This window comes from Burkholderia sp. Tr-20390 (assembly GCF_017104595.1).
Classification (GTDB): domain Bacteria; phylum Pseudomonadota; class Gammaproteobacteria; order Burkholderiales; family Burkholderiaceae; genus Burkholderia.
The window spans coordinates 1-57,333 of the sequence record NZ_JAAGPC010000040.1 but is presented as its reverse complement, the minus strand read 5'-3'; the positions used below and the strand labels follow the sequence as shown (position 1 = coordinate 57,333).

Sequence of the window (57,333 nt, the reverse complement as noted above, 5' to 3'; positions counted from 1 at the left end):
CTGAACGGCTATGGCGTCGACCACGTGGCCGTCGCGGAAGGCCTCGGCTGCAAGGCGCTGCGCGTGTTCAAGCCGGAAGAGATCGAGCCGGCGCTGCGCCAGGCGCAAACGCTCGCGGAAGAGTTCAGCGTGCCGGTGGTCGTGGAAGTGATCCTCGAGCGCGTGACGAACATCTCGATGGGCACCGAAATCGACGCGATCAACGAATTCGAGGATCTCGCCGAAAAGGCCGAGCACGCACCGACCGCGATCTCGATGCTCGACTGAACCGCACGACATTTTTGACTGACCGACCGAAGAGGCTTAGCTCATGCCGAAGTTTGCTGCAAACCTGACCATGCTGTTCAACGAAGTGCCGTTCCTCGACCGCTTCAAGGCGGCCGCCGACGCGGGCTTCGACGCCGTCGAGTTCCTGTTCCCGTATCCGTACGCGAAAGAGGAACTCGCCGAGCGGCTCGAGGCGCATCGCCTGCGCCTCGTGCTGCACAACCTGCCCGCCGGCAACTGGGACCAGGGCGAGCGCGGCATCGCGTGCCTGCCCGATCGCGTCGGCGAGTTCCAGGAAGGGGTCGGCCGTGCGATCGAGTATGCGAAGGCGCTGAAGGTGCCGCAGCTGAACTGCCTCGTCGGCATCCCGTCGGCCAGCACGGCGCGCGACAAGACGTTCGTCACGATCGTCGACAACCTGCGCTTTGCCGCCGATGCGTTGAAGCGCGAAGGCATCCGCCTGCTCGTCGAGCCGTGCAACAGCTTCGACATCCCGGGCTTCGCGCTGAACCGCTCGTCGGAAGGGCTCGACGTGATCCGCGCGGTCGGCTCGGACAACCTGTTCCTGCAGTACGACATCTATCACATGCAGCGCATGGAAGGCGAACTGGCCGCGACGATCGAACGCAACCTCGCATCGATCGGCCACGTCCAGCTCGCGGACAACCCGGGCCGCAACGAGCCGGGCACGGGCGAGATCAACTACGCGTTCCTGTTCGCGTTGCTCGACCGGCTCGGCTATGCCGGCTACGTCGGCTGCGAGTACAAGCCCCGCACCACCACGACGGAAGGCCTCGGCTGGCTGCAAAGCGTCGCCGGCTGCGCACCGGGCTCGGCGCGTCGCGCCGCCTGAGATCCGCCCTTTCCGTTTTCAGCCCTATAGGAGACATTCACATGGCAACCATCGGTTTCATCGGCCTCGGCATCATGGGCGCGCACATGGCGCGCAACCTGCTCAAGGGCGACCACCAGCTCGTCGTGAACGGCGCGTTCCCGATCCCGGACGACCTGCGCACGAGCGCGAAGGTCGTCGCAAACTCGACCGAAGTCGCAAAGAACGCGGACATCATCATCTCGATGGTGCCGGACACGCCGGACGTGCGTAACGTGCTGTTCGCCGACGACGGCGTCGCGAAGGGCCTGACGGCCGGCAAGCTCGTGATCGACATGAGCTCGATCTCGCCGCTCGACACGCAGGAATTCGCGAAGCAGATCAACGCACTCGGCTGCGACTACCTCGACGCGCCGGTGTCCGGCGGCGAAGTCGGCGCACGCGAAGCGACGCTGACGATCATGGTCGGCGGCCCGGAGGCGGCATTCGAGCGCGCCAGGCCGCTGTTCGAGAAGATGGGCAAGAACATCACGCTCGTCGGCGACAACGGCGCGGGGCAGACCTGCAAGGTCGCGAACCAGATCATCGTCGCGCTGAACATCGAGGCGGTCGGCGAAGCGCTGCTGTTCGCCGCACGTTCGGGCGCTGATCCGGAGCGTGTGCGCCAGGCGCTGATGGGCGGCTTCGCCGCGTCGCGCATCCTCGAAGTGCACGGCGCGCGGATGACGAAGCGCACGTTCGATCCGGGCTTCCGCATCGAGCTGCACCAGAAGGACCTGAACCTCGCGCTCGACGGCGCACGCAAGCTCGGCCTCGCGCTGCCGCATACGGCCAGCGCGCAGCAGCTGTTCAGCGTGTGTGCGTCGCACGGCGGCAAGGCATGGGATCACTCGGCACTCGTGCGCGCGCTCGAGATCATGTCGAACTTCGAGATCGGCCAGACGCCGGCCGCGTAACACGGCTGCAACGATGCGCGTTTCCGCTGCGATGGCGGACGCGCGCGACAGACACACGTGACCGGCACGGCCGGTCGCATCGATGCGCGACACGCTCGCGCATCACGGTGGGGCGCCCCGCCCTGCACTGCCGATGGCATGCGGGACGGGGCGAAAAACGCCGCTCTGGGCTGAGAGCGGCGTGGTGGGGTCCGCAGCGGCACCCGGCGACGCCGGGGAAGCCTTGGTCGGTCAGACGTCGTCGTCGGGTGTCCGCCTGTCGGATTTCGCGTATTACATTTCTTTACGTTCAAGCGTGCGATTTTTCATGCAATCGTCGTCATGAACGCCTACACTTTCGCCACGCCTTTCGAGAAAACCGCCGCGCTAGCGTTCACCTCCGTTGACCGCGCCCAGCGCGGTGTTTTTTTCGCCACTTCACGGCGCGTTTTCTTTTCAACCACCTAAGGAGTGCAACGATGGGTCTTCTTTCGTTTATCAAAGAGGCGGGTGAAAAACTGCTGGGTCATGCCGATGCGCAAGCCGCGGAAGATCCGAATGCCGCAAACCAGACCGCGGCCGATGCCATCAAGAACTACATCAACACGCAAGGTCTCGACACGTCGAACCTGACCGTGGCGTTCGACGGCGCATCGCGCACCGTGACGCTGTCGGGCAGCGTCGCCGACCTCGACACGAAGGCCAAGGTCAAGGTCGCGGCCGGCAACGTGCAAGGCGTCGCGGGCGTCAATGACGACGATCTGCAGCCGGACGATCCGGAAGTGCAGTACCACGACGTGAAGCCGGGCGACACGCTGTCGGCGATCGCCAAGGAAGTCTACGGCGACGCGAACAAGTACCCGGTGATCTTCGAGGCGAACAAGCCGATGCTGTCGAGCCCGGACCGGATCTACCCGGGCCAGAAGCTCGTGATTCCGCCGCAGTCCTGAGCATTGTTGCCGGACTGACGGACAAAAAAAGCAGGCCGATGGCCTGCTTTTTTCATGGTGACGCGCGCGGCCCGCGCCGCGCGTATCGGTCAGCCGGTCATAGCGTATCGAACACGCGCTGCAGCGCGTCGCGGCCGTGAATGCCGTTCGCGAGCGCGAGCATCAGCAGCACCCGCGCCTTGAACGGGTTCAGCGACCCTGCGCTCACGAAGCCGAGCGCATCGTCGCTCGCGGCGCCGTTGCGCATCACGTGCCCCGACCCGACGCGCGACGCGCGAACCACCGCGACGCCTGCCTTCACCGCATCGGCCAGCGCCGCCTGCAGCGTCGCATGGATCGAGCCGTTGCCCGTGCCCGCGACGACGAGACCGCGCACGCCGGCCGCGACGAGCGCGTCGACGGCCGTGCGCGTCACGCCCGCGTAGCTCGCGACGACTTCGACGGGCGGCCACGCGACGGCGATCGCCAGTTGCGTGTCGCGCGAACGCGTGACGTGGCGGGCAAATTCCACCCGGCCGTCCTGCACCCAGCCGAGCGCGCCGAGCTCCGGCGACTGGAATGCATCGACCGCATAGGTACTCGTCTTCACGACGTCGCGCGCGCCGTGGATCCGGTTGTTGAATGCGACCAGCACGCCCTGCCCGCGCGCGGACGGATGTGCGGCCACCGTCACCGCATTCAGCAGGTTCAGCGGGCCGTCGGACGACAGCGCGGTCGCCGGCCGCATCGCGGCCGTCAGCACGACCGGCTTGTCGCCGTTGACGACCAGGTGCAGCGCATACGCGGTTTCCTCGAGCGTGTCGGTGCCGTGGGTGATCACGATGCCGTCGACCGCCGGGTCGGCCATCAGCGCGTCGATCCGCGCGGCGAGCGTATTCCACAGCGGCAGCGCGAGATCCTTGCTGTCGATGCTGGCGATCTGCTCGGCGTCGATGCGCGCGACGGACGCAAGCGCCGGCACTGCGTCGACCAGGAAAGTGACGCCGAGCGCGCCGGCCTGGTAGCCGGCCGTGCTGGCTGCGTCGGGCGCGGCGCCGGCGATCGTGCCGCCGGTGGCGAGCACGGCGATGCGCGGCAGGGCCGACGCGGACGAAGGGGATGCGGAATTCGAAGTGTTCATGGCCGCGATTGTAAAGGCTTGCGGCCAGGTTCCGGCGCGGCGACCGAGGCCGGCCGCCGCGCATCATGGTTTGTCCCGATCGTCCGGCAACACGTGCCGTCAACGGCCGTGGCATCCGCAACGTTATAGAAAGTGCCGTTTTGGTGTTTTCACATTGATTTGCCATAATCGGAGCGCGCTGTGCGATGCGACCCTATCGCCATTGCACGGTGCTTCGTGACGGCGTCGATAACACGCAATTCACCCCATGGGAGTGTCGAAATGAAAATCCAATCGCTCGTAGCCGCAGTGCTTCTCGGCGGCATGCTGGCTTCCCCCGCGTTCGCGGCGAACAGCCAGCAGGACAAGATGAAGGCCTGTAACACCCAGGCAGCCGGCAAGACGGGCGACGAACGCAAGGCGTTCATGAAGGACTGCCTGTCGGCGAAGCCCGCGAAGGCCATGTCGCAGCAGGAAAAGATGAAGGCGTGTAACACGCAGGCCACCGGCAAGAAGGGCGACGACCGCAAGGCGTTCATGAAGAGCTGCCTGAGCAGCCAGCCGGCCGCCTGAGTTCCGGCGCTCCCGTATCGAATGCCGCGCACCGCTTCGGCGGGCGCGGCATTCTTGTTTTCGTTGCACGCGCATCGACGCGCCCCGCTCGGCCCCGCCGCCGCGCCGTTGCAACAGCCTCCCGCCCCGCTTTTCCAGCCTGCCGTACCGGCGCCGCCACATGGTGCGGCAATTCGCCGCGTTTTCTTCTATGATGGCTGCAACGCGGCCCATCCAAGTACAAGAAGCGCCATCGGGCCGCCCTCGAGACAGACGCGCACACGCGTCAAACGGAGGCATGGATGGCATGGAGACAACACCGCTGGTTCCGCCGCTGGCTGATCGTGATCGTGTTCTGGGCCGTGCCCGTCGCGATCGTCGCCGTGCGCGAGATCCGCGAGGAAATGGCGTACAACAAGGCGGACCTGCAACTCGCGCTGACCACCTGGCAGCTCAGCGACGCGCAGCAGGCCGCCGGCGCCGCCGCGAAGTGCCAGGGGGATCCTGACGAGGCGCGCGCGGCCGGCTGCCCGGCCGACGTGCTCGCCGCCAATGCACCGCGCCAGCAGGCAGCCCGCGACGAATACGTGGTGCGCCGCAATACGCTCGCAGGCTACCTGTGGCATGCGTTCGTCGGCTACTGGGTCGTGCCGGCCGCGTTCCTGTTCGCCTGCGGGGTCGTGATCGCGCTGATCCGCCGCGCGCTGCGCCGTCCCCCGATAAAGCCGCCTGTTCCACCCGTCACGCACTGATGCGCGCGGCAGCCGCCGCCGTCCGATCAAACGCAGTGTTTCCCGCATGCCGACCCGACGTCGGCGCGCGGTTGCCGGTTCGTCCGTTGGCGCGCCGCGACATCCCCGAGCGATTTGACGCTTTTTCACGCTGCAACGAAAAGACGCTGTAATCCGCTGTGATATAACTGCCGACGTGATCCGCTCCCTGAGCGAGACTCACTCCGAACATCATCCGATGGAGAAGAACGATGCAAAAACGGAATCTTGTGCTGAAAGCCGCCGCGGCGCTCATCGTCGGTAGCCTCGCGCTCACCGGTTGCACCACCACCCCGGACAAGCCGGACAACGCCGCAACGAACGCGTCGAAGCGCCAGGCAATCGACTCGAGCGTCGACGCCACGCTGTCGCGCATGTACTCCACGGTCAAGGGTTCACGCGAACTCGTCGCGAAGTCGCGCGGCGTGCTCGTCTTCCCGGACGTCATCCAGGCCGGCTTCATCGTCGGCGGACAGTCCGGCAACGGCGCACTGCGCGTCGGCGGCAGCACGGTCGGCTACTACAACACGTCGTCGCTGTCGGTCGGCCTGCAGGCCGGTGCGCAGTCGAAGGCGATCGTGTTCCTGTTCATGACGCAGGAAGCGCTCGATGAATTCCGCGGCTCGGACGGCTGGGCAGCCGGCGCAGGCGCGTCGGTCGCGCTCGTGAAGATGGGCGCGAACGGCGCGGTCGACTCCAACACGGCCACCGCGCCGGTCCAGGTCGTCGTGCTGACGAACGCGGGCCTGATGGGCGACGTGTCGATCAACGGCACGAAGGTCACGAAGCTGAAGATCTGACGCTCACGCACCGCCCGTGCGCACCGCGCGCGGGCCATGCACAAACGGCGATGTCCTTGCGGGCATCGCCGTTTTTTTCATCCGCGCGCGTCGTGCGCCTCGCGCGTCAGGTCGTCGAGTCGATCACCTTGAAGCGCGAGCGCTTCTGCGCGCGGATCACCGACTGGTAGACGTCGACATACTGCTGCGCCATGCGGCGCGACGTGAAGCGTTCCTCGAAGCGCTGCCGCACGCGCGCTCGCGGCAGCAGGTGCAGGCGGTTCACGGCGGCCACCGCGCTGATTTCGTCCTCGACGATGAAACCCGACACGCCCTCGTCCACCACTTCGGGCACCGCGCCGCGATTGAACGCGATCACCGGCGTGCCGCACGACATCGCCTCGATCATCACCAGGCCGAACGGCTCCGGCCAGTCGATCGGGAACAGCAGCGCATGCGCGCCCGACAGGAATTCGGCCTTCTGGTGATCGGCGATCTCGCCGATGAATTCGACGTGCGGCAACGCGAAGAGCGGCTTGATCTCGCGCTCGAAGTATTCCTGGTCGGCCGCGTCGATCTTGGCGGCGATCTTGATCGGCAGCCCGCACTGGCGGGCGATGCGGATCGCCGTGTCGACGCGCTTCTCCGGCGAGATGCGGCCGAGGAACGCGAGATAGCGGGGCTCGACCGGCTGCGGCATGTACAGCGTATCGGGCAGCCCGTGGTAGACCGTCGTCAGCCATTTCGCCTGCGGCAGCGGCTGGCGTTGCGCGTTCGAGATCGAGATCACCGGCGCCGTGTTGAACGTGTCGAACACCGGCTGCTGCTCGGGCAGGTCGAGCCGGCCGTGCAGCGTCGTCACGTAGGGCGTTTCCTGCCGGTTGAAGACCGAGAACGAGTAGTAGTCCATGTGGAAATGGAGCACGTCGAAGTCCTTCGCGCGGCGCGCGACCGTCTCCATCAGCAGCATGTGCGGCGCGACCCGGTCGCGGATCGACGAATCGAGCCGCAGCGCCCGCGGCCAGACCGGCTCGAGCTTCGCCCGCGTCGTCGAATCGCCGCTCGCGAACAGCGTCACGTCATGGCCGAGCTCGACGAGCGCCTCGGTGATGTAGGACACGACGCGCTCCGTCCCGCCGTACAGCTTCGGCGGTACCGATTCGGTCAGCGGCGCGATCTGGGCAATTCTCATGGTCCACGTCTCCTGTGTCCTGTCCGTTGCGTCACGGCCGGCGGGCCTTCGGGCTTTCACGCCCCGGCCCCCCATGCAGCGCCGGCCGGATATCCCTTCATTATTCGCGATCCCGCTGCACGGAACCGCCCGTCTTTCATTTTATGGGTGTTGTTACAGGCAGGATACATTCCGCCCGCCGGGCCGATCCGGCCCCCGATGCGACGATCGCGCCCGAACGCATGCCGCCGCCCTGCCCGTCAGCGTGACGGCCACTTCCATGGCGGCAGGTCGCGCGTATCGGCATCGACGAGCCCGGTCGCGCCAAGCTGCTTGTCGAGCACCAGCGATTCGCAGCCGGCCTCGCGCTCGAGCGTCGCGATGAGCCGCGCCGCGTGCGACACGACGAGCACCTGCGAACGCTGCGCCGCCTGCGCGATCAGGCGGCCGAGCGCCGGCAGCAGATCCGGGTGCAGGCTCGTCTCCGGTTCGTTCAGCACCATCAGCGCCGGCGGCCGCGGGGTCAGCAGCGCGGCCGCGAGCAGCAGGTAGCGCAGCGTGCCGTCCGACAGCTCGGCCGCCGCGAGCGGCCGCAGCAGTCCCGGCTGACGCATCAGCACGTCGAAGCGGCCACGGCCGCCCGGATTGTCGATCTCGACCGACGCACCGGGAAACGCGTCGTCGAGCGCCGCATCGAGCGCCGCGCCGTCGCCGATCTCGCGAATCGTCTGCAACGCGGCGGCCAGGTCGGCGCCGTCGTCCGCGAGCACCGGCGTATGGGTGCCGATATGCGACTGACGCGCCGGCGCCTGCGCGTCGGTCCGGAAATGGTCGTAGAAGCGCCACGAGCGGATCCGTTCGCGCACCGCGATCATCTCTGGGGCGCCGGTCGGATCGGCGAACTCGGTCATCATGCTGTCGAAGCTGGCCACCGGCTGCGGAATCGTCTGCCAGTCGCCCGATGCGGTGCGCGCGCGGATCTGCGCGCCCTGCCGGTCGACCAGCAGCGTCGACGGGCGCAACATCGCGCCGCCCCAGATGCACTCGCGCTTCACCACTGGATCGAGCGAGAACTGCGTCGCGTCGTTCTTCACCGGCATGCCGAGATCGATCGCATAGCCAAAATCGTCGCAGGCGAAGCCAAGCTTCAGGCTTACGGGCCCCTTGCGCACCGTGCCGGTGACCGGTGCATCGCCGTCCAACATCGCCCGTGAAAAGCGCTCAGGGCCGGCCCACAACGTCGACGGCAACCCGCCTTCGCGGGCAAGCGACGGGATCACGCGCCCCTGCGCGGTATCGGCGAGCAGCCGCAGTGCGCGGTACACGCTCGACTTGCCGCTGCCGTTCGGCCCCGTGACGACGTTGAGCGCCGCGAGCGGCACGATCAGCTCGCGCAGCGAGCGGTAATTGGCGATGGCGAGCGTGTTCAGCGCGGTCATGACGATGGAAGGTGAGCGTGCGGGCCGCTGTCAGCGGCCTTCGGCGGTCTGCGGGTCGGCCGCGGTATTGGCGGCCGTGCTGGCGGCAGGCGAGCGCGCGTGCGGCCGTTCGGGATTCGGCGCGTCCGGCGCGGCATCGTGCGGATACAGTTCCATCCGGCTGCGCGGCAGGCATTGCGGATAGCGGTCCTGCAGGTAGGCGATCAACCCTTCGCGCACGCGGCAGCGCAGGTCCCAGCACGATGACGAATCGGCCGCGCTCACGAGCGCGCGCAACTGCATCGTGCGCTCCGTCGCGTCGGTCACCTGAAGCACCTGCACGCGGCCGTCCCACTCCGGCGCCGCGTGGACGAGCCGCGCGAGTTCCTCGCGCAGCGGCGCGAGCGGCGTACGGTAATCGACCGACAGATAGACCGTGCCGATGATTTCCGAGCTGCTGCGCGTCCAGTTCGTGAACGGGTTCTCGATGATCCATTGCAGCGGCACGACGAGGCGCCGCTGGTCCCACAGCCGCACCGACACGAACGACCCGGTGATTTCCTCGATGCGCCCCCACTCGCCCTGGATCACGACCACGTCGTCGAGCCGGATCGGCTGCGTGAGCGCGATCTGCAGCCCGGCGATCAGGTTGCCGAGCACCGGCCGTGCGGCAATACCGGCGACCAGGCCCGCGACGCCGGCGGACGCCAGCAGGCTTGCGCCGACCTGGCGCACGTTCGGGAACGTCATCAGCGCGGCGCCGGTGCCGATGATCACGATCAGCACCATCACGGTCCGCACGAGCACCTTGGCCTGCGTGTGGATGCGCCGGGCCTGGAGGTTGTCGGCCGTATCGATCGGATGCGCCTGGATGATGGCGTCGCCGACGCCGGCCGCCAGCCGCACCAGCAGCCACGTGAGCGAAACGATGGAGCCGACCGCCGCCGCCGTGCGCATGCCGCGCACGAACGCCATGCCGTCGTCGGCCTGGACCCACAGGAATTCGAGCGCCAGCAGCGCGAGCACGACGAGCGACGGCCGGTCGATGTAGCGCAGGATCGCGCTCATCAACGGATACGGCTGCGCGATGCGCTTGACGATGCGTGCGCCGAGACGGTGCACGACCGTGACGACCAGCAAGACGATGACGGACACGGCCAGCGTGCCGAGCCATGAATGCAACGGCGCATCGGTGATGCGCTGCAGTTCCTCGATTGAAATCATCGGCGCCCGTGGGTTGTGAGGCGCGCACGCCTCGTCCTGGATGCGTCGGCGACGCCCGGGCCGCGCGCGGGCCCGGACACGGCGTCAGGTCAGTTGCCGCTCCTGCAGGGAAACGCCTTGCCGAGACCGAGCGACACCGCGGTGCTCGCGTTGTAGTCGGCCAGCTTCGGATTTTCCGCGATGTACTTGCGCACCGCGTCGGTCATCTGCTGCGCCCGGATGTCGGGCGGCAGGCAGAAATACTGGCCGACCCGCGGCCCGGTCGTGCCGCCGATCGCATCGATGGTGTTGTAGACGCCGTCGGCGGCGCCTTCGATGTAGGCCGCGCACGACGCCCGCGATTTGACGTCCGTCTTCGCGCACAGCCGGTCGAGATCAGCGCCCGTGAAAGCCGCCGCCGACAACGGCACGGCAAACGCCGCGGCACAAAACATTGCGCGCAACATGGTGTTCCTTATGTCAATGCGGCCCGAGGCCGCCTGCTGCCTTGGCCGGCGCGGCGCCGGGACGCCCTGCTCCGGCCGGAAACCGGCCGGGCGGGCACCGTCTGCCGCACCGAAAACCGTCATTTTGCACTCTTTTGCGCCTCTGCCGGCGTCGATGCCCCGATGCGGGTCGTCCGCTTGCTCAGGATCTCGATCGCGTCCGGCGCGTTGTAGTGCTTCGCGAATTCGAGCGCGGTGATGCCGAGCTGGTTCTTCACCTGCGGATCGGCGCCCTGGTCGAGCAGCAGCGTGACCGTCGACGGATGGTTGCCGCGTGCGGCCATCATCAGCGGCGTCGTGCCGTTCGGCGAGGCGGTATCGATATACGCGTCGTGGTCGAGCAGCAGCTTCACGACTGCGTCCTGGCCATTGGTGGCCGCGTAGTGCAGCGGCGCCCAGCCCTTCTTGCTGACTTCCGCGCCCTTGTCGATCAGCAGCTTCGCGAGGCCGACGTCGCCGTTCAGCGACGCGAGCATCAGCGCGGTTTCGCCGGCCTTGTCTTCCTTCTCGAGGTCGACGTTCGGCGTCGTGGCGAGCGCCGCCGCGACCTTGTCGGACTTCTCGCGCGCGGCGATCACGATCAGCGGGTCGCCGTTCGGCGCGATCGTGTTCGGGTCGAGCTTGCCGCTCTTGAGCTGCTTGCCGATGTCGGCGATGTCGTCGAACTTGACGGCCTTGACGATCGCATCGAGCGATTCGGCATGCGCGCCGGCTGCCGCGAACAGGCCGCTCGCAACGAGCGCGGCGGCAACGAGTGCACGTTTCGGCAGATGGTTGGTCGGCTTCGTCATTGTTGTGGGCTCCTTCCCTGGGTTGTCGGCTGTGCGCCCGTCGTTAGCGGGCGATCTTGAACAGCCGGAAAAAGTTCTGCGTCGTCGCATCGGCAAGCGCCTCGACGGCGATCCCGCGCTCGGATGCGATAAAGCGTCCGACATGGCTGACGTACGCAGGTTCATTCGGCTTGCCGCGATACGGCACCGGCGCGAGGTACGGCGAGTCGGTCTCGATCAGCAGCCGGTCGAGCGGCACGCGCCGCGCGACGTCCTGCACGTCGGTCGCATTCTTGAACGTGACGATGCCCGACAGCGAGATATGGAAGTTCTGCGCGAGCGCCTGCTCGGCCACCGGCCACGGCTCGGTGAAGCAGTGCATCACGCCGCCCGGCACGTCCGCGCGCTCCTCGGCCATGATCCGCAGCGTGTCCTCCGACGACGAGCGCGTGTGGATGATCAGCGGCTTCATCGTCGCGGTCGCGGCGCGGATATGCGTGCGAAAGCGTTCGCGCTGCCATTCCATGTCGGCGATCGAGCGGCCTTCGAGACGGTAGTAGTCGAGGCCCGTTTCGCCGATCGCGACGACCTTCGGGTGCGCGGCCAGCTCGACGAGCTCCGCGAGCGTCGGCTCGTGCATGTCCTCGTGATCGGGATGCACGCCGACCGACGCATAGACGTTGTCGTGCGCGTCCGCGATCGCCAGGACCTCCGGCAGCGTCTCGAAATCGACCGACACGCACAGCGCGTGCGTGACGTCGTGCTCGCGCATGTTCTCGAGAACGGCCGGCAGGCGGTCGGCCAGGCCCTTGAAATTGATATGGCAGTGAGAGTCGACGAACATCGTGTTTCCTGAATACGTAAGGCGGGCGCTCATGCGCGCGCCGGCATGCGGCAACGGGCGGCGTTCGCGGGCCGGACGGCCACGGTCGCGTCGCGGCGTGGGCCCGTCATCGTTTCGCAACCCACGAGAAACAATGCCGGGTCACGCGAACATTTCCCGGTAACCGAGAAACAATTCCTCGAATACGAGCCGCGCGTTGAGCGGATGGTTCTCGACCGTCCGCTGCCGCGTCACGGCCTTCATAAAGCGCGCGAACGCGTTCGCATCGACCGCTTCCGCGCAGCGCGCGAGCGCCGCCGCGTGCATCGGGAAGTAGCGCGGCGCGCCCGCCATCCGCTGCGCGAGCAGATCGTATAGCCAGCGCTGCAGCCAGCCGAGCACCAGCGGCACCGGCAGTTTCTGCAGCGTCTCGCCGCACGCGAACGGGTCGCAGGCCGCCCCGGCCGCGAGCTGCCCGAGCGTGTAGTCGCGCAGCGGGCGGTTCTCGTCGCTCGCGAGCGCCAGCGCGGCGAGCGGCGCACCGCCGGCCTCGGCGAGCAGCGCCGGCGCCTGATCGATGCCCTGCGCGGCGAGCCAGGCCGCGGCCGCGTCGGGCGCCGGCACCGCCATCGGCCACTGCCGGCAGCGGCTGATGATGGTCGGCAGCAGGCGGTCGATGCGCGCCGACACGAGCAGGAACACGACGCCGGACGGCGGTTCCTCCAGCGTTTTCAGCAGCGCGTTCGACGCGGCGACGTTGAGCGCCTCGGCCGGATACAGCACGACGACGCGCGCGCCGCCGCGGTGCGAACCGACCCCGCAGAAGTCGAGCAGCGCGCGCACCTGCTCGATCTTGATTTCCTTGCTCGGCGCCCGCGTCTTCTTGCCGCCTTCGTCCGTGTCGGCCGCTTTCGCGTCGTCCGCGGCGCCCGGCGCCTCGCCCGCCAGCGCCTCGGGCAGCACGATCCGGTAGTCCGGATGGTTGCTCTGCGAGAACCAGGTGCAGGCCGCGCAGGCGCCGCAAGGCTCGCCGTTCGGCTGCGGCGATTCGCACAGGAAGCCCTGCGCGAGATGCTGCGCGAACTGCAGCTTGCCGATCCCGGCCTGGCCATGCAGCAGCAGCGCGTGCGGCCATTGCGCACGCAGTTGCTGCAGGCGGTTCCAGTCGTCGGTTTGCCACGGATAGATCATGGGGTGCGTTCCTTGCGAATTACAGCGCGGCGAGCACGCGTTCGAGCTGCTGGCGGATCTCGGGAATCGTCTGCGTCGCATCGACGATCGCGAAGCGGTGCGGCGCTTCTTCCGCGCGCCGCAGGTACTCGCTGCGCGTGCGCGAGAAGAACGCGTCGGATTCGCTCTCGAACTTGTCGGGCATGCGCGCGGCGCCGCGGCGCTCGCTCGCCACCTGCGGCGCGACGTCGAACAGCACCGTCAGGTCGGGCTGGAACCCGCCCTGCACCCAGCGCTCGAGCGTCTCGAGCTTGTCGCGCGGCAGCCCGCGGCCGCCGCCCTGGTACGCGAACGTCGCATCGGTGAAGCGATCGGATACGACCCAGTCGCCGCGCGCGAGCGCCGGCTCGATCACGAGCGCGAGATGCTCGCGGCGCGCGGCGAACATCAGCAGCGCTTCCGTCTCGAGATCCATCGGCTGGTTCAGCAGGATCTCGCGCAGTTTCTCGCCGAGCTGCGTGCCGCCCGGCTCGCGGGTGACGACGACTTGCCGGCCGGCCGCGGCCAGCTTGCCCTGGAGGCGTTCGCAGAACCATTGCAGGTGGGTGGTCTTCCCCGCCCCGTCGATGCCTTCGAACGTGATGAATTTACCGCTCGCCATTATTGACCTCGTATGTACTTGTCCACGGCCTTGTTGTGGTCGCCGAGCGTGTCCGAGAACACGCTCGTGCCATCGCCTTTCGCGACGAAATAGAGCGCGCTCGTCGGTGCCGGATTGATCGCCGCCTGCAGCGCGGCCACGCCCGGCAACGCGATCGGCGTCGGCGGCAGCCCGCGTCGGGTGTAGGTATTGTAAGGAGTGTCGGCCTGCAGGTCGCGCTTGCGCAGGCGACCGTCGTACGCATCGCCGAGCCCGTAGATCACCGACGGATCGGTCTGCAGCGGCATGCCGATGCGCAGCCGGTTCGCGAACACGGCCGCGACGAACGCGCGGTCGGCCGCATGGCCCGTTTCCTTTTCGACGATCGACGCGATCGTCAGCGCTTCGTAAGGCGTCTTGTACGGCAGGCCCGGCACGCGCGAGGCCCAGGCCTCGTCGAGACGCGTCTGCATCAGATGGTACGCGCGCCGGTAGATGTTCAGGTCGCTCGTGCCCTTGTCGAACAGATAGGTGTCGGGGAAGAACAGCCCCTCGCCGCTGCCGCGCTGCACCGCGCTGTCCGGCGCGCCGATCGCGCGCAGCAGCTCGGCGTCGCTCATGCTGGCCGTCGCGTGCGCAAGATCGGGGTTCGAGTCGAGTTCCGCGCGCATCCGCTTGAAGGTCCAGCCTTCGATGACGGTCGCGACGTACTCGTTTACGTCGCCGCGCGCGATCTTCTGCAGCACCTCGTAAGGCGTGATGCCGGTCTTGAATTCGTAGTTGCCGGACTTGAGCCGGCTCGACAGCCCGAGCACGCGCGTCATCGCAACGAAGCCGAGCGGCGCGACCGGCACGCCGCCACGCTTCAACTGCAGCGCGACGCTCTTCACGCTGCTGCGCGGCTTGATCGTGACGTCGAGCGATGCCGAACCCAGCAGCAGTGGCCGGGTTGCCCAATAATACCCGCCGCCCGCGCCGGCAGCGGCCACGACGACGGCCAGCGCCACGATCGTCGCGGCGCATTTCTTCAGTAGGGACATGGAAACGTGACTCAGGTAAGACCCATATAATACTTGCTCGCCTCCGTCAAAGTCAGGGTTGACTGTTCCCTCATTCCATGAGCACACCGTTCGCTTCACCGGCAGTCCAGGCCGCACCCGCCTCGCTCCCCGTTTTCCCCCGTCCGTCCGCCGCCGATTTCGATGCGCCGGGCGCCTGCATGCCGTTGCCGCAGTTCGGCGTGATCGACGTGGCCGGCGATGATGCCGCGACGTTCCTGCACAGCCAGCTCACCAACGACATCGAACATCTCGACGCCGCGAGCGCGCGGCTGTCCGGCTATTGCTCGCCGAAGGGGCGCCTCCTCGGCTCGTTCCTCGCGTGGCGCGCCGGCCACGGCGTGCGCCTGCTGGTGTCGAAGGACGTGCAGGCCGCCGTGCAGAAGCGGCTGTCGATGTTCGTGCTGCGCGCCAAGGCGAAGCTGACGGATGCGAGCGACACGCTCGCGGTGGTCGGTTTCGCGGGCGACGTGCGCGACGCGCTGTCGGGCATCTTCGACGCGCTGCCGGATGGCGTGCACGTGAAGGTCGACGGCCCCGCCGGCACGCTGATCCGCGTACCCGACGCAGCCGGTCGCAAGCGTTATCTGTGGATCGGCCCGCGTGCCGAAGTCGACGCGCGCATCGCCGCGCTCGGCGGGTCGCTGCCGGTCGTGTCGCCGGCCGTCTGGGACTGGCTCGACATCCGCGCGGGCGAACCGCGCATCACGCAGCCGGCCGTCGAACAGTTCGTGCCGCAGATGGTCAACTTCGACGTGATCGGCGCCGTCAACTTTCGCAAAGGGTGCTACCCGGGCCAGGAAATCGTCGCGCGCAGCCAGTACCGCGGCACGATCAAGCGCCGCACGGCGCTCGCGCACGTCGCCGGCGAGACCGATACCGTGCATGCCGGCGTCGAGCTGTTCCACAGCGACGATCCCGGCCAGCCCTGCGGGATGATCGTCAACGCGGCGGCCGCACCCGCGGGCGGTGTCGACGCGCTCGTCGAGATCAAGCTCGCCGCGCTCGACAGCGGCACGGTGCACCTCGGTTCGGCCGACGGCCCGGTGCTCGCATTCGATACGCTGCCGTACGCGTGGCCGACGGAAGCGTGATGCACTGACAACCCGTTCGCGCGCCGGCTCGCGAGTCGCAGCCGGCGCCCGATGTTTCCTGCGAGAGATTCGCCCGATGTGTCTGATTGCCTTCGACTGGCAGCCCGATGTCGCCGCCGGTCCCGTCTTTACCCTCACCGCCAACCGTGACGAGTTCTTTCGTCGGACCAGCGCGCCGCTCTCGTGGTGGGAAGATGTACCGGGCGTGCTGGCCGGCCGCGATCTCGAAGCGGGCGGCACGTGGCTCGGCGTATCGCGCGACGGCCGTTTCGCCGCGCTGACGAACTACCGCGCACCGTTCGACATCCGCGCGGGTGCTCCGACCCGCGGCAAGCTCGTGTCCGACTTCCTCGGCGGCCCGTCCGTCGCGCCGCTCGACTACCTCGGGCGGCTCGCGGAGCATGCGGCCGTCTACAACGGCTTCAACCTGCTCGTCGGAGACTGGCGACGGCGTGAGCTCGCGTGGTTCTGCAATCGCGCGCCCGAGGGCGAAAGTGCTGTCTCCGCACCCGTCGCGATCGCGCCCGGCGTGCATGCGTTGTCGAACGCGCGACTCGATACGCCCTGGCCGAAAGTGGTGCGCAAGCGCGCGGAGCTCGGCACGCTGCTCACCGACAATCCGACCCCGTCGCTCGACGAACTGATCGCGCTGATGCGCGACCCGCATGTCGCGGACGACGACGCACTGCCGCACACCGGCATTCCGATCGAGCGCGAGCGTGCGCTGTCGGCTGCGTTCATCGAGACACCCGAATACGGTACGCGCGGCACGACCGCGCTGCGCGTCACGATGAAGGAAGGCGTGCGGCTGACGGTCGAGATCAAGGAGCGCTGCGACGACGACGGCTCGCACCGCACCGTTCGCCCGGGCACGTTCGAGCGCGCGTTCACGTTCGACCTCGACGCGACGCCGCCGCGCTGAGCACGCGAGCAGGCGCCGCGCTACGGCGCGCGCGCCATCTCGACGTGCGGCACACCGGCTTCGACGAACGGTTCACCGACCGCCGCGAAGCCGTGCCGCAGGTAGAACGACACGGCCGAATCCTGCGCGTAGAGCCGTACGACGATTTCGCCGCGACGCCGCGCCGCCTCCAGCAACGCGTTCAGCACCGCTGATCCGACGCCCTGCCCGCGCGCATCGGCCAGCACCGCGACGCGGCCGATCGTGCCGGACGGCAGCAGCCGCCCCGTCGCGACCGCGCGGCGCGCGCCGGTCGCCGCATCGACGCGGTACGCCACCGCATGGAGCGACAGCGGATCGTCGTCATCGAGCTCCCATTCCGGCGGTATCTGCTGCTCACGCACGAACACCGCGTCGCGGATCCGCGCGGCGTCGCCGCCCAGAACCGTCCAGTCGCCCGTTTCCACCACGCCGTTCGTCATCGCAGCCCCCATGCGGCGCATGCGCCGCTCAACCACCGCCGTCAAACGTTGTCAAACGTCGTCGAATGCGGCCTTCAACGCCGCGACCGCGTCGGCATGCGCGGCCCGCACCTCGGGCACGTAGCCGCCCATCTTGAAGAATTCGTGGATCATCCCCGGATAGCAGACCAGCGTGACCGCGTTTCCCGCCGCGCGCAACTTCTCCGCATACGCGGCGCCTTCGTCGCTCAACGGATCGTATTCGGCCGTCGCAATCCACGCCGGCGCAACGCCCGCGAACGACGGCGCATCGCGCGTGCCGTCGAGCGGTGCGAAACGCCAGTCGTCGCGGTCCGCCCGATCGCGCACGTATTGCGTGAAGAACCACTGGATCGTGTCCTGTGTCAGCAGGTAGCCGTTCGCGAGCCGTGCGTGCGATTCGGTGTCCTGGAAGCCCGTCACGCCCGGGTAGATCAGCATTTGCAGCGCAAGGCGAATACCTGCGTCGCGTGCGAGCACCGCGCAGACGGTCGCGAGCGTGCCGCCCGCGCTGTCGCCGCCGACGGCCAATCGTTCGGCATCGATGCCGAACGTGGCCGCTTCGCGATGCAGCCATTGCAACGCGTCGTCGGCATCGTTCACCGCCGTCGGAAACCTGTGTTCGGGCGCGAGCCGGTAGCCGACCGACAGCACCGCACATTGCGCATCGTGCGCGAACATCCGGCACAGCGCGTCGTGCGTATCGACGCTGCCGACCGTGAAGCCACCGCCGTGGTAGTAGACGAGCGCGGGAAGCGGCTCCGCGAGGCTCGGCGCGACCGGCAGGTACAGCCTCGCACCGATCGTACGGCCGTCGCGCGTCGGCACGACGCACGCCTCGACCGAATGCATCGGCGCCGGTGCGACGTCGAGGATCGGCGCGCTCTTCTCGTACGCGGCGCGCGCCTGCTGCGGCGTCTGGTGGTGATAGGACGGACGTTTCGCGCGCTCGATCATGTCGAGCACCTGGGCGATCTTCGGATTCAGCGGCATCGGTGAGGACGGCGCCTGCGGGGCACCGTGAACGGACAAGCGTGCATGATGCCATGCGCGCGTCAGGCGGGCGTGATGCGCCGTGTGTTGCGACATTCCGCGGTGGGCGATGCACGCCGCAAAACAAAACGGCCCTGCCTGTGAAAAGGCAGGGCCGCCGTGCGTCCGGGCGCTTACGCGTCGCTCGGGCCGGGCTGGGCGTCCGGCGCCGTGCGCGAACGTTGCCGCTTGATGTCGCGGCCCACCGCGAGCCGCCGCATGTACTTGAACGTGCCGAGCGCCTTCGCGACGAAATTGCCGTCGCTGTCGCGCACTTCGCCTTCGCAGTAGGCCATCGTCGTCGAGCGATGCATCACGCGCCCGTAAGCGCGCAGCTCGCCGCGCCCCGGCTGCATGAAGTTCACCTTCATCTCGACCGTGACGACGCCGATACCGTCGTCGGTCAGGCTGCGTGCGGCCATCGCGAGCGCGATATCTGCGAGCGTCATCGTCACGCCGCCGTGCGCGATGCTCCACGTGTTCATGTGCCGCTCCTCGAGCGGCAGCACAATCTCGCTTGCACCGTCCTTCGCGGACACGAGCTGCACGCCGAGCATGTCGACGAACGGGCTTTCGATCGACGGGCCGTCCGTCGGGGTTGCCGCGTCGCTCATCGTGCGCTGTCGACGATGTAGTCGACGCACTCGCGCAATTCGGCCACCGCGACGACGAATTTCTTCACTTCCTGGTGAACCGGATGCACCTGGTAGGCATCGAGTGCGGCCTTGTCCGCGAAATCGGATACCAGCACGATGTCGGCGGTCGCGTCGAGGCCGGGCGTCGCCACGCCGACATCGATCTGCAGCGTGCCCGGCACGAGGTCGCGGCAGCCTTCGAGCTTTTCCTTCAGCTTCAGCGCGTTCTGTGCGCGCGTCGCGCCTTCGGCCGATTCTTTCAACTTCCACATGACGATATGACGGATCACTTCGGTTGCTCCTGTTCGTTCCGGTTCGGCAATTTGCTTGTCACCCTTGCCAATCGGGCATCTTACGCCCTTCGGCCGCTCGCTTGCGTTCGCCGGAAGTGGCATCCGGCCGAGCAAGATGCGGGTAATAAAGCGGGTATCGTTTCGATCACCCGAAGGCGATACCCGCTTTTTCACCGTGCCACTTGATGCCATCAAGTTCCGACCAGCGAAGGCAGACGACAAGCCTACCAAACTTGCCGACTTCGATGGGCTGGATCTGTTGGTGCATCCGTCCGGCTCCAGGCTCTGGCCGTCCAGGTACAGAATTGTCGGGACGGAGAATCTCCTTGCCATCGGCGAAGGCAAAGCAACTTTTCGAGCAGGGCGTCGCCCCCGTTCCGTGGCGAATTGGGTGAGCGATGTCCACCTACCCGGCACGACATCCATCAACGATCGGACCGTCACCTCGAGCAACCGAATCCGCACCCGAAGCATCACCGTCATATAGAATGGTGCGCTTTGCCCGTACTCCTATGTGGTTCAAGAACCTTCAGCTTCATCGTCTTCCTGCACCTTGGGCCGTTACCCCCGATCAGATGGAAAAATGGCTGGCGCCCCACGCATTTCAGCCGGGCACCAGCGTCGAAATGCAGAGTCATGGATGGGCGTCGCCGCGTGACGACGGCGCACTCGTGTATTCGATCAACCGGCAGATGTTGCTGACGTTTCGTGCCGAGAAGAAGCTGCTTCCGGCGTCGGTCGTCACCCAGGTGACCAAGGCCCGCGCGGTTGAAATCGAGGAGCAGCAGGGCTTCAAGGTCGGGCGAAAACAGATGCGCGAACTCAAGGAGCAGGTGACCGACGAACTGCTCCCGCGCGCGTTCACCATTCAGCGCGATACCCGCGTGTGGATCGATACGGTGAACGGCTGGCTCGTCATCGATGCGGCTTCACAGGCTGTTGCCGACGACGTTCGCGGCCTGCTCGTCAAATCGATCGATCAGTTGCCGCTCGCCGGTGTTCAGGTGGTGCGTTCGCCGGTCGCCGCGATGACGGATTGGCTGTTGTCCGGCGAGGCGCCGGGCGGATTCACCGTGGACCAGGACGCCGAATTGCGCTCGAGCGGCGAAGGCGGCGCCACGGTGCGATATGTCGGCCACGCGCTGGAAGCGAACGACATGCGCCGGCACATCGAGGCCGGCAAGCAATGCATGCGCCTGGCGATGACCTGGGACAACCGGATCTCCTTCGTGCTGACGCCGTCGCTGACGATCAAGCGCGTGACGCCGCTCGACGTGATCAAGGAAGCGGCGGATCCGACCGCGCAGAACGACGATGAACGCTTCGACTCGGATGTCACGCTGATGACCGGTGAACTGGCGCGGATGTTGGCCAGCCTCATCGATATCCTGGGTGGCGAGCAGCGCGACTCGGCGCATCAGGCGGCAGCGGCCTGAACGCTGTCGGCGGCCGAGAAACCTCGCCCTCAACGACGGCGAGGTTTCGAGCCGGCGCGACAGTTCGACGAGAACTGTCGTCGCGCGCTCGGAGGGTCGCGACCAGGCGTTCACGCACGATTCTTCTCCGTGTCGCACGCCGACGCGAGGATTCCGCCCACGACCGCCGGCAGCCAGCCTGCCAAACCTGACGGCGCCAATGCGCCGACATCCCGAGATTCGCGCATCCGGCTCCAGGAAACGCTGTTCCCGTCAGCGCACGAGCGCCGCGACTCACTTGATCAGGCGCAGCACCTCGCGAAAACGCGGATGGCGGCTGGAACCCAGCCATTCGAACCCGATCATCTCGACCGTCGCGATTTGCACCCCCGCCGCCCCGAGCCGGGCGATCCCCGCGTCCCGGTCGATCGTCCTGCGCGACCCCACGGCATCGCTGACCACCGTGACTTTGCGGCCGCTGCGCAACAGCCCGAGCGCTGTTTGCAACACGCACACGTGCGCCTCGCAACCGGCGACGATGACGCTGTTGCGCCCGTCCGGCAAGGCCTCGACCAGGCCCTCCGCGCACGCGTCGAAATGGTCCTTGACGACGGTGTGCGAGCACAGCTCCTTGATCTCCGGTACGTTCCGGCCCAACTGGACGGGGCTCTGCTCGGTACCCATCACCGGCACCCCGAGTATTTGCGCAATACGGGCAAGTCGGACTGCCTGCGTGACGACGGATGACCCTTCGTGAATCACCGGCATCAGCCGCGTCTGAAAATCAACCAATACGACCACTGAATCGTCGGGCACGTGCAGCACGGTGCATTCTCCGGAGTGAAGGCGAGGTCAACCACCATCGGCCATCGATGAAAAGTCGCTCGGTCGCAAGATCGTCAGCCCCGCAAACGACGAATATCGAATCGCATCAATGGCCGACTGCTTCAATTCGGTAAACAGAAGCGGTCTCCAAGACTACCAAACTTGCCAGCGCCATTGACGCGATCACATGGAGTCCGGTTCTCGGGATCACCCACCGGTTCGGTCGCAGGAACGCCGGTTGCTCACCGTATCGCCGAATCCACGCCCGAGACACGGCGACAGGCAAACCGCCACCATTCAATCCCGGTTCGTAATCAATCACCAATACCGACATCGATTGCCAATCGATTCTCATCAAACTCGATAATCAGAACATCTCCATTTCCCAGTGAAACCGCATATTTTACCGACTCAACAAGCAAGAATTGCGACATCATTCCGGAACATTATTCGAAAACCATCAAATCATTATTGACTTCGACTTTATCCGAACTTTAGAATCCCCTACGACAGCTTACGTTTCGTTTTTCACGCCGTGCACGCCCTCATGTCGGCACGGTACCGGAACGCCAACAGAGAAATGTTTCATGCCTGGCCGGGGCAGCGCCTCCTTTTGCTTTCAATTCCGGCATTAACCATCAACCGGTTAATTACCATTCAATTCACCCCAGAAGCACGCCCGGATTAATTCCGAATTTCCCAGGAATTCCGCAATACCGGACGAAGCAGATCGAGCACCCGCTCATTCGATAATTCTCATAAAAATCGCCAGTCAGCAGGAGGGACATCAACATGCATCGCCTTGCGAAGTCGCTGTGTCTCGGATTCATCTGCGCCGGCCTGCTCGCGGCCTGCAATGACGACGACGTCAAATCGAGCACCCCGCCGTCGAACAACGCCGCACTTTCGTTCCGCATGGACACCGGCGGCCAGATCAACGCGTTCTACCGGCAGGACAAGGTCGCCGCACACCTGCTGGTGCGCTCGTCGACGAAGCCGCGTCTGCTCGTGGTCTTCCCCGCCGGCAACAGCGGCACCGGGCTGTGGTTCGACGACACCGCGCAGCCGGTGAACTGGAGCCTCGACACGCCGCCGTCCGCGCTATCGGCACCCGACACGCACGGCCGTCCGCTGTACGGCATCGGCGCCGACGTGTCGGTGGACACCAACACGCTGACGATCCGGCAGGGCGTGCTCAGCAACGTGCGCTTCCTGCGCGACTTCAACGGCGGCGCCACGATTCCGCAGGAGATCCTCGCCGCACCGACGGTTCAGGGCAGCGCCGCGCAATGGCAACGCGACCGGATCGACGGCGCGCCCGGCTATTCACTGCGCATCACGCTGCGCGACGGCGGCAGCATCGCGCCGGCAGCGGGCGGCAAGCTCGTCCTGAGCGCACCGGCGGGCTCGCACACGCTGCGGCTGCATGTCGATGCGCTGTCGGGCGAGACGCCGTTGTCACCGATCACGCACGCCGACCTGCTCGCGCCCTCGGTGAACCCCGACCCGGTGAGCCAGAACGTGCTCGAATTCCTGAGCTTCCACGACAAGCTGCTGGCCGGCTCGTGGCAGTACGACACCTACTTCGGCCGCGACACGCTGATCTCGGTCCGCATGCTGATGCCCGTGCTCGAGCCCGCGGCGATCGAGGCCGGCCTGTCGTCGGTGCTGAGCCGGCTGTCGACCGACGGCAAGGTCGCGCACGAGGAAGGGATCGGCGAATTCGCCCTCGTCGACAACCAGAAGAACGGGCGGCCGAACGATCCGACGCCGACCTACGACTACAAGATGATCGACAGCGACTACCTGCTCGCGCCGATCGCGGCCGCGTGGCTGATCGACGATACGCGCGGCCAGGCCCGCGCGGCCGCCTATCTCGCGCAGCGCGGCAGCGACGGGCAGACCCTGGGCAGCCGCCTGGTCGTCAACCTGCTGCACGTCGCGACGACCGCGCAGCCGTTCGCGCAACAGCCGACGGTCGCGAACCTGATCCACCTGCGGCCCGGCGAAATCGTCGGCAACTGGCGCGACAGCACCGACGGGCTCGGCGGCGGCGTCTATCCGTATGACGTCAACGCGGTGCTCGTGCCGGCCGCGTTGCGTGCGGCGAACGCATTCCTCGCGCGCGGCCTGCTCGATCCGTATCTGAATGCCGGGCAGCGCGCGACGCTCGCCAACACGGCGAACCAGGCGGCCACATGGGAAACGCAGGCGCCGCCGCTGTTCCAGGTCAGCGTGCCGGCTGCACAGGCAGCCACCGACGTGTCGGCCTATGCGCCGTCCGCGGGCGTGCCGGCCGGCGCCGCACCGGGCACGCCGCTGGCGTTCTACGCGCTGTCGCTCGATCAGCAGGGCAACCCGATTCCGGTGATGAATTCGGACGGCGGCTTCGCGCTGCTGTTCGGCACGCCGCCGGACGACGAGCTTCAGCGGATCGTCACCGACGTCACGCGGCCGTTTCCGACCGGGCTCGTGACCGATGCCGGCATGCTGATCGCGAACCCGGCCTATGCGAATCAGGCGCTGTGGCCGAAATTCACGAGCTCCGCGTATCACGGGACGGTGATCTGGTCGTGGCAGCAGGCGATGTGGGTGGCCGGGCTCGATCGCCAGCTCGCGCGCCAGGACCTGTCGGCCGCGACGCGCACGCTGCTCACGCAGGCACGGCAGACGATCTGGCAGGTGATCTCGAACGGGCGCGACATGCGCACGTCGGAGATGTGGACGTGGTCCTACGTGAACGGCAAGTACCAGACCGATGCATTCGGCACGCGCAGCGCGGACGCCACCGAGGCGAACGCGGCACAGCTCTGGAGTACGACGTATCTCGCGATCCGCGATCCGCAGCAGCGCGCGGGCAAGTACTGGTGGCAGGCGTCGCAGCGGATGCAGGATGCGCAGCCGAAGCAGAACGCGGCGGCGCTGGCAGCGCGGTAGCGCGTCGCCGGTCGCGTGCCGACCGGGCATGCAAAAGCCCCGGGGCGTGACCGCCTCCGGGGCTTCGTCAAAGATCGAGGCGTTGGACACAGTCGTTGTACGCCCGGGTGGCCGAATGTTCCGCGTCCGTTCACCCGCGCCCGTGTGCCGCGCGAACCCGTATCACCGCGCGACGACCCGGTTCCGCCCTTCCCGCTTCGCCTGGTACAACCGTTCGTCGACCACGCGCAGCAACGCATCGACCGTGCTGCCGTCGGCCCCGTATTGCGCGACACCGACACTGACCGTCACCTGCACGCGCTTGAAATCGAGCCCGAACGGCGAACTCGCGATCGACGAGCGCACGCGTTCGGCCGTCATCCGCGCGCCTTCGAGCGGCATGTCCGGCAGCAGCGCCATGAACTCCTCGCCGCCGACCCGCGCGAGCCCGCCGGCCGGCCGGATCGCATCGAGGCACTGGCGCACCACGCCGCGCAGCACCTCGTCGCCGATCTGATGCCCGTACGCATCGTTGATGTTCTTGAAATTGTCGAGATCGAGCGCGAGCAGGCAGAACGGCGTGCCGTCGCGCTCGGCCCGCACCATCTCGCGCTCGACCTGCGCGATGAACTGCCGGCGGTTCGACGCGCCCGTCATCGGATCGGTCGCGGCCATGTATTCGAGCTTCTGGTTCGTGCGCCGCAGCTCCTGCAGCGCACTCTCGGTGCGCGCCATCGATTCCGACAGCCGGCTCATCAGGTCTTCCTGGCTGTAGATCGCCGAGAACGACCGCGTCGTCTGCAGCGCCTGCACGACACCGTAGCTGAGCAGGAAGAAGCCGCCGGCAAAAATCGCATGCGCGAGCCACCACATGTGATTCCACGGCTTGCCGAGAATGAACGCGAGCGACGACAGCGCGAACGCCATGATCGACACGCCGTAAATCACCATCAGCGGCGAGCGGATCCGCCGCGCGAGCAGCACGGCGACGTTCAGCAGCGAGAACAGGAGCGCGCCGCCTTCCATCGACAGCCGCGTGCCCGGCGCGCCCGCAACCGGCGAATACGCGATGTACGCCACGACCACGTTGACGATCACGAAGAACACGATCCACGGCAGCCACGTGCGCACGCTCGTGCGCTTCTCGAGGCGATCGGGCGGACGCGAATACGACAGCAGGCCCGTGAGCAGCAGGATCGACATCACGAGCCGCGACGCGGGCCCGTACAGCAGGAACAGCCAGATGTTGTGATGCGCCATCCCGGTGAATCCACCGTGCAGCGCATAGATCATCGCGAAGCCGAGAAAGCCAAGTGTCAGCCAGCGCAGCAGCGGCTCGCCGGACGACCGGTAGCAGACCCACGTCACGTAGGTGACGAACGCGCCTTCGAGGGTCGCGGCGGCGATCGCGATTTCATGGAACGCGTGGTTCTCGAACACGACGTGCGGATCGCTGAAGAACCACAGATAGGCGATCAGATAGGCGGGCAGCAACGCGAATCCGACCAGCAGGCATTTCGCGTAGAGCCTTGCGGCCGCGCTGACGACGCGCGGCGGTTCCCCGGCTGCATAGGTCGTACTCATTCGGTCCCCGGTCGGTCTGCTGCGTTGGTTCGAACCTTCGCGGCACGGATCGCACGACGCACGATCCGGCCCATCGTGCCGAAAGGCAAATGTCAGAGCAAGTATAGGTGGGGCAATTCGTTTGACAAGTAAGGGGAAACGGCATTGCCGGGCGCATGCCTTTTGCTTCCCGATTGTTTCGAATGGCGGATCAGTCGCGCCGATTCGCGTCGCGGCCGCCGGTCTCGCCGAAGCGAAACCGCGGCCGCTCCGTGCCAAAGATCAGAGGATTTCGAACAGGCCGGCCGCGCCCTGCCCACCGCCGATGCACATCGTGACGACCGCGTACTTCACGCCGCGCCGCTTGCCTTCGATCAGCGCATGGCCGGTCAGGCGTGCGCCTGACACACCGTACGGATGGCCGACCGCGATCGCGCCGCCGTTCACGTTCAGACGATCCTCGGGAATCCCGAGCGTGTCGCGGCAGTACAGCACCTGCACCGCGAACGCTTCGTTCAGCTCCCACAGGCCGATATCGTCGACCTTCAGCCCTGCCTGCTTCAGCAGCTTGGGCACCGCGAACACGGGGCCGATGCCCATCTCGTCCGGCTCGCAACCGGCCACCGCGAAACCGCGGAACACGCCGAGCGGCTGCAGCCCTTCGCGCTGCGCGGCGTCGGCGCTCATCACGACGCAGGCCGACGCGCCGTCCGAGAACTGGCTCGCGTTGCCCGCGGTGATCACGCCACCCGGCACGGCCGACCGGATCTTCGATACGCCTTCGAGCGTCGTGTCGGGGCGAATCCCTTCGTCGGCCGAGACCGTCACTTCCTTCGTGAACAGGCGACCCGTCGCCTTGTCGGCCACGCCCGCGAGCACGGTGATCGGCACGATCTCGTCACGGAAACGCCCGGCTTCCTGTGCGGCCGCCGCGCGCAGTTGCGACTGCACGCCGTACTCGTCCTGCCGCTCCTTCGAGATGCCGTAGCGCTTCGCGACGTTCTCGGCCGTCTGCAGCATGTTCCAGTAGATCTCGGGCTTGTGCTGGACGAGCCAGCCTTCCTGGATCATGTGGTGGTTCATCTCGTTCTGCACGCACGAGATCGATTCGACGCCGCCCGCGACATACACTTCGCCTTCGCCCGCGATGATCCGCTGCGCGGCCAGCGCGATGGTCTGCAGCCCGGACGAGCAGAAACGGTTCACCGTCATCCCCGGCACCGTCACGGGCAGCCCCGCGCGCAGTGCGATCTGCCGCGCGATGTTCGCGCCGGTCGCGCCTTCGGGGTTCGCGCACCCCATGATCACGTCCTCGACGCGCGCGGGGTCGAGCTTCGCGCGCTCAACAGCGGCCGCGACCGCGTGGCCGCCGAGCGTCGCGCCGTGCGTCATGTTGAACGCACCGCGCCAGGATTTCGCCAGCGGCGTGCGGGCGGTCGATACGATTACGGCTTCGGTCATGCGAGTCTCCTTCGGTCCTGCTCATGTCCTGAATCGGATAGGGAATGCGCTACGCCGCCGGGCGCGCGCCCGCGGACGTCACATGCGCGACGCCCGCTGCCTGCATCTGCTGCCATGCGTGGGCGAGCGACCCGTTCAGGTCGATCGCGCGGCACGCATCGTTGATCACCGCTGCTTCGAAACCGGCCGCGCGCGCATCGAGCGCCGACCACGCGACGCAATAGTCGGTCGCGAGCCCGCAGCACCACACGCGCTTCGCGCCGAGCTCGCGCAGATAGCCCGCGAGCCCGGTGCGCGTCGTGCGGTCGGCTTCGACGAACGCGGAATAGCTGTCGACCTGCGCGTCGCCGCCCTTGCGGATCACGAGCCGCGCGTGCGGGACGTCGAGATCGCGATGCAGCGCCGCGCCGTCGGTGTCCTGCACGCAGTGCACGGGCCACAGCACCTGCTCGCCGTACGGCAGCGCGAGCGTGGAGAACGGTTCGCGGCCCGGGTGATTCGCCGCGAACGACACGTGCTCGCGCGGGTGCCAGTCCTGCGTCAGCACGACCTGGTCGAAGCGTTGCGCGAGTGCGTTGATCACCGGCACGACCGCGTCGCCGTCCGGCACCGCGAGCGCGCCGCCCGGCATGAAGTCGTATTGCACGTCGATCACGAGCAGTACGTCGTCGGTGCGTTTCATTGCATTTCTCCGGGTGTGCGTCGCGCCGCGATCCGGCGCGTCAGCCGTTGAACCCGCGGCCGGCCTTCGCGAGTTCCGCGATCGACGGCGCGAGCTGCCATGCGTCGCCGTTCGGTGCCGCCGCATAGCGGCGAATCGCGCGCTCGACGTTGTAGAGGCCGACCACGTCCGCGTACAGCATCGGGCCGCCGCGCCACAGCGGGAAGCCATAGCCGGTCAGGTAGACCATGTCGATGTCGGACGCCTTCGACGCGATCTTCTCCTCGAGGATCTTCGCGCCTTCGTTGACGAGCGCGAATACGAGCCGTTCGACGATCTCGTCGTCGCCGATCTTGCGACGCTCGACACCGCGCTCCTTCGAATACGCGACGACCATCTCGTCGACGAGCGACGACGGCTTCGCCTTGCGATCGCCCGGCACATAGTCGTACCAGCCCGCGCCCGTCTTCTGGCCGAAGCGGCCCTGCTCGCACAGGCGGTCGGCGATCTTCGAGTAATGGAGATCGGGCTGCTCGACGTAGCGGCGCTTGCGGATCGCCCAGCCGATGTCGTTGCCGGCGAGGTCGCTCATCCGGAACGGGCCCATCGCGAATCCGAATTTCTCGATAGCACGATCGACCTGCGCGGGCAGCGCGCCTTCCTCGAGCATGAAGAGCGCCTGGCGGATGTACTGCTCGATCATCCGGTTGCCGATAAAGCCGTCGCACACGCCCGACACGACCGCCGTCTTGCGGATCTTCTTCGCGACGGCCATCACCGTGGCGAGCACGTCCTTCGCGGTCTGCGCGCCGCGCACGACCTCGAGCAGTTTCATCACGTTCGCCGGGCTGAAGAAGTGCATGCCGACGACGTCCTGCGGACGCTTCGTGAACGCCGCGATCTTGTCGACGTCGAGCGTCGACGTGTTCGACGCGAGGATCGCGCCCGCCTTCGCGACTTCGTCGAGCTTCTTGAACACCTGCTCCTTCACGCCGAGTTCCTCGAACACGGCCTCGACGATCAGGTCGGCGTCCTTCAGGTCGTCATAGGACAGCGTCGGCGTGATCAGCTCCATGCGCGCGTCGAGCTTCTCCTGCGAGAGCTTGCCCTTCTTCACCTGCGCGTCGTAGTTCTTGCGGATCGTCGCGACGCCGCGCTCGAGCGCATCCTGTTTCGTCTCGAGCAGCGTGACGGGCAGCCCCGCGTTGACGAAGTTCATCGCGATCCCGCCGCCCATCGTGCCCGCGCCGATCACGCCGACGCGGCGGATCTCGCGCAGCGGCGTATCGGCCGGCACGTCGGGAATCTTGCTCGCGGCACGCTCGCCGAAGAACGCGTGCCGCAGCGCGCGGCTTTCCGGCGTCATCATCAGCGCGACGAAACCCTCGCGCTCGGCAACGCTGCCCTTGTCGAAGCCGTGCAGCACGCCGGCCTCGATCGCGTCGATGCACTTGTGCGGTGCCGGGAAATTCGGTGCGGCGGCCTTCGCGGAATTGCGCGCGAACTGGATGAAACCCGCGGCGTTCTCATGGACGATCTTGCGATCGCGCACGCGCGGATGCGGCCCCTTCTGCGCGCCGACCTTGCGGGCGAACGCGACGGCCGCGTCGAGCAGGTCGCCGTCGGCCATTTCATCGAACAGCCCGCTCTTCGCCAGTTGCTCCGACAGCACGGGCGCGCCCGACACGATCATGTTCAGCGCGGTTTCGAGCCCCACCGCACGCGGCAGGCGCTGCGTGCCGCCCGCGCCCGGCAGCAGGCCGAGCTTGACTTCAGGCAACGCGACCTGCGTGCCAGGCGCGGCAATGCGGTAGTGCGCGCCGAGCGCGAGCTCGAGGCCGCCGCCCATCACGACGCTGTGCAGCGCCGCGACGACGGGCTTCGCGCTCGTCTCCACCGCGCGGATCACGGTGTGCAGCGTCGGATCCTGCAACGCCTTCGGCGTATTGAATTCGGTGATGTCGGCGCCGCCCGAGAATGCGCGTCCCGCGCCGGTCAGCACGATGGCCGTGACCGACGGGTCCTGCGCGGCGCGATCGAGCGCGTCCATGACGCCCTGACGGGTCGACAGGCCGAGCCCGTTGACGGGCGGATTGTTGAGCGTAAGGACGGCCACGCCGTCACGAGTCGAGTAATCCACTGCCATCTCTGCCTGCCTCCATGCATCGCGCGCCGGGGTGGCTGCGCTTCATTGTGCGCGGTCGAACAGCCGCATGTCCTGATGAACGGAGTCAGCATACAACGAAAAAGCACGGTCGTTCAATTTGAATTTTGTTGCCGATGCCGGTCGCCCGATCCGGGGACGGATCGGGCGACCGCGTCACGCGCCGCGTCCGGCCCGGGCCGGCGTTACGGCTCGCAGACCGCCGTCGGCAACACGTAGTCGCGGAACGTCTCGCGCAGCTTCAGCTTCTGCAGCTTGCCGGTCGCGGTGTGCGGCAGCGATTCGACGAACACGACGTCGTCGGGAATCCACCATTTCGCGACCTTGCCTTCGTAGAACGCGAGCAGCGCGTCGCGGCTCAGGTTCGCCCCTTCGCGCGGCACCACGACGAGCAGCGGGCGCTCGGTCCATTTCGGGTGCGCACAGGCGATGCAGGCGGCCTCGGCCACGCCCGGGTGCGCGATCGCGACGTTCTCGATGTCGATCGAGCTGATCCACTCGCCACCCGACTTGATCACGTCCTTGCTGCGATCGGTGATCTGCAGGAAGCCGTCGGGGTCGATCGTCGCGACGTCGCCGGTCGGGAACCAGCCGTCCGACAGCGGCGACGATTCGCCGCGAAAGTAGTGATCGATCACCCACGGGCCGCGCACCTGCAGTTCGCCGAACGCGACGCCGTCCCACGGCAGTTCGTGGCCGTCCTCGCCGACGATGCGCATGTCGACGCCGCAGATCACGCGCCCCTGCTTCTCGAGCAGCTTGCGCTGCGCGTCGAGCGGCCGCTGCGACTGCGCCCAGTTGAGCTTCGCGAGCGTGCCGAGCGGCGACAGTTCGGTCATCCCCCATGCGTGGATCACGCGCACGCCGTATTCGTCCTCGAAGGTGCGCAGCATCGCGGGCGGGCACGCGGAGCCGCCGATCACCGTGCGGTTCAGCGTCGAGAAGCGCACGCCGGCCTCGCGCATGTAGTTGAGCAGGCCGAGCCACACGGTCGGCACGCCCGCGGAAAACGTCACGCGCTCGGCCTCCATCAGCTGGTACAGCGATTTCCCGTCGAGATCCTTGCCGGGCAGCACCAGCTTGCCGCCCGTGAGCGGCACCGCGTACGGCAGCCCCCATGCGTTGACGTGGAACATCGGCACGACTGGCAGCACGGCGTCCATCGCGGACAGGTTCATCGCGTCGGGCAGCGCGGCGCCGTACGCATGCAGCACGGTCGAGCGGTGCGAATACAGCACGCCCTTCGGGTTGCCGGTCGTGCCCGACGTGTAGCACAGCCCCGACGCCTGCTGCTCGTCGAGGCGCGGCCAGTCGTAGCGGCCGTCCTCCGCTTCGACGAGCGTTTCGTAGCAGAGGAACGGCGTCGTGCCGGACGGCAGGTGCGCGGCGTCCGTCATCGCGACCCAGCCCTTCACGTGCGGGCATTGCGGCGCGATGGCCTCGACGAGCGGCGCGAAATTGATGTCGAAGAAGACGTAGCGGTCTTCCGCGTGATTGACGATGTACGCGATCTGCTCGGGAAAGAGGCGCGGGTTGATCGTGTGGCACACGGCACCCATGCCGCCGATCCCGTAATAGGCTTCCAGATGCCGGTAGCCGTTCCACGCCAGCGTACCGACGCGATCGCCGGTTTCGACGCCGAGCCGCGCGAGCGCCTGCGCCAGCTGCTTCGCGCGGCGTTCGCAGTCGCGGTACGTGTAGCGATGCAGATCGCCTTCCACGCGCTTCGACACGATCTCCGTGTCGCCGGCGTGCCGCGCGGCGTGAGAAATCAGCGAGGACACCAGCAACGGCATGTCCATCATCTGGCCCAGCAACGGCTTACCCATCGTCTCGTTCTCCGTGAGGATGCGAATCGGTGCCTCTGCGGCGCGCCCGTCAGCGGCCCCGGACGGGCGTGGCGCACGGTACGCGGGCCACCATGCGGGCGGCGCGGCGCCGCCTTACAATATCGGCTTACCCAGAGGCGCTCAACATGTCGTTTTCCCGAAGCGCAGCCGATCCGGCTGACACCCTCCCCGACCTCGCCGCCACGCTCGGCGAGCCCGCCACTGGCGCGTTCGTCACGCTCGGCGACGCGTTTCATACGCGGCTGCCGGCCGCGCCGCTTGCCGCGCCGTATGTCGTCGGCTTTTCCGACGAAGTCGCGCAACTGCTCGACCTGCCGCCGTCGATCGCCGCGCAGCCCGGCTTCGCCGAGCTGTTCGCCGGCAACCCGACACGCGACTGGCCCGCGCACGCGATGCCGTATGCAGCGGTATATTCCGGCCACCAGTTCGGCGTGTGGGCCGGCCAGCTCGGCGACGGCCGCGCGCTGACGATCGGCGAGCGCACCGGCACGGACGGCCGCCGCTACGAGCTGCAGCTGAAAGGCAGCGGCCGCACGCCGTACTCGCGAATGGGTGACGGCCGCGCGGTGCTGCGCTCGTCGATCCGCGAATTCCTGTGCTCGGAAGCGATGCATCACCTCGGCATCCCGACCACGCGCGCACTGACGGTGATCGGTTCCGACCAGCCGGTGGTGCGCGAGGAGATCGAGACGTCGGCCGTCGTCACGCGCGTGTCGGAGAGCTTCGTGCGCTTCGGCCACTTCGAGCACTTCTTCTCGAACGATCGCCCCGACCTGCTGCGCCAGCTCGCCGATCACGTGATCGACCGCTTCTATCCGGATTGCCGCCACGTCGACGATCCGTACCTCGCGCTGCTCGAAGCCGCGACGCTGCGCACGGCCGACCTCGTCGCGCAGTGGCAGGCCGTCGGGTTCTGCCACGGCGTGATGAACACCGACAACATGTCGATCCTCGGCGTGACGATCGACTACGGCCCGTTCGGCTTCGTCGACGCGTTCGACGCGAACCACATCTGCAACCACTCGGATACGAGCGGCCGCTATGCATACCGGATGCAGCCGCGCATCGCGCACTGGAACTGCTATTGCCTCGCGCAGGCGCTGCTGCCGCTGATCGGCCTGCAGCACGGCATCGCCGACGACGATGCGCGCGCCGAGCGTGCGGTGGAGGACGCGCAGGCCGTGCTCGCGACGTTCCCGGACCGTTTCGGCCCCGCGCTCGAACGCGCGATGCGCGCGAAGCTCGGCCTGGCGCTCGAACGCGAGAACGATGCCGAGCTCGCCAACAAGCTGCTCGAGACGATGCATGCGAGCCACGCGGATTTCACGCTGACGTTCCGCCGGCTCGCGCAGGTCTCGAAGCACGACGCGAGCCGCGACGCGCCCGTGCGCGACCTGTTCATCGACCGCGACGCGTTCGATGCGTGGGCGAACCTCTACCGCGCGCGGCTGTCCGAGGAAACACGCGACGACGCGGCACGTGCCGCCGCGATGAACCGCGTGAACCCGAAATACGTGTTGCGCAACCATCTGGCCGAAGTCGCGATCCGGCGCGCGAAGGAGAAGGATTTTTCGGAGGTCGAGCGGCTCGCGCAGATCCTGCGCCGCCCGTTCGACGAACAACCGGAGCATGAAGCGTACGCGGCGTTGCCGCCCGACTGGGCCGGGTCGCTCGAAGTGAGCTGCTCGTCCTGAGCCCCGACCCGCGCGTATCGACCGACCGATCAGGAGAACCCCACATGTCCCACGATTCCGACGACAAGACCTTCCCGTACGAGAAGGACGACGCCGAGCTGCGCCGCCGGCTCACGCCGATGCAGTACGAAGTCACGCAGCATGCGGCCACCGAGCGCGCCTTCACCGGCGAATACACCGACACCGAAGACGACGGCATCTACAAATGCGTCGTCTGCAGCACGCCGCTGTTCGACTCCGGCGCCAAGTTCCACTCGGGCTGCGGCTGGCCCAGCTACTTCAAGCCGCTCAACGGCGAGGTGATCGACGAAAAGGTCGACTACTCGCACGGGATGGTGCGCGTCGAGGTGCGCTGCAACCACTGCGGCGCACACCTCGGCCACGTCTTCGAGGACGGCCCGCGCGACAAGACCGGTTTGCGGTACTGCATCAATTCGGCTGCGTTAAACTTCGAGTCCCGACCCGAAAACGAATGAGCGGCGCCGGGCGGATCCGCGGGGCGCCCCTCGCGCCGCCGCCCCGATCCGCTCCGGCGGTGCCTGGCGGGTCCCTACAACGGTGAAAGGCCGCGCAAGCGGCCTTTCACGCAGCTGCGAGCGCCATGAAATTCCTGTTCGATCTGTTTCCGATCATCCTGTTTTTTGCCGCCTTCAAGGTCTGGGGCATCTTTACCGCCACCGCCGTCGCGATCGTCGCGACGCTGGCCCAGGTCGCCTGGGTTGCCTTCCGGCACCGGAAGGTCGACACGATGCTGTGGGTCAGCCTCGGCGTGATCGTCGTTTTCGGTGGCGCCACCCTCGTCCTGCATGACGAGAAATTCATTCAATGGAAACCGACTGTGCTGTACTGGCTGTTTGCGATCGGGCTGCTCGCCGCGCGCTATGCGTTCGGCAACAACCTGATCGAGAAGATGATGGGCAAGCAGCTCACGCTGCCGCACCCCGTGTGGGACAAGCTGAACGTCGCCTGGGCGCTGTTCTTCGCGGTGCTCGGTGTCGCGAACCTGTACGTGGTGCACAACTTCACCGAATCGCAATGGGTGAACTTCAAGCTGTTCGGCACGACGGGCGCGATGGTCGTATTCATCATCCTGCAGAGCCTGTGGCTCACGAAATACCTGAAGGACGAGTGACATGACGGACGCCTTTCTCCACGCGTCGCCCGACGAGCGCATCGCGCTGATCGAAGCGCGCCTCACCGCGGCGCTCGCCCCGCTGTCGCTCACCGTGCGCGACGACAGCGCACAGCACGCGGGCCACGCCGGCGCGTCCGCCGGCGGCCATTTCACGGTCACGATCGTGTCGGCCGCCTTCGCGGGCAAGCCGCGCGTCGCGCGGCACCGGCTGGTGTATGATGCGCTCGCTGATGCGATGCAGCGCGGCATTCACGCGCTCGCGATCGTGGCTTACACGCCCGAAGAATTCAACGAATCTTCAATCTAGTCTCATTAGGAATTCCCGATGATCCTGAAATCCCCCCGCCTGTGGGTCGCGGCGGCTGCTTTTGCAGCGGCACCGGCATTTGCCCAGAACATCGCCGTCGTCAACGGCACGCCGATTCCGAAGTCGCGCGCCGACGCGATGGTGGCTCAGCTCGTCCAGCAAGGCCAGACCGACAGCCCGCAACTGCAGCAGGCCGTGCGCCAGGAACTCGTGAACCGCGAAATCCTGATGCAGGAAGCGATCCGTGAAGGCATCCCGAACCGTCCGGACGTGAAGGCGCAGGTCGCCGTCGCGCAGCAGACCGTCGTGCTGCGTTCGATGATCGAGAGCTTCCTGAAGAAGAACCAGCCGACCGACGCCGAAGTGAAGGCGCGCTACGACGACCTCGTCAAGGGCGCCGGCGGCAATCGCGAATACCACCTGCACCACATCCTCGTCAGCGACGAGCAGCAGGCGAAGGACCTGATCGCGAAGATCAAGGCCGGCGCGAAATTCGAGGATCTCGCGAAGCAATACTCGAAGGATCCGGGTTCGGGCAAGAACGGCGGCGATCTCGACTGGTCCGACCCGAAGGCGTACGTGCCGGAATTCGCGGCGGCCGCGCAGAAGCTGCAGAAAGGCCAGATGACCGACACGCCGGTGAAGACGCAGTTCGGCTGGCACATCATCCGCGTCGACGACATCCGCGACATCGCCCCGCCGCCGCTCGAGCAGGTGAAGCAGCAGATCGCGCAGCAGCTCGTGCAGCAGAAGCTGCAGGCGTTCGAGGAAGGTCTGCGCCAGCAGGCAACGGTCAAGTAACGCCGGCACGCGCCACACGCGCATCGAAAAGCCGCTCTTCGGAGCGGTTTTTTATTGCCCGCGCACACTGCCTGCGGACGAGTCACGATGCGCTTCGCTGGCAGCCCGGCAAAAGAAAAAGGCCGCTCCGAAGAGCGGCCTTTCCCGTGCCGGATTCGCGCGCACCGCAAGCGCGGCGGGCTACGCCGGATGGAACACGTCGTGATAGCGAACGTCACCTGACGGCCGCGGCGCCGAATCGTCGAGCGACAGCGCAAGGAAATACCCGGGCGGTACGCCCGGGAACACGATGTCGCCGGATGGCGCAAAGCCGAACCGCGTGTAGTACGCGGGTTCGCCGAGCAGCACGCAACCGCGCGCGCCAAGCCGGCGCAACGCGTCGAGCCCCGTGCGCACCAGCCCCGCACCGATGCTCTGCCGCTGGCAATCGGGCAGCACCGCGAGCGGCGCCAGCCCGTACCAGCCCTGGCTGCCGGACGGTTCGCCACCGATCGACACCGGCGAGAACGCAACGTGCCCGATCAGGCGGCCGTCGCGCTCCGCGACGAGCGAGACGCTCAACGCACCGTCGGCACGCAGCGTATCGACGATCCGCCGTTCGAACTGGCCGCCTTCCGGCTCGCCCGCGAACGCGGCGACGATCACGCGGCCGATCGCGTCGGCCTCGCTGGCACGCTCATCGCGCAGCGTGACGACCTCGACCGGCGCGTGCGGATCGAACATCATTCCGATCAGCCGATCCAGCGGCGCGCGTTGCGGAACACGCGCATCCACGGGCTCGCTTCACCCCAGCTTTCCGGGTGCCAGCTCATCGCGACCGTACGATGCACACGCTCCATGTGCGGCATCAGCACCGAGAAGCGGCCGTCGGCCGTCGTGACCGACGTGATGCCGGCCGGCGAGCCGTTCGGGTTGAACGGATAGCGCTCGGTCGCTTCGCCGCGGTGGTCGACGAAACGCATCGCGACCGCGACGCGATCGATGTCGCCCTGCTGCGAGAAGTCCGCATAGCCTTCGCCGTGCGCGACCGCGACCGGAATCCGCGAGCCTTCCATCCCCGCGAAGAAGATCGACGGCGATTTCTCCACTTCGACGAACGAGAAGCGCGCCTCGAACTGCTCGGACTTGTTGCGCGTGAACTTCGGCCACGCATCCGCGCCCGGGATCATCGACGCGAGGCTCGACAGCATCTGGCAACCGTTGCAGATGCCGAGCGCGAACGTGTCGGGACGTGCGAAGAAGGCCGAGAACATGTCGGCGAGGTTCGCGTTGAAGCGGATCGTCTTTGCCCAGCCTTCGCCCGCGCCCAGCACGTCGCCGTACGAGAAGCCGCCGCATGCGACCGCACCCGCGAAATCGGCGAGCGTGGCACGGCCGGCGAGCAGGTCGCTCATGTGCACGTCGTGTGCATCGAAGCCCGCGCGGTCGAACGCGTAGGCCGTTTCCAGATGCGAGTTCACGCCCTGCTCGCGCAGGATCGCGACGCGCGGCCGTGCGCCCGTCGCGATGAACGGCGCGGCGATGTCGTCGGCCGGATCGAAGCTCAGCACCGGCGAGATGCCCGGATCGGCCGCGTCGAGCAGTGCGTCGTATTCGGCATCCGCACACGCGGGGTTGTCGCGCAGGCGCGCGATGCGCCAGCTCACTTCGCTCCATGCGCGATGGAGTTTGGTGCGCGGTGCGTCGAAGATCTTCTTCGCGTCGCGGTATACCTCGATCACGTCGCGATCGTTGACCGAGCCGATCACGTGCGAGCACGCCGACAGACCGAACTCGCGCAGCGCGCCGAGCACCGCGTCGCGATCGGTCGCACGCACCTGCACGACGGCGCCGAGTTCCTCGGAGAACAGCGCGCGCAGCGTGCGATCCTCGCGGCGGCCGCTCGTCTGCTTCGCCCAGTCCTTCGCGTCGCCGTAGTCGGATTCGTGATTCGGGTCGAGCGTCAGCATGTCGACGTTCAGCGACACGCCCGCGTGGCCCGCGAACGCCATTTCGCACACCGTCGCCCACAGGCCGCCGTCCGAGCGGTCGTGGTAGGCCAGCAGCTTGTCTTGCGCATTGAGCGACTGGATCGCGTTGAAGAAGCGCTTCAGGTCTTCCGCGTCGTCGACGTCCGGCGTCGTGTCGCCGACCTGCTGCGTGACCTGCGCGAAGATGCTGCCGCCCATCCGGTTCTTGCCGCGGCCGAGATCGATCGCGATCAGCACGCTGTCGCCCGCGTCGGCGATGCGGCGCAGTTGCGGCGTCAGGTGACGGCGCACGTCCTCGACCGGCGCGAACGCGGAGATGATCAGCGACACCGGCGACACCACTTCCTTCGCGACGCCCTGCTCGTCCCACTTCGTCTTCATCGACAGCGAATCCTTGCCGACCGGGATGCCGATCCCGAGCGCCGGGCACAGCTCCATGCCGATCGCCTTGACCGTGTCGAACAGCGCGGCGTCCTCGCCGGCCGTGCCGCATGCCGCCATCCAGTTCGCCGACAGCTTCAGCTTGTCGAGCGACGCGATCGGCGCGCTCGCGATGTTCGTGATCGCCTCGCCGACCGCCATGCGGCCCGATGCCGGCGCATTGATCACGGCGAGCGGCGTGCGCTCGGCCATCGTCATCGCCTCGCCCTTGAAGCCCGCGTAGTCGAGCGCGGTGACCGCGCAGTCGGCCACCGGCACCTGCCACGGGCCGACCATCTGGTCACGCACCGACGTGCCGCCGACCGAGCGGTCGCCGATCGTGATCAGGAACGACTTGCTGCCGACCGTCGGGTGCTTCAGCACGTCGATCGCGACCGCCGACAAGGCAATGCCCGTCACGTCGACCGGTGCACGCTCGGTCGCCACGCGCGTGACGTCGCGATGCATGCGCGGCGGCTTGCCGAGCAGCACTTCCATCGGCATGTCGACCGGGTATTCGTCGGCGCCCGTCGCTTCGTCGTCGACGAGCTTCAACTGGCGTTCGTCGGTCGCGACACCGACCACCGCGAACGGGCAGCGCTCACGGGCGCAGATCGCCTCGAAGCGCGGCAGGTCGGCCGGCGCGATCGCCAGCACGTAGCGCTCCTGCGCTTCGTTCGACCAGATTTCGCGCGGCGACAGGCCCGATTCCTCGAGCGCGACCTTGCGCAGCTCGAAGCGCGCGCCCTTGCCCGCACCGTCGACGATCTCGGGGAACGCATTCGACAGGCCGCCCGCGCCGACGTCGTGGATGCTCAGGATCGGGTTTTCCGCGCCGAGCTGCCAGCAGCCGTTGATCACTTCCTGTGCGCGACGCTCGATTTCCGGGTTGCCGCGCTGCACCGAGTCGAAGTCGAGTTCGGCCGTGTTCGCGCCGGTCGCCATCGAGCTCGCGGCGCCGCCGCCCATCCCGATCCGCATGCCCGGGCCGCCGATCTGGATCAGCAGCGAGCCGGCCGGCACGTCGTGCTTGTGCGTATGTTGGTCGGCGATGTTGCCGAGACCGCCCGCGATCATGATCGGCTTGTGATAGCCGTGCACCTTCCCGCCGACGTTCTGCTCGTACACACGGAAATAGCCGCCGAGGTTCGGACGGCCGAATTCGTTGTTGAACGCGGCGCCGCCGAGCGGGCCGTCGATCATGATCTGCAGCGGCGACGCAATGCGGTCGGGGCGGCCGTACGGGCCGTGCTGCTCGTTCGGGTTGCGCTCGCCGACCGGCTGGGCCGCGTCGCGCGCGTTTTCCCACGACTGGCGTGCGTCGGGCAGATCGAGGTTCGACACGGTGAAGCCCGTGAGGCCGGCCTTCGGGCGCGCACCGCGGCCCGTCGCGCCTTCGTCGCGAATCTCGCCGCCCGCGCCGGTCGCCGCACCCGGGAACGGCGAGATCGCCGTCGGGTGGTTGTGCGTCTCGACCTTCATCAGCGTGTGCGTGAGCTCGGTGTGGCGGCCATAGCGTTCACCCGGCTCGCCGGCCGCGCCTGCGTTGCGCGGGAACCAGCGCTCGGCTTCGGCGCCGACCATGATCGACGAGTTGTCCGAATACGCGACGATCGTGCCCTGCGGGTTCAGCTTCTCGGTGTTGCGGATCATCGCGAACAGCGACATGTCCTGCGCCTCGCCGTCGATCGTCCACTGCGCATTGAAGATCTTGTGGCGGCAGTGCTCGCTGTTCGCCTGCGCGAACATCATCAGTTCCACGTCGGTCGGGTTGCGTTCGAGCTTGCGGAACGCGTCGACCAGGTAATCGATCTCGTCGTCGGCGAGCGCGAGGCCCAGCTCGACGTTCGCGCGTTCGAGCGCGCCGCGGCCGACGCCCAGCACGTCGACGCGTGCGAGCGGCTTGGCCGGCAGTTCGTCGAACAGGTGCTTCGCGTCGTCGCGTGCCGCGACCACGCTTTCGGTCATCCGGTCATGCAGCGCGGCCGCCACGGCTGCGCGCGCGTCGTCCGACAGCGCCTTCTTGCCGCCGAGCAGGCCCGACTTCAGCGTGACCGTGAATTCGACACCGCGCTCGATGCGGCGCACCTGCGTGAGGCCGCAGTGCTGCGCGATGTCGGTCGCCTTGCTCGCCCACGGCGAGACCGTGCCGAAACGCGGCAGCACGACGAAGGTCTCGGCCGTGCCCTTCTCGGCCGCCGGCTCGAACGGCGCGCCGTAGTGCATCAGCGCGTCGATGCGCGCGCTGTCGTCGGCCGACAGCGGCTCGGCCGCATTGACGAAGTGCAGGAACTGCCCGCGCACCGCGACGATGTTGGCGTCGATTTGCTTGAGCGTGTCGAGCAGACGGGTTTGACGGAAATCGGAGAGGGCCGAAGCGCCGGGAAAACACGAGAAGTGAGCCATGGGCTGGACTGACGTCGATGAGTCGCGCGAAGTGGCGACGTGGGGCGAAAGGAAGGCCGTAATTATACCCGGAAGTCGGTCGCCCCAGACCGGCCAATCGGTAGCCCGCATGCACCGCAACGGTGCCGCGGTGTACGCCGTGTACAGCCCGCCCGCGCGGGCGCGGCAGCCGGCGGCCGTGGCGCGGCTGCACGGTCCGTGCTCGCCCGGCGCCGGTTCCCGCGATTTTGGCGCTATCATTCCGGGTTCACCGGGCCGGGGCCCTCAGCGAATTCTCACCGGGCGGCGCCTGCGCGCCGCCCGTCATCGAAGCAATCCATGGATGTCATCGTCATCGGCGGCGGAATCAGCGGCGTCGCCACCGCCTACCAGCTGCGCGCGGCCGGCCATCGCGTGTGCGTGGTCGAACGTCACGCCACCGTCGCGCAGGGTGCGACCTACGGCGACGGCGGCGCGCTGCTGCCGAGCCCGCTCGACGTCTGGTTCGGCCCGACCTTCATGCGCCAGCGCCAGCCGCGCGACAGCGGCATCGTCTACAAGCCGGGCTTCAACGGCGGCGTGCGCCGCTTCGTCAAGCAGCTCGGCACGCTGCGTGAACCCGACGCGTTCGCCGCCCAGTACGCGCGGCTGCGCCCGCTGATCGATGCGTCGCGCGACTCGCTCGCCGACATCGAGACGCGCCTCGAACTCGAATTCGAGCAGAAGCCCGGCATCCTGCACGTGGTGCGCGATCCGCGCGACTGGGACGCGATGCAGCCGGCGCTCGACCTGCTGCGCACGCTCGACCAGCCGTACCGCCTGCTCTCCGCCGACGAATGCGCGACGCTCGAACCGTCGGTGCCGGCCGAGCCCGGCTTCGCCGGCGGCGTGCTGCTCGAGACCGAACGCACCGGCAATTGCCCGCTGTTCGCGAAACTGGTCAAGCAGACGCTCGACGAGCATGGCGTGCAGTTCCGCTTCGGCGCGGAAGTCGCCGCGATCCGCGTCGACACCGGCCGCGCCGCGGTCGAGCTCGTCCCGCCCGGCGACCGGCGTGCGTCGAACGCACGCGAGGTCGACGTGATTTCCGCCGATGCGATCGTGGTCGCCGCCGGCGCCGGCAGCCTGCCGCTGCTCGACCGGCTCGGCTGGCGCCTGCCGCTGCACCCGGTGCGCGTCCATACGCTCACCGCACCGGTCGCGTACGAAGAACACGCACCGCACCTGAACGTCATCGATTCGATCAAGCGGATCTCGATCACGCGCACTCACCAGCGGCTGCGCGTCGGCGGCGGCGCGGTGCTGCAGAGCCTGCCCGACACCGCGAAGCCGCTCGCCGAGCCGCTGTCCGAGGCCGCGCTCGCGCTGCTCGGCCAGGCCGTCCACGACTGGGTGCCCGGCGCCGCGCGCATCTCGGCCGCGTTGTCGTGGCAAGGCACGCAGTTGCTGTCGCCGGACGGCCTGCCGGTCGTCGGTCCGACCCCGCATCCGCGCGTGTTCGTCAATTTCGGACATGGTCCGGCCGGCTGGGGGCTCGCCTGCGGGTCTGCTAAAGTGGTGACCGACTATCTGGGCGGCGACGTGCAGCACTGGCCCGCCGACACGCTCGCCGCGCTGCGCGCCGGGCGCTTCACGACCTGACCGCCGCGGGCCCGTCCCCGGCGGCCACCTAGCCAGCCGCCACGACCCCGCGATGACCGCCAATACCCGCCCGCTCCCCGATTCCGATCCGATCGCGCTGCTGCGCGTCGCCGACCTGCGCACGGCCGAAACCGACGCCGCGGCGGCGTTGCCGCCGCATACGCTGATGGGTCGCGCCGGCGCCGCCGCCGCGCACTGGCTGTCCGAGCGCATGGCCGGCGACGACCGGCCCGTGTGGTTCGCGGTCGGCCCGGGCAACAACGGCGGTGATGCGCTGGTTGCCGCCGCTCACCTCCAGCAGCTTGGCGTCGCCACGCAAGCGTGGATGCCGGTGCCAGTCAAACCAGACGACGCGCAATGGGCGCTCGGCCTCGCGCGCGCGGCGGGCGTACCGGTATCCGCCACACCGCCTGCTTCGCTGGACAGCTTTGCATGGATCGTCGACGGGCTGTTCGGCATCGGTCTCGGCCGCGCGCTCGACGGCGCATTCGCCGAGCAGGCCCAGCGCGTCGCCGCGCATGCGCGCAGCGGCGGCCACGTGCTCGCACTCGATGTGCCGAGCGGGCTCGACAGCGATACGGGCCAGATCGTCGGCGCGGGCGTCGCCGTCGCCGCCACCCATACGCTCACCTTCATCGCCGCGAAGCCGGGGCTCTATACGGGCGAAGGCCGCGATCTCGCCGGCGAGATCGACGTCGCCTCGCTCGACGTCGCGCCACCCGCCGCGCCGGCCATCGTGCTGAACGCACCCGCGCGGTTCGCCGCCGCCCTGCCCGCGCGCGCATTCGCGTCCCACAAGGGCACGTTCGGCAGTCTCGCGGTACTCGGCGGCGACACGGGCATGTGCGGCGCGCCGATCCTGGCCGCCCGCGCCGCGCTGTACGCCGGTGCCGGCAAGGTGCACGTCGGCTTCCTGGGCGCCGGCGCACCGCCGTACGACCCACCGTTCCCCGAACTGATGCTGCATCCGGCCGACGGCCTCGATCTCGGCGCGATGACCGCCATCGCGGCCGGCTGCGGGCTGGGCACGCGCGAGGCCGCGGCGACGCTCGTGCGCGACGTGCTCGCGCACGATGCCGCGACGCTGCTCGATGCCGATGCGCTGAACCTCGTCGCGACACATGCCGATCTTGCGACCGCCGTCGCCACGCGCGGTGCGCGCGGCAATCCATGCGTGCTGACACCGCATCCGCTCGAAGCCGCCCGGTTGCTCGGCAGCGACACGGCGACCATCCAGCGCGACCGCGTCGCGGCCGCGCAGGCGCTTGCGATTCGTTATGCGGCACATGTCGTGCTGAAAGGCTCGGGCACGGTGATTGCGGCGCCCGACGGCCGCGTGACGATCAATCCGACCGGCAATGCGGCGCTCGCCACGGGCGGCACCGGCGACGTACTCGGCGGACTGATCGGCGCGTTGCTCGCGCAGTGCGTCGCACCGTACGAGGCCGCGCTCGCGGGCGTCTACCTGCACGGCCTCGCGGCCGACACGCTGACCGCACACGGCACCGGCCCGGCCGGACTCACGGCCGGCGAACTCGCGCCGATGGTGCGCACGCTGATCAATCGCCTTTTTTACGCGTCGCCGCGCGCCGACACATAAGGCCGCTATACTGACTGCCCCGCCGCACGGCGGGCCCTCTCGTCCGCCGGCCTTCCGATCCCGATGAGCCGGCGCGGCATTCCTCCCGATTCACGCTTCACTCGAACCGCCATGACGCTGAATTCGCTCCCCGCCTGGACTGCCCTTCAATCCCACTTCGAGCAAATCCGCCATGCTCGCCTGCGCGACTGGTTCGCGCCGGAAAACGACCCCACGCCGACGCGTGCCGAACGCTTCACGCTCGCAGGCGGCGGCCTCGCGGCCGATTTCTCGAAGAACCGCATCAATGACGACACGCTGCGCCTGCTCGTGCAGCTCGCACGTGACGCGGGCGTCGAAGCACGCCGCGACGCGATGTTCGCGGGCGAGATCGTCAACCCGACCGAAGGCCGTGCCGCGCTGCACACCGCGCTGCGCGCGACCGATCCGCAAGCGCCGTTCCACGCACAGATCAGCGCCGAGCGCGCGAAGATGGCGACCTTCGCGCGCGCCGTGCGCAGCGGCACGTGGACGGGCTACACCGGCAAGCGCATCCGCCACGTGATCAACATCGGCATCGGCGGCTCCGATCTCGGGCCGAAGATGGTCGTGCATGCGCTGCACCACGTCGCGACGCCTGAAATCACCACGCACTTCGTGTCGAACGTCGACGGCGCCGATCTCGCGCGCGTGCTCGAGCAGGTCGATCCGGAGGAAACGCTCGCGATCATCGTGTCGAAGACGTTCACGACGCTCGAGACGATGACGAACGCACGCTCGCTGCGCGACTGGTTCGTCGCGCGCGGCTGCCCCGAGGACGCGCTCGCGAAGCACTTCGTCGGCGTGTCGGCGAACCCGGCCGAAGTCGTGAAGTTCGGCATCGCCGCGGACAACGTGTTCGAAATGTGGGACTGGGTCGGCGGCCGCTATTCGCTGTGGTCGGCAGTCGGCCTGTCGATCATGATCGCGATCGGCCCCGAGCAGTTCGACGAGCTGCTGGCCGGCGCGAACGACATGGACCGTCATTTCCGCGAAGCGCCGCTCGAGCGCAACCTGCCCGTGCTGCTCGGCCTGATCGGCATCTGGTACCGGAATTTCTTCGGTTCGCAGAGCTATCTCGTCGCACCGTATTCGGAAGCGCTGCACTACCTGCCGTCATACCTGCAGCAGCTCGAAATGGAGAGCAACGGCAAATCCGCGCGCCTGGACGGCACCTTCGTCGACTACCCGACCTCCGCCGTCACGTGGGGCGAGCCGGGCACCAACGGGCAGCACGCGTTCTTCCAGATGCTGCACCAGGGGCCGACGATCGTGCCGATCGACTTCATCGCGGTGCTGACGCCCGAGCATCCGCTCGCGAGCCATCATCCGAAGCTGCTGGCGAACTGCTTTGCGCAGAGCGAGGCGCTGATGCTCGGCCGCACGCTCGACGAAGCGCGCAAGGTCGCGGGGCCGGGCAAGGAAGCGCTCGCACCGCACCTGACGTTCCCGGGCAACCGCCCGACGACGACACTGCTCGTCGATGCGCTGACGCCGCGCACGCTCGGTTCGCTGATCGCGCTGTATGAACACAAGGTGCTCGTGCAGGCAACGGTGTGGGACATCAATCCGTTCGACCAGTGGGGCGTCGAGCTCGGCAAGATTCTCGGCAAGGTGGTGGAAGCCGACCTGACGGCCGAGTCGGTCGATCCGGCCAAGCACGACTCGTCGACCACCGCGCTGATCGAGCGCGCCCGCGCGGCGCTGAAGCGCTGACGCTCTCGGGTATCGGCGTCATGCCGATGCCGGCCGCGCAGCCCTGCTTGCGCGGCCGGCCACTCAATTCAGGTGCCGCGCTGCTCCGCGTGCGGCTCGACGATGCGGCCGGCGTCGATCGTCACGGTCGTCGCACAGCGGCGCGCGAGTTCGACATCGTGCGTGACGAGCACGAGCGTGGCGCCGTGCGTGCGGTTCAGTTCGAACATCAGGTCGATGACCGCATGCCCCGTGGCCGCATCGAGGCTGCCGGTCGGCTCGTCGGCGAACAGGATCGCCGGGCGCGTGACGAATGCGCGCGCAAGCGCGACACGCTGCTGCTCGCCCCCGGACAACAGCTTCGGATAATGCGCGGTACGCTCGCCGAGACCGACCTGCACGAGCAGCGCCCGGGCACGATCGGCTGCTTCACGCGCGCTGATGCCTCCCTGCAGCTCGAGCGGCAGCATGACGTTCTCGAGCGCCGTCAGGTGCGGTATCAACTGGAACGACTGGAACACGAAGCCGACTGCGCCGTTGCGCAGCGCCGCACGCGCATCCTCGTCGAGCTGGTCGAGCGCACGACCGAGCAGGCGAACCGTGCCGCTCGTCGCGCTGTCCAACCCAGCAAGCAGGCCAAGCAGCGTCGATTTACCCGACCCCGACGCGCCGACGATCGCGAGGCTGCTGCCCGGCTGCACGGCGAGCGTGATGCCGTCGAGGATCGTCAGCTCGCCCGTTGCATCGGCGACCCGCTTGCATACGTCATGGACTTCGATGATCGGATCGGTAATCTTGAACATGGACACGACATTTCGCTGGAAAAGACGCGCGGCGGTCGCCGCGCTGCTGGGCACCCTGCTCGCTGCCACCGTGCCGGCGCGCGCCGCAACGACGCCGGCGGCGACATCAGGCCAGCCCGTGATCGTCGTGCTCGGCGACAGCCTGTCGGCCGAATACGGGCTGCCGCGCGACACCGGCTGGGTGGCATTGCTGCGGCAACGGCTCACGACCGAGCGAATCGATTATAGCGTCGCGAACGCCAGCGTCAGCGGCGACACCACGAGCGGCGGCCGCGCGCGGCTGCCCGCGGTGCTGCAACGGCTCAAGCCGTCGATCATCGTCGTCGAGCTCGGGTCGAACGATGCGCTGCGCGGCGTGCCGCTCGCCACGACCGAGCAGAACCTGCGCGACATCATCGCCGGCGCACGACAGGCGCGGGCGAAGGTCGTGCTGGTCGGCATGTATGTGCCACCCAATTACGGCCCCGACTACACGCAGAAGTTCCACGCCGTCTATACGCGGCTGTCGAAGGATCTCGGCGTGCCCCTCGTGCCGTTCCTGCTGGCCGGCATCGAGAACAAGCCGGAGTTGTTCCAGGCCGACCAGATGCACCCGGCACAACAGGCGCAAGGCATTTTGCTCGACAATGTCTGGCCTGCGCTGAAGCCGCTGCTCGGCAAGCCGCGCGGCTGACGCTGCCGCCCCGCCGGAAAACAAAAAGCCCCGCATGAAGCGGGGCTTTTTGTTGCGTGCGAAACGATGCTCAGTTGTCGCCGTCCTGCGACTGGCTGGCCGTCGAGCCGTACAGCTTCACCTTCGAGCGGTCACGTAGCGCGGCCAGATACGCTTCGCCTTCGCTCTGCGCGTCGACCTGCGCCATCTGCTGCTGCGCGGCGGCCAGTTGCTGCGGATCGACCGCCGAACCCGGGATCACCGCGTTCACGCGGTAGATCGCATAGCCGTCCGCGCCGAGATCGACACCGACGTACGCCGGCAGCGTCTTCGCATCGACCTTGTACACGGCGCTCAGTGCAGCCGGCGTCAGGCCCTGCGACTGCGTGCGCGACACCTTCTGCGCGGCCGCGAACCCGTCGACCGACTTCGACTTCTGCAGTTCGGCAAGCTTCGCCGCGCCGTCCTTCTTCGCGAGTTCCGCAGCCTGTTCGGCCACGACCTTCTGGCGCACGACGTCCTTGATCGCGTCGAGCGCGGGCACGGCGGCCGGCTTGTAGTCGGTCACGCGCGCCGAGATCAGCGTGTTGTTGCCGACGTCGATCGCCTGCGTGTTGTTCTGGCTCTTCACCGAGTCGTTGGCGAACACGGCGGCCAGGAACTTCGGATTGTTCAGCGGGCTCGTCGGCGGCAGCTGCGGGTTCGGCGTCGGCGTGACGGTGGCCGTCTGGATCGTCAGCTTGTACTTGTCCGCGGCCGGCTGCAGCGTCTTCGCCTTTTCGTAGACGGTGGACGTGAAGCCTTCCGCGTTGTCCGTGAACGCCTTCGATGCGTACTGCTGCTTGAGGTCGACTGCGATCTGGTCCTTCACGTCGGCGAACGGCTTGACGGCGGCCGGCTTCACTTCCGTTGCCTTCAGGATGTGGAAGCCGAGATCCGACTGCACGACACCGCTCACGTCGCCCTGCTTGAGCGCGAACGCGGCATCGTCGAACGCCTTGCCGCCCGCCGTCGAGCCACGCGTGATGAAGCCGAGGTCGCCGCCCTTCGCGGCAGACGGTGCGTCCTGCGAGCTCTTCTGCGCGATCTGCGCGAACTGGTCCGGATGCGCCTTCACGTCGGCCAGCAGCTGCTCGGCCTTCGTCTTCGCCGCAGCCTTGTCGGCCGCGCTTGCGCTGCCCGGCGCGGCGATGAAGATGTGGCTCACGCGCACCTGTGCTTCGGTGCGGAAGTGCGTCGGGTTGTCGTCGTAGAACTTCTTGATGTCCGCCTCGGTCGGCTGCGCGCTCGCGGCCGCTGCGGCCGGCGAATACACGAGGTACTGGACCGTCGCGGTCTCCGGTGTCGCGAAGCTCTGCTTGTGCGCGTCATAGTACGCGGCGAGCTGCGCATCGGTCGGCTGGACCTTCGCGGCGAAGTCGCTCGTCTTCAGCACGAGCGCCTGCACTTCGCGCTGCTGCGCGGCGAGTTCGGACAGGCGTTGCGCGAGGCTCTTCGGCGTGAATGCGCTCGACACGATGCTGGCCGGAATCTGTTGCAGCGCGAGGCTGTAGCGTACGCGCTCCTGATACTGCTCGGGCGTCATCCCCTGGAACGACAGCAGTTGCGCATAGCGCTCGACGTCGATCGAACCGTCGGGCTTCTTCAGCGACGCAATCATCGGGTCGCTCATCAGCGCGTCGCGCACGGCGTTGTCGGATGCGGTCAGGTGCAGGCGTTGGGTCTCGTCGGCCAGCACGCGTTGCTGGATCAGGCCGTCGAGCACCTGCTTGCGGTGCTCGGGCGTATCGAACATCTTGATGTCGAACTGCCCGCCGAGCGCCTGACGCGCCTGGTCGATCTGCTGACGGAACGCGCCGTCGAATTCGACCCGCGTGATCTTGTGCCCGTTGACTGCCGCGACGTTCGCGCTGTCGTCGAAGAAGCCGCGGAAGCCTTGGATCCCGACGAAACCCAGCCCCGGCAACACGATCAGGAGCAGGAGCGCCATCATCAGGCGCTGGTGATTACGGAAGAAATCGAGCATGCGTGACGGGAAAATTGGACAAAACGTCCGATATTACAACATACGGGGTGGGACGGGAGAAAAGCAGACGTAGCGTGGGCGAGTACGGCGCGGCAAACAGGCGCACAAAACGAAAATGCCCGCACTCGGCAGGCACTTTCGTTTGTTTGGCGGAGCGGACGAGACTCGCCTGCATTGTGCAGGCCGCGGCTGCGCTTGCAGGCGCAGCCCTAAACGCAAATGAAAAAGCCCGCACAAGGCGGGCTTCTTCATTTTCTGGCGGAGCGGACGGGACTCGAACCCGCGACCCCCGGCGTGACAGGCCGGTATTCTAACCGACTGAACTACCGCTCCTTGGTCTGGCTGAATCAGGAAACTGGTGGGTGCTGAGGGGTTCGAACCCCCGACCTACGCCTTGTAAGGGCGCCGCTCTACCAGCTGAGCTAAGCACCCGTTTCCGATTCGTTCTGGTTGCGATCTGCGTTTCGGCATCAACAACCAGCGAGCCTGCAAGTTTAATTCATCCCCGATCATTTTGCAAAGCCCTGACGCGAATTTTTTAAACGTTCGCGCACACGAATCGGCTACGCATAAAAAAACCCGCGGCCATGCCGCGGGTTTCGTGAACAACCGTCAGGAACGACGATGTCCCGATGCTTAGTGCTTGACGAATTCCGTCGAGCCAGCATCCTTCGCCGCATCGGCGACCGGTGCCGCCGCCTTCGCCTCTTCTTCCGGCGGCAGCGGGGTCGGCGAACGCTCGAGCGCGAGTTCCAGCACCTTGTCGATCCAGCGGACCGGCACGATCTCGATCGCGTTCTTCACGTTGTCCGGAATCTCGGCGAGATCCTTCACGTTCTCTTCCGGGATCAGCACGAGCTTGATGCCACCGCGATGCGCGGCGAGCAGCTTCTCCTTCAGACCACCGATCGGCAGGACTTCACCACGCAGCGTGATTTCGCCCGTCATCGCGACATCGGCACGCACGGGGATACCCGTCAGCACCGACACCAGCGCGGTCGTCATCGCACCGCCTGCGGACGGACCGTCCTTCGGCGTCGCGCCTTCCGGCACGTGGATGTGGATGTCCTGCTTCTCGAACGCTTCGTCCTTGATGCCGAGACGACGCGAGCGCGAGCGCACGACCGAACGTGCCGCCTCGACCGACTCCTTCATCACGTCGCCGAGCGAACCCGTACGGATCACGTTGCCCTTGCCCGGCATCACCGCGGCTTCGATCGTCAGCAGATCGCCACCGACTTCCGTCCACGCGAGGCCCGTCACCTGACCGACCTGGTTTTCCTTCGCCGCGAGGCCGAAGTCGTACTTGCGTACGCCGAGGAACGTGTCGAGGTTTTCGCCATCGACCTTGATCGCACCCGATGCCTTCTTCAGCAGCAGCATCTTCACGACCTTGCGGCAGATCTTTGACACTTCCCGCTCGAGCGAACGCACACCGGCTTCACGCGTGTAGTAGCGGATGATGTCGCGGATCGCCTGCTCGGTGACCTCGATCTCGCCTTCCTTCAGCCCGTTGTTCTTCTTCTGCTTCGGCAGCAGGTAACGCTGGGCGATGCTGACCTTCTCGTCTTCCGTGTAACCCGACAGACGGATCACTTCCATCCGGTCGAGCAGCGGCGGCGGGATGTTCAGCGAGTTCGACGTCGCGACGAACATCACGTCCGACAGGTCGAAGTCGACTTCGATGTAGTGGTCGGCGAACGTGTGGTTCTGTTCCGGATCGAGCACTTCGAGCAGCGCCGACGACGGATCGCCGCGGAAATCCATGCCCATCTTGTCGACCTCGTCGAGCAGGAAGAGCGGATTGCGCACGCCCACCTTCGTGAGGCTCTGCAGGATCTTGCCCGGCATCGAACCGATGTACGTACGGCGGTGGCCACGGATCTCGGCCTCGTCACGCACGCCGCCGAGCGCCATCCGGACGAACTTGCGGTTCGTCGCGCGGGCGATCGACTGGCCGAGCGAGGTCTTGCCGACGCCCGGGGGCCCGACGAGGCACAGGATCGGCGCCTTCACCTTGTCGACGCGCTGTTGGACCGCGAGATACTCGAGGATGCGTTCCTTCACCTTCTCGAGGCCGAAGTGATCCTCGTCGAGCACCTGCTCGGCGTTCGACAGGTCGTTGTTGACCTTGCTCTTCTTGCGCCACGGCAGGCCGATCAGCGTGTCGATGTAGTTGCGCACGACGGTGGCTTCCGCCGACATCGGCGACATCAGCTTCAGCTTCTTCAGCTCGGCGTCGGCCTTCTTCTTCGCTTCCTTCGGCATGCGCGCGGCGTTGATGCGCTTCTCGAGCTCCTCGAGATCCGCACCCTCTTCGCCTTCGCCCAGTTCCTTCTGGATCGCCTTGACCTGTTCGTTCAGGTAGTACTCGCGCTGGCTCTTTTCCATCTGGCGCTTCACGCGCCCGCGGATGCGCTTTTCGACCTGCAGGATGTCGATCTCGGCTTCGAGCTGCGCGAGCAGGTGCTCGAGGCGCTCGATGACCGGGAACATCTCGAGGATGTGCTGCTTCTGGTCGAGCTTCAGCGGCAGGCGCTCGGCGATCATGTCGGCGAGGCGGCCCGCTTCGTCGATGCCCGACAGCGACGTGAGGATCTCCGGCGGGATCTTCTTGTTCAGCTTCACGTACTGGTCGAACTGCGACACGATCGCGCGGCGCAGCGCTTCCGTTTCAGCGCTGTCGGCATGATCGGGCTCGAGCGGCATCACTTCGCAGGAGAATTGCGTTTCCTGCTCTTCGATCGACAATGCCTTCGCTCGCTGCAGACCCTCGACGAGCACCTTCACGGTGCCGTCCGGCAGCTTCAGCATCTGCAGGATGTTGGCGATACAACCGACCTCGTACATGTCCTTTTCGGTCGGTTCGTCCTTGGCCGCGGTTTTCTGGGCGACGAGCATGATGTGCTTGCCGCCTTCCATCGCTGCTTCGAGGGCCTTGATCGATTTCGGCCGGCCCACGAAGAGCGGAATCACCATGTGCGGGAAAACGACGACATCCCGCAGCGGCAGCAGCGGGAGCGTGATGCGTTCCGGCGGGAGAAGTTGGGTGCCTGACATTTCATTTCCCCATGAGTGGAATCAATTGTTCGGTAATTGAGGCCGCCACAACGAATTGCAAGCCTTCAAGTGCGGGAAATATTCGGTAAGAAAGTAACCACCGCGTGTCGAGTCAGAGTTACCCACAAGATAAACGAAAAAAAGCCGCCCACGGTCTCATGAACGGCCTTTTTCGCAGAACATCGTCGGCAAGCCGGTCAGTTCGAACCCGCCACCTTCGGCGTGTCCTCGTAGATCAGCAAAGGCTTGCCGTCGCCATCGATGACGTTCTCGTCGATGATGACCTTGCTGACCCCTTTCATCGTCGGCAGCTCGTACATCACGTCGAGCAATGCCTGTTCGATGATCGAACGCAAACCGCGCGCGCCGGTCTTGCGGCGGATCGCCTTGCGGGCGACTGCCTGCAGTGCGCCCGGCCGGATCTCCAGCTCGACGCGCTCCATCGCGAACAGCTTGTGATACTGCTTGACGAGCGCGTTCTTCGGCTCGACCAGGATCTTCATCAGCGCGGCTTCATCGAGCTTGCCGAGCGTCGCGACCACCGGCAGGCGGCCGATCAATTCGGGGATCAGACCGAATTTGATCAGGTCTTCCGGCTCCGTCTCGCGCAGCACTTCGCCCGCGTCGCGTTCCTGCTTGCTCTTGACCGTCGCGCCGAAGCCGATGCCGGTTTTCTCGGTACGGTCGGTGATCACCTTTTCGAGGCCGTCGAAAGCACCGCCGCAGATGAACAGGATGTTGGTCGTGTCGACCTGGATGAAATCCTGGTTCGGGTGCTTGCGGCCGCCCTGCGGCGGCACCGACGCCATCGTGCCCTCGACGAGCTTCAGCAGCGCTTGCTGGACACCCTCGCCCGACACGTCGCGCGTGATCGACGGGTTGTCCGACTTGCGGCTGATCTTGTCGATTTCGTCGATGTAGACGATCCCGCGCTGGGCCTTGTCGACCTCGTAGTTGCAGTTCTGCAACAGCTTCTGGATGATGTTCTCGACGTCCTCGCCGACGTAGCCGGCTTCGGTGAGCGTCGTCGCATCGGCGATCACGAACGGCACGTTGAGCAACCGCGCGAGCGTCTGCGCGAGCAGCGTCTTGCCGGAGCCCGTCGGGCCGATCAGCAGGATGTTGCTCTTCGACAGCTCGACGTCGTCCTTCTTGTCGAGATGCTTCAGGCGCTTGTAGTGGTTGTACACGGCCACCGCGAGGATCTTCTTCGCACGCTCCTGGCCGATCACGTACTGATCGAGGATGTCGCGAATTTCCTGCGGGCTCGGGAGATCCGACCGGGACAGGCTGGCCTCGACGCCGGCGGCAGCCGCCTCGTCGCGAATGATTTCGTTGCAGAGGTCGATGCATTCATCGCAGATGAACACCGACGGGCCCGCGATGAGTTTTTTCACCTCATGCTGGCTCTTTCCGCAAAACGAGCAATACAACAGCTTCTCGCTGTTCGAACCTTTTTTGTCCGCCATGAATGTAGAGCCTCCGGACAGGTAAATGACATGATACGCCGATTGCTCCGGACGCCGCGCCTAGGGCGCGACCGGAGCCGGCTGGATGCGCTTGCCGCAGATGCTCAGGGCACTCGGGACGTTTGACGGCGCCGCCCGAATCGGGGCGGCACCCCGTTTAAGCTCACGGGCGCTTCAACAGCACCTGATCGATCAGCCCGTACGCCTTCGCGTCCTCGCTCGACATGAAGTTATCACGGTCGGTGTCGCGCGCGATGCGCTCGACGTCCTGGCCCGTGTGCTGCGCGAGCAACTGGTTCAGCCGCTCCTTCAGGTAGAGGATTTCGCGTGCCTGGATCTCGATGTCGGATGCCTGGCCGCGTGCGCCGCCGAGCGGCTGGTGAATCATCACGCGCGAGTTCGGCAGCGCGAAACGCTTGCCCTTCGCACCCGACGCGAGCAGGAACGCGCCCATGCTGGCCGCGAGGCCCATGCACAGCGTCGACACGTCCGGCTTGATGAACTGCATCGTGTCGTAGATCGCCATGCCGGCCGACACCGACCCGCCCGGGCTGTTGATGTACAGGCTGATGTCCTTGTCGGGATTCTCGCTCTCGAGGAACAGCAGTTGCGCGACCACGAGGTTGGCGGTCTGGTCGTTCACTTCGCCGACCATGAACACCAGGCGCTCCTTCAGGAGACGCGAGTAGATATCGTACGAACGCTCGCCGCGGCCGCTCGTTTCGACGACGATCGGCACCAGCCCCAGCGCTTGCGCCTCGAAACCCTGCGGCGCGTTCGAAGCAAGCATGTCCAGCAATTCAGCGCGAGTGATCATTCAATGAACCTTGTTCGAATGGAAAATTGAACGGAAGGAAGCCGCCCGCTCAATCGCCATATTAATGGCAACCGTGCGCTTGACGTAAAAACGGCGTGCGGGCCGTCGCTCCGACAGCCGGCACGCCGCTAGAGCAACACTTACGCTTGCGCCGATGCGCTCGCGAGTGCTTCGAAGCTCACTTCCTTGTCCGTCACCTTCGCCTTGCCCAGCACGAAATCGACGACGTTGCTTTCAACGACGAACGCTTCCATCTCGGCGAGGCGCTGCTGGTTCGAATAATACCAGCGGACCACTTCCTTCGGGTCTTCGTAGCTCTTCGCGAACTCGTCGACTTCCGCACGGATCTGTTCCGGCTTCGCTTCGAGGCCGTTCGACTTCACGAGCTCGGCCAGCACGAGGCCCAGCTTCACGCGGCGCTCTGCCTGCTCGGTGAACATCTCGGCCGGGATCGGTGCGTCCTTCGCGTTCGGCACGCCGCGCTGCGCCAGATCCTGGCGAGCCATTTCGACGAGGCGTTGCTGGTCCTGCTCGATCAGCGCCTTCGGCACGTCGAGTTCGGAAATCTTCAGCAGCGCGTCCATCACCTGGTTCTTGACGATCGATTGCGTGCGACGCTTCGCTTCGCGCTCGAGGTTTTCCTTGATCTCGGCACGCATCTTCGTGAGGTCGCCGTCTTCGATGCCGAGCGACTTCGCGAATTCAGCGTCGATTTCCGGCAGGTGCGGCCACTCGATCTTCTTCATCGTGACCGTGAACTGCGCCGTCTTGCCCGCGACGTCCTTGCCGTGGTAATCCTCCGGGAACGCTAGATCGAACGTGCGCGATTCGCCGACCTTCAGGCCCAGCGCTGCGGTTTCGAATTCCGGCAGCATGCGGCCTTCGCCGAGCACGAACGGGAAATCTTCAGCCGTGCCGCCCTGGAACGCGACGTCGTCGATCTTGCCGACGAAGTCGACCGTCACGCGGTCGCCGTTCTTCGCTGCGGTGTCCGCGCCGCCGTCGCCGTGCTCGCCGGCTTCGCCACGTGCGTGGAAGTGCACGCGCTGCTTGCGCAGGATGTCCAGCGTGCGGTCGATTTCGGCGTCGCCGATCGACGTCGTCGAGCGCTCGACTTCAGCCGTCGCCAGATCGCCGATCTTGACTTCCGGGTAGACCTCGAACGTCGCGTCGAACGCGTATGCACCTTCAGCCTGCTCCTGCTTCGGCTCGAAGCTCGGCTGGCCAGCGACGCGCAGGTTTTCCGCGCGGCTGATCGTGAAGAATTCCTGGCCGATCTTGTCGCTCAGCACTTCCGCCTCGACCTGGCCCGCGTACTGTTGCGCGACCATCTTCACCGGCACCTTGCCCGGGCGGAAACCCGGCATGCGCACGGTCTTCGCGAGTTTCTGGATACGGGCGTCGATTTCCTTCTGCACGGTGTCTTTCGGCAGGGAAATCGTCACGCGGCGTTCAAGCTTGCCGAGGTTCTCAACAACGTTAGCCATGGCTTCAATCGTCCTAAAATTATTCGAGCGAATCGGGTTTTCCTTGCCGTGCCTGCCTGCGGCGTGATGTGTGTCACATCCACTCGCCGCGCCGGAGCGCCACGCCATCCCTGCACGCGCCGGATGGCTAGCGCAAGCGGCTCGGAGCACGGCTTTGGCCGGAAGAATCGACTATTCTAGCAAACAATTTTCATCACACCGCCAGATCGGCGCGACGCGCGTGCGTCCGCGCCGCGTCAACCGCCCTTTGCACGGCAATGCAAGCGGATCGCCGCTATGCCGAACGCCGTATCCACCACGGGCCCGCCATCCTGTAAGCTCCAATTGAAGGGTCGCCGCCGTCGCGGCCCCACCATTCTTCACACCAATCACGCCTTCCGGAGACACCATGCCGCAACACCCGTCCGCGCCTGTCGTCGTCATCGCGCCCGATTCGTTCAAAGGCTCGCTTTCCGCCGAGCAGGTCGCGGACGCGATCGCCACCGGCATCCGCCGCGCCCGGCCCGACGCTGTCGTGCGCTGCTGCCCGATGGCCGACGGCGGCGAAGGCACGCTCGACGCGATGCTGGCGGGTGGCGGCACGCGGCGCGCACTGCTGGTGGCCGGCGCGTCGCTCGCGGCACGCGACGCGGCGGTCGGCGTGATCGACGCGCGCACCGCGATCGTCGAGACGGCAGAGATCGTCGGCATTACGGATCCGGTCGGCATGAGCGTGCCGGTCGACGCGCGCAGCACGCGCGGGATGGGCGAAGCGATCCGCACGTTGCTCGACGAAGGCGTGCGCCGCTTCTTCGTCGCGCTCGGCGGCAGCAGCACCAACGACGCGGGCGCCGGGCTGCTCGCAGGCCTCGGCCTGCAGTGCTTCGACGCGGCTGGCCAGCCGGTCGAGCCCGTGCCGTCGCGGCTCGCCGACATCGCGCGCATCGATGCGTCGGGGCTCGACTCGCGGCTGAAGGAAACGGAATTCATCGGCATGTCCGACGTCGACAACCCGCTGACGGGCGCGCACGGCGCGACCGCCGTGTTCGGCCCGCAAAAGGGCGTGACGCCCGGGCAGGTTGCGACCCTCGACGCCGCCCTCGCCCGCTTCGCCGACCTCA

At 66.9% G+C, this 57,333-nt stretch carries 50 protein-coding genes and 2 tRNA genes (1 of these 52 only partly in view); 22 read left to right on the top strand and 30 right to left on the bottom strand.

Annotation, left to right across the window (positions count from 1 at the left end; all coding sequences use genetic code 11):
• From gcl to lysM, 5 genes are all read left to right on the top strand, one after another.
• Positions 1–267, top strand: partial view of a glyoxylate carboligase gene (gene gcl / locus G3N98_RS13755; protein WP_206148459.1) — the 3' end only. Its footprint begins 1,509 nt before the window's first position; 267 of the gene's 1,776 nt are visible here — the last part of the coding sequence; its start codon lies beyond the left edge, outside the window; the stop codon is at positions 265–267.
• Between the two features lie 43 nt (positions 268–310).
• Positions 311–1,120, top strand: coding sequence for a hydroxypyruvate isomerase (gene hyi / locus G3N98_RS13750; protein WP_206148458.1), 810 nt, complete (start codon positions 311–313; stop codon positions 1,118–1,120).
• 35 nt (positions 1,121–1,155) lie between these two features.
• Entirely contained in the window at positions 1,156–2,055 is a 900-nt protein-coding gene (locus tag G3N98_RS13745; protein WP_346779086.1) for a 2-hydroxy-3-oxopropionate reductase, read from the top strand.
• Between the two features lie 321 nt (positions 2,056–2,376).
• Positions 2,377–2,502, top strand: coding sequence for a hypothetical protein (locus G3N98_RS40180; RefSeq protein ID WP_256991391.1), 126 nt, complete (start codon positions 2,377–2,379; stop codon positions 2,500–2,502).
• A gap of 11 nt (positions 2,503–2,513) precedes the next feature.
• Positions 2,514–2,984 (top strand): peptidoglycan-binding protein LysM, encoded by a 471-nt coding sequence (lysM, locus tag G3N98_RS13740; RefSeq protein ID WP_039367010.1) that lies wholly within the window; start codon positions 2,514–2,516, stop codon positions 2,982–2,984.
• A 97-nt stretch (positions 2,985–3,081) separates the two neighbouring features.
• On the opposite strand, the gene G3N98_RS13735 is transcribed toward lysM, so the two are convergent.
• A complete protein-coding gene (locus G3N98_RS13735; protein WP_206148457.1) occupies positions 3,082–4,104 on the bottom strand; it encodes an asparaginase in 1,023 nt (340 codons plus the stop codon).
• 261 nt (positions 4,105–4,365) lie between these two features.
• Here G3N98_RS13735 and G3N98_RS13730 point away from each other — a divergent pair, with 261 nt between their 5' ends.
• The 3 genes from G3N98_RS13730 (at position 4,366) to G3N98_RS13720 (ending at position 6,205) form a co-directional block, all read left to right on the top strand.
• Entirely contained in the window at positions 4,366–4,656 is a 291-nt protein-coding gene (locus tag G3N98_RS13730) for a PsiF family protein (protein ID WP_043188161.1), read from the top strand.
• A gap of 281 nt (positions 4,657–4,937) precedes the next feature.
• Complete coding sequence (locus tag G3N98_RS13725) at positions 4,938–5,387, top strand: hypothetical protein (RefSeq protein WP_206148456.1); 450 nt, start codon at positions 4,938–4,940, stop codon at positions 5,385–5,387.
• A gap of 230 nt (positions 5,388–5,617) precedes the next feature.
• Positions 5,618–6,205, top strand: coding sequence for a YSC84-related protein (locus G3N98_RS13720; RefSeq protein ID WP_069248150.1), 588 nt, complete (start codon positions 5,618–5,620; stop codon positions 6,203–6,205).
• Positions 6,206–6,311: 106 nt separating this feature from the next.
• On the opposite strand, the gene G3N98_RS13715 is transcribed toward G3N98_RS13720, so the two are convergent.
• The 9 genes from G3N98_RS13715 to mltG all read right to left on the bottom strand — a co-directional run bounded on the left by G3N98_RS13715 (position 6,312) and on the right by mltG (position 14,925).
• Positions 6,312–7,376, bottom strand: a complete 1,065-nt coding sequence (locus G3N98_RS13715) for a glycosyltransferase family 4 protein (RefSeq protein ID WP_089425599.1) — start codon at positions 7,374–7,376, stop codon at positions 6,312–6,314.
• A 239-nt stretch (positions 7,377–7,615) separates the two neighbouring features.
• The gene (locus G3N98_RS13710; RefSeq protein WP_089440274.1) at positions 7,616–8,794 is read right to left on the bottom strand and encodes an AAA family ATPase; all 1,179 of its coding nucleotides are present in this window, start codon (positions 8,792–8,794) and stop codon (positions 7,616–7,618) included.
• A gap of 30 nt (positions 8,795–8,824) precedes the next feature.
• Positions 8,825–9,997 carry a mechanosensitive ion channel domain-containing protein gene (locus G3N98_RS13705; protein ID WP_089425601.1) on the bottom strand — a complete coding sequence of 391 codons (1,173 nt, stop codon included), beginning with the start codon at positions 9,995–9,997 and terminating at the stop codon, positions 8,825–8,827.
• Between the two features lie 89 nt (positions 9,998–10,086).
• Positions 10,087–10,443 carry a Rap1a/Tai family immunity protein gene (locus G3N98_RS13700; RefSeq protein ID WP_006485939.1) on the bottom strand — a complete coding sequence of 119 codons (357 nt, stop codon included), beginning with the start codon at positions 10,441–10,443 and terminating at the stop codon, positions 10,087–10,089.
• 119 nt (positions 10,444–10,562) lie between these two features.
• Positions 10,563–11,273: an ankyrin repeat domain-containing protein gene (locus G3N98_RS13695; protein WP_089425602.1), complete on the bottom strand. Its 711-nt coding sequence runs from the start codon at positions 11,271–11,273 to the stop codon at positions 10,563–10,565.
• A 43-nt stretch (positions 11,274–11,316) separates the two neighbouring features.
• Positions 11,317–12,096 (bottom strand): TatD family hydrolase, encoded by a 780-nt coding sequence (locus tag G3N98_RS13690; RefSeq protein ID WP_175025973.1) that lies wholly within the window; start codon positions 12,094–12,096, stop codon positions 11,317–11,319.
• Positions 12,097–12,237: 141 nt separating this feature from the next.
• Positions 12,238–13,266: a DNA polymerase III subunit delta' gene (locus G3N98_RS13685; protein ID WP_206148455.1), complete on the bottom strand. Its 1,029-nt coding sequence runs from the start codon at positions 13,264–13,266 to the stop codon at positions 12,238–12,240.
• A gap of 19 nt (positions 13,267–13,285) precedes the next feature.
• Positions 13,286–13,906: a dTMP kinase gene (gene tmk / locus G3N98_RS13680; RefSeq protein WP_039367036.1), complete on the bottom strand. Its 621-nt coding sequence runs from the start codon at positions 13,904–13,906 to the stop codon at positions 13,286–13,288.
• A complete protein-coding gene (gene mltG / locus G3N98_RS13675; RefSeq protein WP_089473034.1) occupies positions 13,906–14,925 on the bottom strand; it encodes an endolytic transglycosylase MltG in 1,020 nt (339 codons plus the stop codon). The genes tmk and mltG overlap by 1 nt, the downstream gene beginning before the upstream one ends.
• Positions 14,926–15,002: 77 nt before the next feature.
• On the opposite strand from mltG, the gene G3N98_RS13670 reads away from it, so the two are divergent.
• Together G3N98_RS13670 and G3N98_RS13665 are read left to right on the top strand one after the other, a co-directional pair.
• Positions 15,003–16,037: a folate-binding protein YgfZ gene (locus G3N98_RS13670; RefSeq protein WP_206148454.1), complete on the top strand. Its 1,035-nt coding sequence runs from the start codon at positions 15,003–15,005 to the stop codon at positions 16,035–16,037.
• Positions 16,038–16,113: 76 nt separating this feature from the next.
• Positions 16,114–16,959 carry an NRDE family protein gene (locus G3N98_RS13665; RefSeq protein WP_089473036.1) on the top strand — a complete coding sequence of 282 codons (846 nt, stop codon included), beginning with the start codon at positions 16,114–16,116 and terminating at the stop codon, positions 16,957–16,959.
• A 20-nt stretch (positions 16,960–16,979) separates the two neighbouring features.
• Here the strand turns inward: G3N98_RS13665 and G3N98_RS13660 are convergent, their stop codons facing one another.
• The 4 genes from G3N98_RS13660 to G3N98_RS13645 all read right to left on the bottom strand — a co-directional run bounded on the left by G3N98_RS13660 (position 16,980) and on the right by G3N98_RS13645 (position 19,395).
• Positions 16,980–17,420 (bottom strand): GNAT family N-acetyltransferase, encoded by a 441-nt coding sequence (locus G3N98_RS13660; RefSeq protein WP_069248160.1) that lies wholly within the window; start codon positions 17,418–17,420, stop codon positions 16,980–16,982.
• A 51-nt stretch (positions 17,421–17,471) separates the two neighbouring features.
• A complete protein-coding gene (locus tag G3N98_RS13655) occupies positions 17,472–18,431 on the bottom strand; it encodes an alpha/beta hydrolase (protein ID WP_089495301.1) in 960 nt (319 codons plus the stop codon).
• Between the two features lie 173 nt (positions 18,432–18,604).
• Positions 18,605–19,084 carry a PaaI family thioesterase gene (locus G3N98_RS13650; protein ID WP_046545900.1) on the bottom strand — a complete coding sequence of 160 codons (480 nt, stop codon included), beginning with the start codon at positions 19,082–19,084 and terminating at the stop codon, positions 18,605–18,607.
• Positions 19,081–19,395 (bottom strand): Dabb family protein, encoded by a 315-nt coding sequence (locus tag G3N98_RS13645; protein WP_206148460.1) that lies wholly within the window; start codon positions 19,393–19,395, stop codon positions 19,081–19,083. Before G3N98_RS13645 ends, G3N98_RS13650 begins: the two co-directional genes overlap by 4 nt.
• 515 nt (positions 19,396–19,910) lie before the next feature.
• Between G3N98_RS13645 and G3N98_RS13640 the strand changes: the two genes are divergently transcribed.
• A complete protein-coding gene (locus G3N98_RS13640) occupies positions 19,911–20,834 on the top strand; it encodes a recombination-associated protein RdgC (RefSeq protein WP_206148453.1) in 924 nt (307 codons plus the stop codon).
• Positions 20,835–21,107: 273 nt separating this feature from the next.
• On the opposite strand, the gene G3N98_RS13635 is transcribed toward G3N98_RS13640, so the two are convergent.
• Positions 21,108–21,638: an isochorismatase family protein gene (locus G3N98_RS13635; RefSeq protein ID WP_089473038.1), complete on the bottom strand. Its 531-nt coding sequence runs from the start codon at positions 21,636–21,638 to the stop codon at positions 21,108–21,110.
• A gap of 792 nt (positions 21,639–22,430) precedes the next feature.
• On the opposite strand from G3N98_RS13635, the gene G3N98_RS13630 reads away from it, so the two are divergent.
• On the top strand, positions 22,431–24,575 hold the full coding sequence (locus tag G3N98_RS13630) for a hypothetical protein (protein ID WP_089473039.1): 2,145 nt from the start codon (positions 22,431–22,433) through the stop codon (positions 24,573–24,575).
• A gap of 162 nt (positions 24,576–24,737) precedes the next feature.
• Here the strand turns inward: G3N98_RS13630 and G3N98_RS13625 are convergent, their stop codons facing one another.
• The 5 genes from G3N98_RS13625 to G3N98_RS13605 form a co-directional block, all read right to left on the bottom strand.
• Positions 24,738–26,138, bottom strand: coding sequence for a GGDEF domain-containing protein (locus tag G3N98_RS13625; RefSeq protein WP_089473040.1), 1,401 nt, complete (start codon positions 26,136–26,138; stop codon positions 24,738–24,740).
• Between the two features lie 261 nt (positions 26,139–26,399).
• The gene (locus G3N98_RS13620; protein ID WP_069248202.1) at positions 26,400–27,578 is read right to left on the bottom strand and encodes an acetyl-CoA C-acyltransferase; all 1,179 of its coding nucleotides are present in this window, start codon (positions 27,576–27,578) and stop codon (positions 26,400–26,402) included.
• Positions 27,579–27,627: 49 nt separating this feature from the next.
• Entirely contained in the window at positions 27,628–28,260 is a 633-nt protein-coding gene (gene pncA, locus G3N98_RS13615; RefSeq protein ID WP_175912620.1) for a bifunctional nicotinamidase/pyrazinamidase, read from the bottom strand.
• 40 nt (positions 28,261–28,300) lie between these two features.
• Positions 28,301–30,385: a 3-hydroxyacyl-CoA dehydrogenase NAD-binding domain-containing protein gene (locus G3N98_RS13610; RefSeq protein ID WP_206148452.1), complete on the bottom strand. Its 2,085-nt coding sequence runs from the start codon at positions 30,383–30,385 to the stop codon at positions 28,301–28,303.
• A 203-nt stretch (positions 30,386–30,588) separates the two neighbouring features.
• On the bottom strand, positions 30,589–32,232 hold the full coding sequence (locus tag G3N98_RS13605; RefSeq protein ID WP_069248205.1) for a 3-(methylthio)propionyl-CoA ligase: 1,644 nt from the start codon (positions 32,230–32,232) through the stop codon (positions 30,589–30,591).
• Positions 32,233–32,378: 146 nt separating this feature from the next.
• Here G3N98_RS13605 and G3N98_RS13600 point away from each other — a divergent pair, with 146 nt between their 5' ends.
• From G3N98_RS13600 to G3N98_RS13580, 5 genes are all read left to right on the top strand, one after another.
• On the top strand, positions 32,379–33,947 hold the full coding sequence (locus G3N98_RS13600) for a protein adenylyltransferase SelO (RefSeq protein ID WP_089473042.1): 1,569 nt from the start codon (positions 32,379–32,381) through the stop codon (positions 33,945–33,947).
• 44 nt (positions 33,948–33,991) lie between these two features.
• On the top strand, positions 33,992–34,423 hold the full coding sequence (gene msrB / locus G3N98_RS13595) for a peptide-methionine (R)-S-oxide reductase MsrB (RefSeq protein WP_206148451.1): 432 nt from the start codon (positions 33,992–33,994) through the stop codon (positions 34,421–34,423).
• Positions 34,424–34,548: 125 nt separating this feature from the next.
• On the top strand, positions 34,549–35,079 hold the full coding sequence (locus tag G3N98_RS13590) for a septation protein A (protein ID WP_011352350.1): 531 nt from the start codon (positions 34,549–34,551) through the stop codon (positions 35,077–35,079).
• 1 nt (position 35,080) lies between these two features.
• A complete protein-coding gene (locus G3N98_RS13585) occupies positions 35,081–35,389 on the top strand; it encodes a BolA family protein (RefSeq protein ID WP_021163397.1) in 309 nt (102 codons plus the stop codon).
• A gap of 18 nt (positions 35,390–35,407) precedes the next feature.
• Complete coding sequence (locus tag G3N98_RS13580; protein ID WP_089425616.1) at positions 35,408–36,190, top strand: peptidylprolyl isomerase; 783 nt, start codon at positions 35,408–35,410, stop codon at positions 36,188–36,190.
• A gap of 180 nt (positions 36,191–36,370) precedes the next feature.
• On the opposite strand, the gene G3N98_RS13575 is transcribed toward G3N98_RS13580, so the two are convergent.
• A complete protein-coding gene (locus G3N98_RS13575) occupies positions 36,371–36,916 on the bottom strand; it encodes an N-acetyltransferase (protein ID WP_089473271.1) in 546 nt (181 codons plus the stop codon).
• Positions 36,917–36,921: 5 nt separating this feature from the next.
• The gene (gene purL / locus G3N98_RS13570) at positions 36,922–40,986 is read right to left on the bottom strand and encodes a phosphoribosylformylglycinamidine synthase (protein ID WP_206148450.1); all 4,065 of its coding nucleotides are present in this window, start codon (positions 40,984–40,986) and stop codon (positions 36,922–36,924) included.
• Positions 40,987–41,304: 318 nt separating this feature from the next.
• Here purL and G3N98_RS13565 point away from each other — a divergent pair, with 318 nt between their 5' ends.
• From G3N98_RS13565 to pgi, 3 genes are all read left to right on the top strand, one after another.
• Entirely contained in the window at positions 41,305–42,606 is a 1,302-nt protein-coding gene (locus G3N98_RS13565; RefSeq protein WP_206148449.1) for an FAD-dependent oxidoreductase, read from the top strand.
• A gap of 52 nt (positions 42,607–42,658) precedes the next feature.
• Entirely contained in the window at positions 42,659–44,206 is a 1,548-nt protein-coding gene (locus G3N98_RS13560) for an NAD(P)H-hydrate dehydratase (protein WP_206148448.1), read from the top strand.
• A gap of 111 nt (positions 44,207–44,317) precedes the next feature.
• On the top strand, positions 44,318–45,940 hold the full coding sequence (gene pgi, locus G3N98_RS13555) for a glucose-6-phosphate isomerase (RefSeq protein WP_206148447.1): 1,623 nt from the start codon (positions 44,318–44,320) through the stop codon (positions 45,938–45,940).
• A gap of 68 nt (positions 45,941–46,008) precedes the next feature.
• On the opposite strand, the gene G3N98_RS13550 is transcribed toward pgi, so the two are convergent.
• A complete protein-coding gene (locus G3N98_RS13550; RefSeq protein WP_206148446.1) occupies positions 46,009–46,722 on the bottom strand; it encodes an ABC transporter ATP-binding protein in 714 nt (237 codons plus the stop codon).
• Here G3N98_RS13550 and G3N98_RS13545 point away from each other — a divergent pair.
• On the top strand, positions 46,721–47,395 hold the full coding sequence (locus G3N98_RS13545; RefSeq protein WP_206148445.1) for an arylesterase: 675 nt from the start codon (positions 46,721–46,723) through the stop codon (positions 47,393–47,395). The two genes, G3N98_RS13550 and G3N98_RS13545, sit on opposite strands and share 2 nt — an antisense overlap.
• Positions 47,396–47,465: 70 nt before the next feature.
• Here the strand turns inward: G3N98_RS13545 and G3N98_RS13540 are convergent, their stop codons facing one another.
• The 7 genes from G3N98_RS13540 to tig form a co-directional block, all read right to left on the bottom strand.
• Positions 47,466–49,400, bottom strand: a complete 1,935-nt coding sequence (locus G3N98_RS13540) for a SurA N-terminal domain-containing protein (protein ID WP_206148444.1) — start codon at positions 49,398–49,400, stop codon at positions 47,466–47,468.
• A gap of 256 nt (positions 49,401–49,656) precedes the next feature.
• Positions 49,657–49,733, bottom strand: a tRNA-Asp gene (locus tag G3N98_RS13535).
• Positions 49,734–49,756: 23 nt separating this feature from the next.
• A tRNA-Val gene (locus G3N98_RS13530) sits at positions 49,757–49,832 on the bottom strand.
• Between the two features lie 204 nt (positions 49,833–50,036).
• Entirely contained in the window at positions 50,037–52,460 is a 2,424-nt protein-coding gene (gene lon / locus G3N98_RS13525; RefSeq protein ID WP_011352361.1) for an endopeptidase La, read from the bottom strand.
• A 197-nt stretch (positions 52,461–52,657) separates the two neighbouring features.
• The gene (gene clpX, locus G3N98_RS13520; RefSeq protein ID WP_006489345.1) at positions 52,658–53,929 is read right to left on the bottom strand and encodes an ATP-dependent Clp protease ATP-binding subunit ClpX; all 1,272 of its coding nucleotides are present in this window, start codon (positions 53,927–53,929) and stop codon (positions 52,658–52,660) included.
• A gap of 163 nt (positions 53,930–54,092) precedes the next feature.
• A complete protein-coding gene (gene clpP / locus G3N98_RS13515) occupies positions 54,093–54,746 on the bottom strand; it encodes an ATP-dependent Clp endopeptidase proteolytic subunit ClpP (protein ID WP_010092137.1) in 654 nt (217 codons plus the stop codon).
• Positions 54,747–54,886: 140 nt separating this feature from the next.
• The gene (gene tig, locus G3N98_RS13510; RefSeq protein ID WP_046545923.1) at positions 54,887–56,233 is read right to left on the bottom strand and encodes a trigger factor; all 1,347 of its coding nucleotides are present in this window, start codon (positions 56,231–56,233) and stop codon (positions 54,887–54,889) included.
• A gap of 388 nt (positions 56,234–56,621) precedes the next feature.
• Here tig and G3N98_RS13505 point away from each other — a divergent pair.
• A partial coding sequence (locus tag G3N98_RS13505) for a glycerate kinase (RefSeq protein ID WP_206148443.1) occupies positions 56,622–57,333 on the top strand: 712 nt, incomplete at its 3' end.

Excerpts from the sequence above, each read along its gene's own strand:
- hyi (WP_206148458.1), top strand. The coding sequence starts at position 311 with ATGCCGAAGTTTGCTGCAAACCTGACCATGCTGTTCAACGAAGTGCCG.
- G3N98_RS40180 (WP_256991391.1), top strand. The coding sequence starts at position 2,377 with ATGAACGCCTACACTTTCGCCACGCCTTTCGAGAAAACCGCCGCGCTA.
- lysM (WP_039367010.1), top strand. The coding sequence starts at position 2,514 with ATGGGTCTTCTTTCGTTTATCAAAGAGGCGGGTGAAAAACTGCTGGGT.
- G3N98_RS13735 (WP_206148457.1), bottom strand. The coding sequence starts at position 4,104 with ATGAACACTTCGAATTCCGCATCCCCTTCGTCCGCGTCGGCCCTGCCG.
- G3N98_RS13730 (WP_043188161.1), top strand. The coding sequence starts at position 4,366 with ATGAAAATCCAATCGCTCGTAGCCGCAGTGCTTCTCGGCGGCATGCTG.
- G3N98_RS13725 (WP_206148456.1), top strand. The coding sequence starts at position 4,938 with ATGGCATGGAGACAACACCGCTGGTTCCGCCGCTGGCTGATCGTGATC.
- G3N98_RS13720 (WP_069248150.1), top strand. The coding sequence starts at position 5,618 with ATGCAAAAACGGAATCTTGTGCTGAAAGCCGCCGCGGCGCTCATCGTC.
- G3N98_RS13715 (WP_089425599.1), bottom strand. The coding sequence starts at position 7,376 with ATGAGAATTGCCCAGATCGCGCCGCTGACCGAATCGGTACCGCCGAAG.
- G3N98_RS13710 (WP_089440274.1), bottom strand. The coding sequence starts at position 8,794 with ATGACCGCGCTGAACACGCTCGCCATCGCCAATTACCGCTCGCTGCGC.
- G3N98_RS13705 (WP_089425601.1), bottom strand. The coding sequence starts at position 9,997 with ATGATTTCAATCGAGGAACTGCAGCGCATCACCGATGCGCCGTTGCAT.
- G3N98_RS13700 (WP_006485939.1), bottom strand. The coding sequence starts at position 10,443 with ATGTTGCGCGCAATGTTTTGTGCCGCGGCGTTTGCCGTGCCGTTGTCG.
- G3N98_RS13695 (WP_089425602.1), bottom strand. The coding sequence starts at position 11,273 with ATGACGAAGCCGACCAACCATCTGCCGAAACGTGCACTCGTTGCCGCC.
- G3N98_RS13690 (WP_175025973.1), bottom strand. The coding sequence starts at position 12,096 with ATGTTCGTCGACTCTCACTGCCATATCAATTTCAAGGGCCTGGCCGAC.
- G3N98_RS13685 (WP_206148455.1), bottom strand. The coding sequence starts at position 13,266 with ATGATCTATCCGTGGCAAACCGACGACTGGAACCGCCTGCAGCAACTG.
- tmk (WP_039367036.1), bottom strand. The coding sequence starts at position 13,906 with ATGGCGAGCGGTAAATTCATCACGTTCGAAGGCATCGACGGGGCGGGG.
- mltG (WP_089473034.1), bottom strand. The coding sequence starts at position 14,925 with ATGTCCCTACTGAAGAAATGCGCCGCGACGATCGTGGCGCTGGCCGTC.
- G3N98_RS13670 (WP_206148454.1), top strand. The coding sequence starts at position 15,003 with ATGAGCACACCGTTCGCTTCACCGGCAGTCCAGGCCGCACCCGCCTCG.
- G3N98_RS13665 (WP_089473036.1), top strand. The coding sequence starts at position 16,114 with ATGTGTCTGATTGCCTTCGACTGGCAGCCCGATGTCGCCGCCGGTCCC.
- G3N98_RS13660 (WP_069248160.1), bottom strand. The coding sequence starts at position 17,420 with ATGACGAACGGCGTGGTGGAAACGGGCGACTGGACGGTTCTGGGCGGC.
- G3N98_RS13655 (WP_089495301.1), bottom strand. The coding sequence starts at position 18,431 with ATGCCGCTGAATCCGAAGATCGCCCAGGTGCTCGACATGATCGAGCGC.
- G3N98_RS13650 (WP_046545900.1), bottom strand. The coding sequence starts at position 19,084 with ATGAGCGACGCGGCAACCCCGACGGACGGCCCGTCGATCGAAAGCCCG.
- G3N98_RS13640 (WP_206148453.1), top strand. The coding sequence starts at position 19,911 with ATGTGGTTCAAGAACCTTCAGCTTCATCGTCTTCCTGCACCTTGGGCC.
- G3N98_RS13630 (WP_089473039.1), top strand. The coding sequence starts at position 22,431 with ATGCATCGCCTTGCGAAGTCGCTGTGTCTCGGATTCATCTGCGCCGGC.
- G3N98_RS13625 (WP_089473040.1), bottom strand. The coding sequence starts at position 26,138 with ATGAGTACGACCTATGCAGCCGGGGAACCGCCGCGCGTCGTCAGCGCG.
- G3N98_RS13620 (WP_069248202.1), bottom strand. The coding sequence starts at position 27,578 with ATGACCGAAGCCGTAATCGTATCGACCGCCCGCACGCCGCTGGCGAAA.
- pncA (WP_175912620.1), bottom strand. The coding sequence starts at position 28,260 with ATGAAACGCACCGACGACGTACTGCTCGTGATCGACGTGCAATACGAC.
- G3N98_RS13610 (WP_206148452.1), bottom strand. The coding sequence starts at position 30,385 with ATGGCAGTGGATTACTCGACTCGTGACGGCGTGGCCGTCCTTACGCTC.
- G3N98_RS13605 (WP_069248205.1), bottom strand. The coding sequence starts at position 32,232 with ATGGGTAAGCCGTTGCTGGGCCAGATGATGGACATGCCGTTGCTGGTG.
- G3N98_RS13600 (WP_089473042.1), top strand. The coding sequence starts at position 32,379 with ATGTCGTTTTCCCGAAGCGCAGCCGATCCGGCTGACACCCTCCCCGAC.
- msrB (WP_206148451.1), top strand. The coding sequence starts at position 33,992 with ATGTCCCACGATTCCGACGACAAGACCTTCCCGTACGAGAAGGACGAC.
- G3N98_RS13590 (WP_011352350.1), top strand. The coding sequence starts at position 34,549 with ATGAAATTCCTGTTCGATCTGTTTCCGATCATCCTGTTTTTTGCCGCC.
- G3N98_RS13585 (WP_021163397.1), top strand. The coding sequence starts at position 35,081 with ATGACGGACGCCTTTCTCCACGCGTCGCCCGACGAGCGCATCGCGCTG.
- G3N98_RS13580 (WP_089425616.1), top strand. The coding sequence starts at position 35,408 with ATGATCCTGAAATCCCCCCGCCTGTGGGTCGCGGCGGCTGCTTTTGCA.
- G3N98_RS13575 (WP_089473271.1), bottom strand. The coding sequence starts at position 36,916 with ATGATGTTCGATCCGCACGCGCCGGTCGAGGTCGTCACGCTGCGCGAT.
- purL (WP_206148450.1), bottom strand. The coding sequence starts at position 40,986 with ATGGCTCACTTCTCGTGTTTTCCCGGCGCTTCGGCCCTCTCCGATTTC.
- G3N98_RS13565 (WP_206148449.1), top strand. The coding sequence starts at position 41,305 with ATGGATGTCATCGTCATCGGCGGCGGAATCAGCGGCGTCGCCACCGCC.
- G3N98_RS13560 (WP_206148448.1), top strand. The coding sequence starts at position 42,659 with ATGACCGCCAATACCCGCCCGCTCCCCGATTCCGATCCGATCGCGCTG.
- pgi (WP_206148447.1), top strand. The coding sequence starts at position 44,318 with ATGACGCTGAATTCGCTCCCCGCCTGGACTGCCCTTCAATCCCACTTC.
- G3N98_RS13545 (WP_206148445.1), top strand. The coding sequence starts at position 46,721 with ATGGACACGACATTTCGCTGGAAAAGACGCGCGGCGGTCGCCGCGCTG.
- G3N98_RS13550 (WP_206148446.1), bottom strand. The coding sequence starts at position 46,722 with ATGTTCAAGATTACCGATCCGATCATCGAAGTCCATGACGTATGCAAG.
- G3N98_RS13540 (WP_206148444.1), bottom strand. The coding sequence starts at position 49,400 with ATGCTCGATTTCTTCCGTAATCACCAGCGCCTGATGATGGCGCTCCTG.
- lon (WP_011352361.1), bottom strand. The coding sequence starts at position 52,460 with ATGTCAGGCACCCAACTTCTCCCGCCGGAACGCATCACGCTCCCGCTG.
- clpX (WP_006489345.1), bottom strand. The coding sequence starts at position 53,929 with ATGGCGGACAAAAAAGGTTCGAACAGCGAGAAGCTGTTGTATTGCTCG.
- clpP (WP_010092137.1), bottom strand. The coding sequence starts at position 54,746 with ATGATCACTCGCGCTGAATTGCTGGACATGCTTGCTTCGAACGCGCCG.
- tig (WP_046545923.1), bottom strand. The coding sequence starts at position 56,233 with ATGGCTAACGTTGTTGAGAACCTCGGCAAGCTTGAACGCCGCGTGACG.